The sequence below is a fragment of the Acholeplasma oculi genome (genome assembly GCF_900166985.1).
GTDB classification, from domain to species: domain Bacteria; phylum Bacillota_I; class Bacilli_A; order Acholeplasmatales; family Acholeplasmataceae; genus Acholeplasma; species Acholeplasma oculi.
The window spans coordinates 763,317-820,987 of sequence record NZ_FUZK01000001.1 but is presented as its reverse complement, the minus strand read 5'-3'; the positions used below and the strand labels follow the sequence as shown (position 1 = coordinate 820,987).

At 31.9% G+C, this 57,671-nt stretch carries 55 protein-coding genes and 2 other annotated features (2 of these 57 cut by a window edge); of the genes, 51 read left to right on the top strand and 4 right to left on the bottom strand.

Annotated features, from left to right (window positions below; genetic code table 11):
• The 8 genes from rplQ to B5X49_RS03795 all read left to right on the top strand — a co-directional run.
• Positions 1-349, top strand: partial view of a 50S ribosomal protein L17 gene (gene rplQ / locus B5X49_RS03830; protein ID WP_045749830.1) — the 3' portion only. Its footprint begins 11 nt before the window's first position; the window shows 349 of its 360 coding nt (coding positions 12-360); its start codon lies beyond the left edge, outside the window; the stop codon is at positions 347-349.
• A 338-nt stretch (positions 350-687) separates the two neighbouring features.
• Positions 688-1,110, top strand: coding sequence for a hypothetical protein (locus B5X49_RS03825; protein ID WP_143228539.1), 423 nt, complete (start codon positions 688-690; stop codon positions 1,108-1,110).
• A 270-nt stretch (positions 1,111-1,380) separates the two neighbouring features.
• Positions 1,381-2,058, top strand: a complete 678-nt coding sequence (locus B5X49_RS03820; protein WP_045749828.1) for a hypothetical protein — start codon at positions 1,381-1,383, stop codon at positions 2,056-2,058.
• A 114-nt stretch (positions 2,059-2,172) separates the two neighbouring features.
• On the top strand, positions 2,173-4,002 hold the full coding sequence (locus B5X49_RS03815; RefSeq protein WP_052670134.1) for an endonuclease: 1,830 nt from the start codon (positions 2,173-2,175) through the stop codon (positions 4,000-4,002).
• Positions 3,986-4,567, top strand: a complete 582-nt coding sequence (locus B5X49_RS03810; RefSeq protein WP_045749827.1) for a DNA-3-methyladenine glycosylase I — start codon at positions 3,986-3,988, stop codon at positions 4,565-4,567. Before B5X49_RS03815 ends, B5X49_RS03810 begins: the two co-directional genes overlap by 17 nt.
• Positions 4,564-6,255, top strand: a complete 1,692-nt coding sequence (locus tag B5X49_RS03805) for a M3 family oligoendopeptidase (RefSeq protein WP_045749826.1) — start codon at positions 4,564-4,566, stop codon at positions 6,253-6,255. The genes B5X49_RS03810 and B5X49_RS03805 overlap by 4 nt, the downstream gene beginning before the upstream one ends.
• Positions 6,256-6,724: 469 nt before the next feature.
• A complete protein-coding gene (locus B5X49_RS03800; RefSeq protein WP_045749825.1) occupies positions 6,725-8,005 on the top strand; it encodes an AAA family ATPase in 1,281 nt (426 codons plus the stop codon).
• Positions 7,998-8,660 carry an RloB family protein gene (locus B5X49_RS03795; protein WP_045749824.1) on the top strand — a complete coding sequence of 221 codons (663 nt, stop codon included), beginning with the start codon at positions 7,998-8,000 and terminating at the stop codon, positions 8,658-8,660. Before B5X49_RS03800 ends, B5X49_RS03795 begins: the two co-directional genes overlap by 8 nt.
• A 308-nt stretch (positions 8,661-8,968) precedes the next feature.
• Here the strand turns inward: B5X49_RS03795 and B5X49_RS03790 are convergent, their stop codons facing one another.
• Together B5X49_RS03790 and B5X49_RS03785 are read right to left on the bottom strand one after the other, a co-directional pair.
• Entirely contained in the window at positions 8,969-9,814 is an 846-nt protein-coding gene (locus tag B5X49_RS03790; protein WP_045749823.1) for an NAD(P)/FAD-dependent oxidoreductase, read from the bottom strand.
• Positions 9,793-10,122, bottom strand: coding sequence for a thioredoxin family protein (locus B5X49_RS03785; RefSeq protein WP_045749822.1), 330 nt, complete (start codon positions 10,120-10,122; stop codon positions 9,793-9,795). Before B5X49_RS03785 ends, B5X49_RS03790 begins: the two co-directional genes overlap by 22 nt.
• A gap of 96 nt (positions 10,123-10,218) precedes the next feature.
• On the opposite strand from B5X49_RS03785, the gene B5X49_RS03780 reads away from it, so the two are divergent.
• The 11 genes from B5X49_RS03780 (at position 10,219) to B5X49_RS03730 (ending at position 20,005) form a co-directional block, all read left to right on the top strand.
• Positions 10,219-11,028, top strand: coding sequence for an energy-coupling factor transporter ATPase (locus B5X49_RS03780; protein WP_045749821.1), 810 nt, complete (start codon positions 10,219-10,221; stop codon positions 11,026-11,028).
• The gene (locus tag B5X49_RS03775; RefSeq protein ID WP_045749820.1) at positions 11,004-11,849 is read left to right on the top strand and encodes an energy-coupling factor transporter ATPase; all 846 of its coding nucleotides are present in this window, start codon (positions 11,004-11,006) and stop codon (positions 11,847-11,849) included. Before B5X49_RS03780 ends, B5X49_RS03775 begins: the two co-directional genes overlap by 25 nt.
• The gene (locus B5X49_RS03770; RefSeq protein WP_052670133.1) at positions 11,846-12,841 is read left to right on the top strand and encodes an energy-coupling factor transporter transmembrane component T family protein; all 996 of its coding nucleotides are present in this window, start codon (positions 11,846-11,848) and stop codon (positions 12,839-12,841) included. Before B5X49_RS03775 ends, B5X49_RS03770 begins: the two co-directional genes overlap by 4 nt.
• The gene (truA, locus tag B5X49_RS03765; RefSeq protein ID WP_045749819.1) at positions 12,831-13,556 is read left to right on the top strand and encodes a tRNA pseudouridine(38-40) synthase TruA; all 726 of its coding nucleotides are present in this window, start codon (positions 12,831-12,833) and stop codon (positions 13,554-13,556) included. The genes B5X49_RS03770 and truA overlap by 11 nt, the downstream gene beginning before the upstream one ends.
• A gap of 15 nt (positions 13,557-13,571) precedes the next feature.
• The gene (gene tmk, locus B5X49_RS03760) at positions 13,572-14,177 is read left to right on the top strand and encodes a dTMP kinase (protein ID WP_045749818.1); all 606 of its coding nucleotides are present in this window, start codon (positions 13,572-13,574) and stop codon (positions 14,175-14,177) included.
• Positions 14,174-15,121 (top strand): hypothetical protein, encoded by a 948-nt coding sequence (locus tag B5X49_RS03755; protein ID WP_045749817.1) that lies wholly within the window; start codon positions 14,174-14,176, stop codon positions 15,119-15,121. The genes tmk and B5X49_RS03755 overlap by 4 nt, the downstream gene beginning before the upstream one ends.
• Complete coding sequence (locus B5X49_RS03750) at positions 15,118-15,837, top strand: tRNA1(Val) (adenine(37)-N6)-methyltransferase (RefSeq protein WP_045749816.1); 720 nt, start codon at positions 15,118-15,120, stop codon at positions 15,835-15,837. The genes B5X49_RS03755 and B5X49_RS03750 overlap by 4 nt, the downstream gene beginning before the upstream one ends.
• Positions 15,834-16,670: a 16S rRNA (cytidine(1402)-2'-O)-methyltransferase gene (gene rsmI / locus B5X49_RS03745; protein ID WP_045749815.1), complete on the top strand. Its 837-nt coding sequence runs from the start codon at positions 15,834-15,836 to the stop codon at positions 16,668-16,670. Before B5X49_RS03750 ends, rsmI begins: the two co-directional genes overlap by 4 nt.
• Positions 16,671-16,720: 50 nt before the next feature.
• Positions 16,721-16,924 (top strand) — a binding site (T-box leader).
• A gap of 48 nt (positions 16,925-16,972) precedes the next feature.
• On the top strand, positions 16,973-18,523 hold the full coding sequence (metG, locus tag B5X49_RS03740) for a methionine--tRNA ligase (RefSeq protein ID WP_045749814.1): 1,551 nt from the start codon (positions 16,973-16,975) through the stop codon (positions 18,521-18,523).
• Between the two features lie 2 nt (positions 18,524-18,525).
• Positions 18,526-19,515, top strand: a complete 990-nt coding sequence (locus tag B5X49_RS03735) for a YitT family protein (protein ID WP_045749813.1) — start codon at positions 18,526-18,528, stop codon at positions 19,513-19,515.
• Between the two features lie 151 nt (positions 19,516-19,666).
• Positions 19,667-20,005, top strand: coding sequence for a YbjQ family protein (locus B5X49_RS03730; RefSeq protein ID WP_045749812.1), 339 nt, complete (start codon positions 19,667-19,669; stop codon positions 20,003-20,005).
• 71 nt (positions 20,006-20,076) lie between these two features.
• Here the strand turns inward: B5X49_RS03730 and B5X49_RS03725 are convergent, their stop codons facing one another.
• Positions 20,077-20,457 (bottom strand): protein-export chaperone SecB, encoded by a 381-nt coding sequence (locus tag B5X49_RS03725; RefSeq protein WP_159444483.1) that lies wholly within the window; start codon positions 20,455-20,457, stop codon positions 20,077-20,079.
• A gap of 157 nt (positions 20,458-20,614) precedes the next feature.
• On the opposite strand from B5X49_RS03725, the gene rplM reads away from it, so the two are divergent.
• The 25 genes from rplM (at position 20,615) to B5X49_RS03605 (ending at position 47,184) form a co-directional block, all read left to right on the top strand.
• Positions 20,615-21,043, top strand: a complete 429-nt coding sequence (gene rplM, locus B5X49_RS03720) for a 50S ribosomal protein L13 (RefSeq protein WP_045749810.1) — start codon at positions 20,615-20,617, stop codon at positions 21,041-21,043.
• Between the two features lie 4 nt (positions 21,044-21,047).
• Complete coding sequence (gene rpsI / locus B5X49_RS03715; RefSeq protein WP_045749809.1) at positions 21,048-21,446, top strand: 30S ribosomal protein S9; 399 nt, start codon at positions 21,048-21,050, stop codon at positions 21,444-21,446.
• Positions 21,447-21,628: 182 nt separating this feature from the next.
• A complete protein-coding gene (gene gltX, locus B5X49_RS03710; protein WP_045749808.1) occupies positions 21,629-22,978 on the top strand; it encodes a glutamate--tRNA ligase in 1,350 nt (449 codons plus the stop codon).
• Positions 22,975-24,546, top strand: coding sequence for a glycoside hydrolase family 28 protein (locus B5X49_RS03705; protein ID WP_045749807.1), 1,572 nt, complete (start codon positions 22,975-22,977; stop codon positions 24,544-24,546). Before gltX ends, B5X49_RS03705 begins: the two co-directional genes overlap by 4 nt.
• Positions 24,547-24,865: 319 nt before the next feature.
• Complete coding sequence (locus tag B5X49_RS03700) at positions 24,866-26,731, top strand: DUF2779 domain-containing protein (RefSeq protein WP_052670132.1); 1,866 nt, start codon at positions 24,866-24,868, stop codon at positions 26,729-26,731.
• A 56-nt stretch (positions 26,732-26,787) separates the two neighbouring features.
• Positions 26,788-28,092: a cysteine--tRNA ligase gene (gene cysS / locus B5X49_RS03695; RefSeq protein ID WP_045749806.1), complete on the top strand. Its 1,305-nt coding sequence runs from the start codon at positions 26,788-26,790 to the stop codon at positions 28,090-28,092.
• Positions 28,092-28,484 (top strand): Mini-ribonuclease 3, encoded by a 393-nt coding sequence (locus tag B5X49_RS03690; RefSeq protein ID WP_052670131.1) that lies wholly within the window; start codon positions 28,092-28,094, stop codon positions 28,482-28,484. Before cysS ends, B5X49_RS03690 begins: the two co-directional genes overlap by 1 nt.
• A complete protein-coding gene (locus B5X49_RS03685; RefSeq protein WP_079560670.1) occupies positions 28,462-31,119 on the top strand; it encodes an HAD-IC family P-type ATPase in 2,658 nt (885 codons plus the stop codon). Before B5X49_RS03690 ends, B5X49_RS03685 begins: the two co-directional genes overlap by 23 nt.
• Positions 31,120-31,164: 45 nt before the next feature.
• The gene (gene rlmB / locus B5X49_RS03680) at positions 31,165-31,857 is read left to right on the top strand and encodes a 23S rRNA (guanosine(2251)-2'-O)-methyltransferase RlmB (protein ID WP_045749804.1); all 693 of its coding nucleotides are present in this window, start codon (positions 31,165-31,167) and stop codon (positions 31,855-31,857) included.
• Between the two features lie 3 nt (positions 31,858-31,860).
• On the top strand, positions 31,861-32,367 hold the full coding sequence (locus tag B5X49_RS03675) for a sigma-70 family RNA polymerase sigma factor (RefSeq protein ID WP_045749803.1): 507 nt from the start codon (positions 31,861-31,863) through the stop codon (positions 32,365-32,367).
• A gap of 93 nt (positions 32,368-32,460) precedes the next feature.
• Positions 32,461-32,610 carry a 50S ribosomal protein L33 gene (gene rpmG / locus B5X49_RS03670; protein ID WP_079560669.1) on the top strand — a complete coding sequence of 50 codons (150 nt, stop codon included), beginning with the start codon at positions 32,461-32,463 and terminating at the stop codon, positions 32,608-32,610.
• 12 nt (positions 32,611-32,622) lie between these two features.
• Positions 32,623-33,042, top strand: coding sequence for a preprotein translocase subunit SecE (locus B5X49_RS03665; protein ID WP_045749802.1), 420 nt, complete (start codon positions 32,623-32,625; stop codon positions 33,040-33,042).
• The gene (gene nusG, locus B5X49_RS03660) at positions 33,042-33,590 is read left to right on the top strand and encodes a transcription termination/antitermination protein NusG (RefSeq protein WP_052670130.1); all 549 of its coding nucleotides are present in this window, start codon (positions 33,042-33,044) and stop codon (positions 33,588-33,590) included. Before B5X49_RS03665 ends, nusG begins: the two co-directional genes overlap by 1 nt.
• Before the next feature lie 125 nt (positions 33,591-33,715).
• Positions 33,716-34,519, top strand: coding sequence for a hypothetical protein (locus B5X49_RS03655; RefSeq protein ID WP_045749800.1), 804 nt, complete (start codon positions 33,716-33,718; stop codon positions 34,517-34,519).
• A 62-nt stretch (positions 34,520-34,581) separates the two neighbouring features.
• Positions 34,582-35,205 (top strand): hypothetical protein, encoded by a 624-nt coding sequence (locus tag B5X49_RS03650; RefSeq protein WP_045749799.1) that lies wholly within the window; start codon positions 34,582-34,584, stop codon positions 35,203-35,205.
• 135 nt (positions 35,206-35,340) lie between these two features.
• A complete protein-coding gene (locus B5X49_RS03645) occupies positions 35,341-36,267 on the top strand; it encodes a hypothetical protein (RefSeq protein ID WP_045749798.1) in 927 nt (308 codons plus the stop codon).
• Positions 36,268-36,474, top strand: a complete 207-nt coding sequence (locus tag B5X49_RS03640; RefSeq protein WP_045749797.1) for a helix-turn-helix domain-containing protein — start codon at positions 36,268-36,270, stop codon at positions 36,472-36,474.
• A gap of 3 nt (positions 36,475-36,477) precedes the next feature.
• Positions 36,478-37,308 carry a hypothetical protein gene (locus B5X49_RS03635; protein WP_045749796.1) on the top strand — a complete coding sequence of 277 codons (831 nt, stop codon included), beginning with the start codon at positions 36,478-36,480 and terminating at the stop codon, positions 37,306-37,308.
• A gap of 183 nt (positions 37,309-37,491) precedes the next feature.
• Complete coding sequence (locus B5X49_RS03630) at positions 37,492-40,989, top strand: endonuclease (RefSeq protein ID WP_052670129.1); 3,498 nt, start codon at positions 37,492-37,494, stop codon at positions 40,987-40,989.
• Between the two features lie 80 nt (positions 40,990-41,069).
• Positions 41,070-41,336, top strand: coding sequence for a PqqD family protein (locus B5X49_RS03625; RefSeq protein ID WP_045749795.1), 267 nt, complete (start codon positions 41,070-41,072; stop codon positions 41,334-41,336).
• On the top strand, positions 41,337-41,753 hold the full coding sequence (locus B5X49_RS03620; RefSeq protein WP_052670128.1) for a S24/S26 family peptidase: 417 nt from the start codon (positions 41,337-41,339) through the stop codon (positions 41,751-41,753). It begins immediately after the preceding gene.
• A 221-nt stretch (positions 41,754-41,974) separates the two neighbouring features.
• Positions 41,975-42,097, top strand: a complete 123-nt coding sequence (locus B5X49_RS07775; RefSeq protein ID WP_281268242.1) for a hypothetical protein — start codon at positions 41,975-41,977, stop codon at positions 42,095-42,097.
• A gap of 9 nt (positions 42,098-42,106) precedes the next feature.
• Positions 42,107-44,908, top strand: coding sequence for an InlB B-repeat-containing protein (locus B5X49_RS03615; protein ID WP_045749794.1), 2,802 nt, complete (start codon positions 42,107-42,109; stop codon positions 44,906-44,908).
• Positions 44,909-44,946: 38 nt separating this feature from the next.
• Positions 44,947-45,912 carry an endonuclease gene (locus B5X49_RS03610; RefSeq protein WP_052670127.1) on the top strand — a complete coding sequence of 322 codons (966 nt, stop codon included), beginning with the start codon at positions 44,947-44,949 and terminating at the stop codon, positions 45,910-45,912.
• A 168-nt stretch (positions 45,913-46,080) separates the two neighbouring features.
• Positions 46,081-47,184 carry a hypothetical protein gene (locus B5X49_RS03605; RefSeq protein ID WP_045749793.1) on the top strand — a complete coding sequence of 368 codons (1,104 nt, stop codon included), beginning with the start codon at positions 46,081-46,083 and terminating at the stop codon, positions 47,182-47,184.
• 42 nt (positions 47,185-47,226) lie between these two features.
• On the opposite strand, the gene B5X49_RS03600 is transcribed toward B5X49_RS03605, so the two are convergent.
• Positions 47,227-48,069, bottom strand: coding sequence for a VOC family protein (locus tag B5X49_RS03600; protein WP_045749792.1), 843 nt, complete (start codon positions 48,067-48,069; stop codon positions 47,227-47,229).
• A 264-nt stretch (positions 48,070-48,333) separates the two neighbouring features.
• On the opposite strand from B5X49_RS03600, the gene rplK reads away from it, so the two are divergent.
• The 7 genes from rplK to rpoC form a co-directional block, all read left to right on the top strand.
• Positions 48,334-48,762 (top strand): 50S ribosomal protein L11, encoded by a 429-nt coding sequence (gene rplK, locus B5X49_RS03595; RefSeq protein WP_045749791.1) that lies wholly within the window; start codon positions 48,334-48,336, stop codon positions 48,760-48,762.
• Positions 48,763-48,826: 64 nt separating this feature from the next.
• Positions 48,827-49,522: a 50S ribosomal protein L1 gene (gene rplA / locus B5X49_RS03590; RefSeq protein WP_045749790.1), complete on the top strand. Its 696-nt coding sequence runs from the start codon at positions 48,827-48,829 to the stop codon at positions 49,520-49,522.
• Positions 49,523-49,532: 10 nt separating this feature from the next.
• Positions 49,533-49,670 (top strand) — a sequence feature (ribosomal protein L10 leader region).
• A gap of 52 nt (positions 49,671-49,722) precedes the next feature.
• Entirely contained in the window at positions 49,723-50,211 is a 489-nt protein-coding gene (gene rplJ, locus B5X49_RS03585; protein WP_045749789.1) for a 50S ribosomal protein L10, read from the top strand.
• A gap of 21 nt (positions 50,212-50,232) precedes the next feature.
• Positions 50,233-50,604, top strand: coding sequence for a 50S ribosomal protein L7/L12 (gene rplL, locus B5X49_RS03580; protein WP_045749788.1), 372 nt, complete (start codon positions 50,233-50,235; stop codon positions 50,602-50,604).
• A gap of 62 nt (positions 50,605-50,666) precedes the next feature.
• Positions 50,667-51,269, top strand: coding sequence for a class I SAM-dependent methyltransferase (locus tag B5X49_RS03575; protein ID WP_079560659.1), 603 nt, complete (start codon positions 50,667-50,669; stop codon positions 51,267-51,269).
• 139 nt (positions 51,270-51,408) lie between these two features.
• Positions 51,409-55,233 carry a DNA-directed RNA polymerase subunit beta gene (rpoB, locus tag B5X49_RS03570; RefSeq protein ID WP_045749786.1) on the top strand — a complete coding sequence of 1,275 codons (3,825 nt, stop codon included), beginning with the start codon at positions 51,409-51,411 and terminating at the stop codon, positions 55,231-55,233.
• Positions 55,233-57,671, top strand: the 5' portion of a protein-coding gene (rpoC, locus tag B5X49_RS03565; protein WP_045750090.1) for a DNA-directed RNA polymerase subunit beta'. 1,686 nt of this gene lie beyond the right edge of the window; only the first 2,439 of its 4,125 coding nucleotides appear in the window; the start codon lies at positions 55,233-55,235; the stop codon falls past the right edge of the window. The genes rpoB and rpoC overlap by 1 nt, the downstream gene beginning before the upstream one ends.

The window sequence follows — 57,671 nt, the reverse complement described above, 5'->3', positions numbered from 1 at the left end:
ATCAAGACTTCGTCGTACAACCGATCAAAGAACAGCATTATTACGTGACTTAGTTACAGACTTAATTATCAATGATCGTATTACGACTACAGAATCAAAAGCAAAATCACTACAAAGACTTGCTGATAAAATGATCACTTTAGCTAAAAAAGGTACATTAGCTGCTAGAAGACAAGCTGCAGAAACTGTACGTTTTGAAGAAGTTAAAGAAGGTCAAAATGCACTACAAAAATTATTTTCTGAAATAGCTCCTCGCTATACAGAACGTAATGGTGGTTATACAAGAATCATTAAAACAGTGCCTCGTCGTGGCGATAGCGCACCGATGGCAATTATTGAATTCGTTTAATACCTATTAAAACCTCCCTTGTGGAGGTTTTTTTTCTGTCGTCTAGTGAAAAGTTGATAACCATTATTTTGAGTTAATTAGAGTTTTCTTTGATGTTACAGCGATGAAGATTATTGTTAATTTTTTTAGTATATTTGTAGCAAAAATTAATCTATAAACTACGCTATCCATAGTTTCAAATACAATATCAGTTGATAATTAATTAATATACTGCTATACTGAAGAAAATTAATAATCTAGTAAAAATAGATATTATTAACTTATTCGAGTTGCTTGTGATAGAAATAAGGAAAGGATATAAATAGATGAAGGGAAAAATTATAGTTATATTATGTTTGGTGGTTACTTTATTTCTTAGTGCCTGTCAAATTGAAAGTTCTGAAGGGGAATTTTTAACATTAACCGATGCATATGAACAAGAACTGATTTCTAAAGAGAATCTGATTTCAATTAAGGATATATACACTAACGATTTAGAAACGTTTCCTATATTAGATTATGAAACAGAATTAAAGATTAAGGAAACTCGACTGACAATCTTAAAGTCATTAGTTAATGACTTTGGTAACCCTATTGTAGAAAACCCTTCAATTGATGGTATAACAGAGATTTTGTACTATGGAAATTATAATAACTACTATGCAGTCATGATTAGAGATGCCTATTCACATTATGGGACTGCAATAAGTATTGAAACAATTGATGGTATCGAATTTGTTTATGCTGATGGCAATAGAATACTAATTTGGTTTGAAAAATGATAAGAGTTCAAATAACACATATCATAAAATATATTGTTGTTGGAATTTCAATTTGATGAATTATTGAAGAAATTTAAGTGAATCACGTCAGGGTCTAAAGCCCTGACGTTTTTTTTAGACCTTAAAATCCCTTTAAAATAGTTGGTGTAAAATCCAAATTTATACACCTATATCTACATAAAAATAGTGATTCAAAAAAGTTATTTTTAAAGATACATGCTATAATGTATATAACAACATTTAACATGTTACTTAGGGAGGGATATGTTTATGCCAGTTACAAATGGATTTAATCTTTTAGAGTTCGCAACATATGGTATGGTCGAATATGCATTTGTTGGACTTGTTTTAATTGTGCTTATTTTACTATTAGTTGTTTTACCTATAAAATTATCTAAGCGTAAGAAAAATACTTTTAAACCAGTTCAAACTGCATCACCAGTCACTAAAGATCACAAAAAGAAACTTCTTTATAAAGCAGATACTGGAGAATCTGTCATATTTTCTAATGGTAATGCTTGGTATATTAATCAAGTAGGAAATACAGAGCATTACAAGGCTGTAGATGGACCTGATAGCGTCTTAATGGGTAAAGTGATTTATCAAACGAAGGATGTTAGAAAAATAACCATTACACAAGAAAAAGATGAGATTGTTAAGCGTAGTGCGAATGAAAGACAATATATTACATTTGATTTCTTAAGTTCAAATGAAGTACGTTTAGGACAAAAAGTATTCTTAAGTGATAAAGAAATTGAACATAGAAGACAAATGCATGAAGAAGAATTATTAATTCAAGCTAAGAAACAAGCGATTGCAGACCGTGAAGCAGAAAAAATTCAAAGAAAAGCAGATAAACGTTTGAAGAAACTTGAAGAAAAAGCTAGAAAACAAGAATTAAAAGCAGTCAAGAAAAACAAAAAACAAAAAGATGAAGAAATAGATTAAAATCAAAGAGGTTGAGATGCGTTCTCAACCTTTTTTTATGGATGGATATCTAATATAAAATGAGGTAACTTATGGTAAAATATGACATAAAGTTATTTGAAAGATGAGGTTTTTATGACATATATTAAGCGGTTTATCATTTTATTACTCGTACTTATATTAAGCGGATGTACACTACTTAATACACCGAGTCCAGTTCAATATCAAGTTACTTTTCAAACTTTAAATGGTGATACACCTTATGTTCAAACAATCGAATCCTTTTTAGATCATGACTTTAATGAAGAAGCAATTCCTTTATATCCAGGTTATATCTTTGCTGGATGGTATTTAGATCCAACATATATGCATCCTTATGAAGCGTTTATGAATTTAGAAAGAGATGTAGACTTATTTGCACATTGGGTCACATTACTCGATGCTGATTATGAAATTATAGGAGATATCTTAAGTTGGGTTGTATATCCCGATATTAAAAACTACCGAGTTGAAATCGGACCTACACTGATATATGAATTGGACCCTAGTATCCATTCTATGGATTTATCTACCCTTTATGAATCGTTATTAGAGGAAACAAAAATTGTCATTTATATTGTATTTCAAAATGATAGAGTGCATCCTATTATTGATTTATTTGTATATTATGATGTCTTAAATACAATCTATGAAACAGGGTTTGAAGAGGAAGTATTCCCTAGTCAAACAAGCTATAATAACAATGTAAATCCTAAGATTTTAGGATATGAAGGGTTTAAGTGGAGTATCATTAATGGTGCAGTTTCTACAACCAATGCTATTAAGGATACAAAAAGTATTCAATTAAGAGTATATGATAATACAACCAACACACCTCATGCAAAAACTGACTTTTTAATGGAAAACGTAAGTGAGATTAAATTCTTAGGAGCATCAGGAAATCATCATGTACGTGTTCAAATTTTAAGTGAGACACATGAAGTCTTACAAGATGAGTTATTTACACTAACGACATCCGCAAAAGAGTTTACACTCAAAATAGAAACAGATGTTCCATTTTATACAAAATTCTTACTCGAAAAAGTTTCAACAACACCCGGTTTACCGATATTTATAGATGATGTTAAATACATGAGTAAAACCTCAGAAATCATCTTAAAAGAGGTTATTAAATCTGAACAACCCAGCCTAGATGAAGCGGAGTTAAACGCGATTAAAGAGCGATTTGAAAAGGATAGAGTAAAACTCGTTCCACCGTTTTATCCTCTATTATCCAATGAGGGATTATTAGATTATTATAGTGATTTAAATGGATTAACAGGTCAGGCATTTAAATCTAAATTAGAAGCCATTTTAAAAACAACGCACAGAAGACTCATATCATATGCTGAGGCTAGATTCGTTTTAGAGTTAAGTGATCAAATTAAAATAGGTCAAGAAACATATTTAGATGGCATCTACTCAAACCATAGTATTGTTCCTTATTGGGATGGTGGAACAACATGGGCAAGAGAACATGTATGGCCAAATTCAAGATTAGGTATTCCAAGGGTCACATCGAGTAGTAAAAACCAAGGTAGTGATGTACATAATCTAAGAGCGATTAACCCAAGTGTGAATAGTTCTAGATCTAACCGATATTTCTTAGAAGCTTCAAGCTTTGGACTGGTTGGAACAGAAGCATATTATCCAGGGGATTCATATAAAGGTGATGTTGCAAGAATATTATTTTATATGATTGCAAGATATCCAGATATCCTATCACTTAGAGATGAAAACATCATTGATAGTGCATATACTTTAGAAGGTGCAGTCATGGGTCATTTAACGACACTCTTAAAGTGGCATCAAGAAGACCCAGTCAGTGCATTTGAAATCAAGCGTAATGAAGTTATTTATACATTCCAAGGAAATAGAAATCCATTTATAGATTATCCGGAGTTTGCAAATGTCTACTTTAGTTAAATGTGGTTGGGCGTATCATTCAAAACTTATGGAAGATTATCATGACAATGAATGGGGAAAACCCTTAAAATCCGATTTAGAACTCTTTTCTAAATTGATGTTGGATTGTCAGCAAGCAGGACTCTCATGGGCAATCATTCTTAATAAAAGAAAATCATTTTTAGAAGCCTATGATGGATTTAATCCATATAAAGTTTCTAAATATGATGAGAAAGATATAGAAAGATTATTAAATAATCCAGGTATCGTTAGAAATAGATTAAAGGTTTTAGCAATGATTCATAATTCAAACATGTATCTAAAGCATTTTAGTAAAGAAGGATCATTTACAGAGTTTATTTGGGGATACACCAATGGAAAATCTGTTGATCAAGGGTTGACAGATTTAAAGGATATGCCAACACATTCTATAGTAAGTGATCAAATGAGTCAAGATTTAAAAAGGTTAGGATTTAAGTTTGTTGGTACCACAGTGGTTTATGCATTCTTACAAGCAGTGGGGGTCTATAATGACCATTTAGAAACGTGTCCAATAAAGCAAAAATATAAGGAGGAAAGCATATGACTTTCAAAGAATATCCATATGTTCGAATTGATATCGAACAAATAAAAAAAGATTTAACAGCATTTAGAATTCATTTAGAAGAAGCACCTACATTTGAGGCCGCAAAACAGGTTATCAAAGATTATAACCAATATTTTGATCATATAGATTCTATGATTCAATTAGCATTAGTTAGACATTCTATCAACACAAAAGATGCATTTTATGATGAAGAACAGGCATTCGTTAATGATTCATTACCTTTAATTGAATCAGAAAGTGTCTTATTTACCAATGCATTATTAGAAAGTAAGTATAGAAATGAGTTAGAACAAGAACTTGGAGACTTACTCTTTAAAAAAGCAGAACTATCTAAGAAAACATTTAAAGATGAAATCATATCTTTATTACAAGAAGAAAACAAACTCACAACAGAATACGCTAAACTCAAATCCAGTGCACAAATTGAATTTAGAGGTGAGGTATATAACTTATCTCGTATGACTCCTTTTGCAACAGATAAAGACCGTGAAACAAGAAGAGAGGCAACACTTAAGGTATCTTCTTGGTATCAACAAAATGAAGCAGCTTTTGATGATATTTATGACAAACTTGTAAAGGTTCGTCATGAGATTGCTATAAAGTTAGGTTATGAGAATTTTATTCAATTAGGATATGACCGCTTAAAAAGAGTCGATTATAATCATCAAGATGTTGCAAAATACAGAGAACAAGTTAAAGATGTAATCATTCCTCTTGCTAAAGATTTGGAAGCTCGTAAGGCTAAGCGCTTAGGTATTTCTGATATGAAATCATTTGATTTGGGATTAAGTTTCTTATCAGGTAACCCTAAACCTAAAGGAGACTCTAAGTGGCAAGTTGAAAAAGCAATCCAAATGTATGATTCCTTAAGTCCAGAAACTTCTAAATTCTTTAGATTCATGGTAGAAAGAGAACTACTCGATTTAGAATCTAAAGATAATAAAGAAGGTGGTGGATATTGTACATTTATTCCTCAGTATGAATCTCCATTTATATTTGCCAACTTCAATGGAACATCAGGTGATGTTGATGTATTAACACATGAAGCTGGACATGCATTCCAGGTGTATATGTCTAAAGATTTATTACCGGATTATAGATGGCCTAGTTATGAAGCTGCAGAAATCCACTCTATGAGTATGGAATTCTTAGCTTGGCCATATATCGATTTATTTTTTGAAGAAGACACGGATAAATATAAATTCCAACACTTATCTGGTGGTATTGAATTCTTACCTTATGGGGTATTAGTCGATCATTTTCAACATGAAGTTTATGCAAACCCTCAGATGACTAAAGAAATGAGAAAAGAGACTTGGAAACGCCTTGAGAAAGTATATCAACCTTGGAAAGTGTATGATGAAAATGATGCAATGAATAAAGGTTTATGGTGGTTCAAACAAGGTCATATTTTCCAAGATCCATTCTATTATATTGATTATACTTTAGCTCAAGTCTTAGCATTTGAATTCTGGGGTGAAAACCAATTAGATGCTAAAAAAACTTGGCAGAAGTATTTGAATCTTTGTAAACTTGGTGGTAAATATAGTTTTGTTAAATTAATTGAAGAAGCTGGTATTTCTAATCCATTTAAAGATGGAACGATTGAACGTATTTTAACACCAATTAAGGCATACTTAAATGGTGTGGATGATACAAAGTTTTAATGAATAGATTTTGATTTAAACGTAAACACACACTGTTCCTAGTTCAAGAACTGTCTGTTACTATGTCATATCTTTGCAACCAATGACATCTGTTACATATAAATTTTTAAAAATCATAAAGATGAGTAAAAAACTCGTCTTTTTTAACGCTTTTAAATGGAATGTCCAATTCAATACTATATCAACCCAATGTAAAATCGGTTTAACACCTCTATTATCTACTCATAGGTTTAAAAAAGTAGAAAATCAGTTTTCTTAGATCGATTAATCCATGATATAGTGAGAGCCAATCAGGAGAACCAAAAAATCGCGTGATTTGCAAATTATTCGATAATTACGAATTAAAATATAATTGATAGCGAAAATATTGGTATTTTAACAACAATAATCGTATAAAAAATCGATAAATACGAATTAAATTAGTTGAATTGTTAAATTTTAGTGATATACTATAGATGAGGTGATTAATATGATAGTAATGTTCAGAGCTAAAAACTTTTTATCATTTAAGGATGACGTAGTTTTAGACTTAAGAAAAAGTAATTTTCGTGAACACCCAGATCATACTTTTAAAATAGGAGATTTTGAATTGCTGAAAACAATTGCAATATATGGAGCAAATGCTAGTGGTAAATCTAATCTAGTTTGTGCACTATCTGCATTTATAGATACAATCGAATCGCAGTTTTACGATGAGAACCCAGACAAAACTAATGAAGATTCATCACAAACTACTATAGCAGCATTTAAGCCATTTTTGCTAACAAAAGACAAAAATCCTAATATTGAATTTGAAATCGTATTTTATAACTCTAACCATCTTTTTCAATATGGTTTTATTGTAGACAAAGAAAACAAGACTAAATTTATAAAGGAATGGCTACAAGTTGATCGAGAAGAAGTATTTACTAGAGAAGAGACAATTAAATATGGCAAGAAATATGAAAAGATATATAGTATGTTCAATAAGGTAAGAGAAGACCGATTATTGATTTCAACAATTGATTATTTTGCTGTTGATGATAAGCAGCGCGAACTAATGTCATATATTAAAGAGTTTTTTAGAGATAAAGTTAATGTTCATTTTGAAATATATTTTGAATCATCTATTAAAGGATTAAGTTTAATGTCACTTTCACACTACAAACACCTAATAAATGATAATAGTTTACTTAAAAAAGTTACCGAATATGTAAAACAGATTGACATTGGTATTTCAAATTTAACTGTACATGAAATTGAGATTAATAATAAAAAGACAAAAGAAAAAGAGAAAACAAAAATCATAAAATCAGTGCACAGCATTATTGATGAGAATAATAGTGTAATTTATGAATTACCTTTTGATTTAGAAGATGAATCTAATGGTACTAAAAGATTTATTTCATTCATTAATAATATAATTATGATGATGGAAAAAGGTGGAGTTTATATAATAGATGAATTATCAAGTAGTTTCCACCCACTACTAACAAAATTTATAGTTGATCTTTTTCAATCAAAAGTAAATAAAAATAATGCTCAATTAATTTTTACAACACATGAAACTACAATAATGAATAGACATCAATTTAGACGAGACGAAATAGTTGTTGTTGATAAAAACAATAAAGGTGAATCTAGTATTTATTCATTAGCAGATATAAATGTTAGATCAGATGCCTCATATGATGTTGATTACTTTAAAGGCAAATATGGTGGCATTCCGATAATAGATGATATTTTCAATGGAGATAATTTTCATGATTAATCTATCTCAGGAAAGAAAAATCTCTCATAAAAAACAATTTTTAGGTAAAGTTATTATTTTTTGTGAAGGCACAACAGAGTTTAATTATTTTAATTACTTCAAAGTAAAACTCGACAGCAAAAAAAATAAATATATTAATCTTGAGCTTGAACCTATTGATGTAGCTGGTGGTGGTGCTATAAACATTTTTAATAAAGTAAATGAATTTTTAGAAAATCCTGTGAATCACAAGTATCAATATCATGAAAAAGTAATCGTATTCGATTTGGATGATCCTAAAAAACGTGAATTGATGATCAAAACCTTAATTGAGATGTCGAAAAGTGATTACGGTTTTACATTGTTATACAGTTATAAAAGTTTTGAAGTTTGGCTATTAATGCATTTACTGGAAGTCACTATACCAATGACAAAAAGACAGTTAAAGGAAAAAATAAGAGAGCAACTAAACATAACTAGATATATAAAGTCATCTAAGGGTATGATATCAAAAATACTCCATGATGAATCTAATGTCAAAAATGCTATAGAGAATGCAAAGAATCTTGATAAAAAATACATAGAAGAAAACCTAAAGATAATATCAAGGTATAAAGAAATGAATCCATTTACTAATGTTCATAAATTAGTAGAAGAAATTTTAGAAAATCTATAGTAGAAAGGGATTATTATGAAAAAAATCTGTGCACTGCTATGATTTCAAAGAATAAACCAATATTGGCATTTTTGTTACCTGTAATATTATTACTCATAGGCGTAGGTTCTTTCATTATATTTTGGAACTTCATTCATCCATACCAATTAATTTATTATTTTCTAGGATATTACGCACTTTTAGGATCCGGAAGTACACTCCTGGGTTCTTTATACATTATCTTTATTAGAAATAAGAATAGATGATTCATTTAGAGTTATCAAAAAAACCATGACTATAAAATTGTCATGGTTTTTATTATCTACACATTAATTTTTGTTTAAGTACTTTCTAATGCCTTCACTGACACATAAACCATCATAGACAGCTTTAGTAATTTGAAGTGTACCACCTAAAACGTCCCCTGCTGCAAATAATCCTTTGATATTGGTTTGATGATTTTCATCAACTAAGATATTTGAAGACTCCATCAAAACACCAAGTTTTAAGGATAATTCGGTTGCTTGAGGGTAATCTAGAGCTAGAAAGACACCTCTAAATGGATAAGTATTTTTAGTTGTTTGAATGGACTCTAAACGTTTTTCACCAACGAATTCAACAACCTCTTCTTGAATAACTTTATATGTGGGGTGGGTATAATTTTTACCGTTTGTAAAAATTGTAATATCTTTTGTAAAATTTTCTAAAACCTTTAGTTCTTGCTCCATATATGGACCACTTCCAATAATGGATACAGGTTTAGACTTATAAATAAGACCATCACATGTTGTACATAAATGAATGCCTCTTGACTTAAGTCTCATAAATCCTTCAATATTGAGAGGTACTCTAGGTTTTCCTGTCGCAAGTACTAATGTTTTAGATTGATATACAAATTGATTGGTTGTAACAACAAAATGATCATCTAAAGTTTCAACATTTAAAACTGTTTCTTTTTTAACTGGAATACCTAAATGTATAGCTTGTTCAATTCCTTTTTCTATGAGTCTTTCTCCAGAAATTGGTAATTGACCATACCAATTATCAATCATATCTAGTTTGGTGAGTTGTCCATAATCCTTCCCAATAACTAAAGCTTCAATATTAATTTTTCTTAAATGAAGGGCTGCAGATATACCCGCAGGACCACTTCCTATGATGATGACGTCATGCATGTAATTAACCACTCCTTAATTGTTTTATAGCTTTGTAGACCCGTTATAGAATCCTTTAAATTTCCATTTTCAAATAAAATGATGGTTGGTAGTGAGAAGATATCGAATTGATCTGGAATAGAATCATCTAAATCAACATTAAATTTATAAACCTTTAAATCACCATAAAAATCATCGGATATATCTTCTAAGATAACTTCTAAAGATTCACAACCCTTACACCAAGGTGCATAGAAATCAATGAGTACTTTTGTTTTAGAATCTAATACATATGTATTAAAATTTTCTTTGCTGAGTTCAAATAACATCAAGAATTACCTCCACATACTTATTATAACTCAAAGTTATACTAAAAAAATAACATCTACATGTTATAATAAATAGAATAGATAGGTGGTTTTATTTTGATAAAAGTTAGAAATTTAAATTTCATGTATGAAGAAACAAAAGAAGTCATCAAAGACTTATCTTTTGATATTAAAAAAGGTGCTTGGGTATCTATCTTAGGACATAATGGTAGTGGAAAATCTACCTTAGCTAAAGTTTTAGTAGGACTCTTAAAAGCTCAAAGTGGACAAATCTTTATCGATGATATTGAATTAACAGAAAAAACAGTTCATGAGGTTCGTAAAAAAGTAGGTATTGTTTTTCAAAACCCAGATAATCAATTTGTAGGTGTTACCGTTCGACATGATATTGCATTTGGTCTTGAGAATATGAAAATCCCTCAAGAAGAAATCGTTAAACGTGTAGATTTATATGCACGCTTAGTGGGTATGGAAGATTATTTAAAAAAAGAACCACAACAATTATCCGGTGGACAAAAACAAAGAGTTGCAATTGCTGGTGCACTGGCTATGCATAAAGATATTATTATTTTTGATGAGGCAACATCGATGTTAGACCCAGAAGGTGTTTTTGAAGTTACGAATTTGATTAGAAAGTTAAATAAAGAACAAGGTCAAACAATTATTACCATTACACATGATTTAGAATTTGCATTAAAAAGTGATTATGCACTGATTTTAAGTGAAGGTGTTTTAATCAAGGAAGGAAAACCTTCAGAAGTATTTTTAGAAGAAGATCTTTTAAGACAGTCTAAATTAACAGTACCACCGGGACTGAAACTTTATTTAGACGTCAAAAATGATCCTAAGCTAAAAGAACAATCGGAGTTGGTGGATGCATTATGGACATTCAATTTAAAGAAGTAGGCTATGCTTACCAAGGATTTAAAAAACAATATCACGCACTCAAAAATATCAATCTAGAGATTGAAAAAGAAGGCGAGTTTATCGCTATTGTTGGTCAAACAGGAAGTGGTAAGTCAACCTTAGTTCAACATTTAAATGCGTTAATGAAACCTACATCAGGAACAATTAACATTTTAGGCACTGTACTACCTTCTAAGAAAAAAATAAAAGTAAACCATTTAAGACAAAAAGTAGGTTTAGTTTTTCAATTTCCAGAATATCAATTATTTGAAGAAAATATTTTAAAAGATGTTGAGTTTGGTCCTTCTAATTTTAAAGAAACTAAAGATCATAAAACAGAGTATGCTAAAAAATCATTAAAACTTGTTGGAATTGATGAATCCTTATATGAAGAATCACCTTTTAGAATATCCGGTGGTCAAATGAGAAGGGTTGCAATTGCAGGTATTTTAGCGATGAATCCTAATATTTTAGTATTGGATGAACCAACCAGAGGTCTTGACCCACAAGGTAAGGACGACATCATGGATTTATTTAATGAGATACATGTTCAAGAACATAAAACCATTATCATGATTACACATGATATGGATATTGTTGCTAAGTATGCTAAACGTGTGGTGGTATTAAATCAAGGTGAAATTGTATTTGATGGTAAAAAAGATGACTTATTCCAACATGAAGATTTCCATACATTTCATTTAGATTATCCTACACATATGCGTATGATGAATCATTTACATGAAACATTAGGTATTAAGAAAAAGTTTGTTAAAAATCAAGATGAACTCCTATCTTACTTAAAGGAGGTCTTCAAATGAACATTAAAATAGGTCAATATATTCAAGGAGACTCATTTTTACATAAGTTAGATCCAAGAATTAAATTAGTATCCATGATTTTATTTATCGTTTCTATATTTTTAGTACCTATTACATTAGATACATATAATATTGTTGCGATGATTACATTATTTATCATCTCTATCCTTTTAGTATTTTTATCAGGTATTCCTTTAGGTAAGGTTCTACAAGGTTTAAAAGCTATTGTATTTTTAATGACATTTACCTTTATTATTCAATTATTTAGTATTCAACCACTCGGAGAAAATCCATTACTGGATTTACCGATGAACTTAGGATTGATAAGTATTCCACTTTTGATACTCCTTTTGGTTTTATACTTCTTTGTTAAAAAAAGAATTAAATTTAAAACAACATGGTTCTTTATCTTTGTTGTAGGTATCTTCTACATTCAATATGCAGTCACATTGATTCCTATGAATTTAGATGGATTTAATTATCAGTTCTTAGTCTATCCATCTGGATTACTGAGAGCAGGATTTATATTTTTAAGAATTATTGCAGTGATGGTGGTTGCATCACTATTAACATTTACAACCTCAACTATTGAACTCAATGATGGTTTAGAATCATTAATGAAACCATTAAGATACATTAAAGTACCAACCTATATGTTTTCAATGATGATTTCATTAACACTTCGTAGTATACCTACATTATTAAATGAAACAGATAAAATCATGAAAGCTCAAACATCCCGTGGAGCTGATTTTAATGAAAGTTCTATCGGGCAAAAAATAGGTCAAATTATTGCTTTATTAATCCCTGTGTTTGTTATTAGTTTTGACCGAGCAGAAGACTTAAGTAATGCAATGGAGGCTAGAGGTTATATTATTGGTGAGGAACGAACAAAACTAGATGTTTATAAAATTGGATTTAAAGACTATTTAGCACTCTTTGTAACCTCAGCCATACTCATAACACTGGTGGTGATGGGCATTGCGTTATAAAGGGATATTAAGTTATGATGGTACAAAGTATAGTGGCTATCAGAAACAAGTAAAAGATCCAACCATTCAAAGTGAATTAGAAAAGGCATTTCTTTTAATGACACGTATTCCAACGGATACATTTGCAGCATCAAGAACAGATAAAGGTGTTCATGCATTACATCAAGTATTTCACTTTGATTCTGAATTAGATTTAACCAGTTCGGAGTGGACTAGGGCTTTAAACAAAAGATTACCAGAAGATATAAGAATTTTAAAAATTGTTAAAGTTAAACCAGATTTTCATGCAAGACATATGGCTAAATCTAAAATCTATACATACAAGATTTCTAAAAAACCACTTTCTGCATTTAAAGCGAATCATGAGGTTTATAGTGAACGATTTAACTATGACATTGTTAAGGACTTATTAAAAGTTATTGAAGGTACACACGATTTTAGTGGATTTAGTCCCAATAAAGAATTAAAACCTCCCATTAAAACCATCTATTCATTTAAATCGAGTGAAACAAAAACACATTACATCTTTAAAATTCACGGCAATCACTTTTTAAGATTTATGGTAAGAATTATTATGGGGAATGTCATAGCTATCGGCGAAGGTAAAAAGCCTATAAATCAACTAGAATTATTACTTGAGACTAAAGATAGAAATCTATCCGCGATGACCGCACCAGCGAAGGGTCTATATTTAACACACATTTATTACAGATAGGAAGGATTAAAACATATGTTGATCACATTTGAAGGTGGAGAAGGTAGTGGAAAAACTACTTTAATAGAAAAGCTGAAAAAAGAATTATTATTATTGGGTAAAGAAGTTGTAACAACAAGAGAACCGGGAGGTTCCGTTATTGCAGAAAAGATTAGAAATATCTTACTGGATAATAATAATCAATCGATCAAACCTCATACAGAAGCATTATTATTTGCAGCAAGTAGAGCACAACACTTAGATGAGGTGATTATTCCAAATTTAGATAAAATCATTTTATGTGACAGGTATATAGATTCATCATTTGCATATCAAGCATTTGGTAGAGATTTAGGTTTAGAATTTGTAAAATCCGTGAACCAATATGCACTAAGTTATATGCCGGATATGACGTTTTATATTGATTTAGACCCACAGGTAGGAATGGCTAGAGTACATCAAAATAGAGGACATAAAACTGACCGACTTGATTTAGAAACAAAAACCTTTCATGAAAAGGTAAGAAGTGGCTATTTAGAACTTTCAAAAATTTATGCCAATCGATTTATCGTTATTGAAGGTAACCGTACGATTGATGAGATATATCAACACATTTTAGGAGAAATATTAAAGCGCATATGAATGAAATCATCACACAATTTAAAGAAACAATTAAAAGAAATCGTCTATCACACCTTTATCTTTTAACAGGTTCTTTAGGTGTGACAAAAACGAAAATCGTTTCAGAACTTGCATATTTAATATTTGAGTCTCATAAAGCATATCCGGAGTTAAAACATCAATTAGAAAGCTTAAACCATCCTAACTATATTTATATGTCAAAAGAAGGTTTAAGCATTAAAAAAGACCAAATTCTTGATTTACAACAAGAATTTTCTAAAACATCTTTAGTGGATGGACCGAGAGTTTATGTCATTGAAGGTGCTGAGACGATGAGTCTTTCTGCAGCTAATTCCCTACTTAAATTTTTAGAAGAACCTAAAAGTGATTTAATGGTGGGATTTTTACTAACCGATGATTTAAATCAAATACTTCCAACCATCAGGTCTAGATCTCAAGTCATCATGATTCATGATGACAATAAATCCGTTTTTATAGAATCATTAACAGAACGATTAGTGGATTTAAAAGATGCTTTATATCTAAGTTATTTAACTAAAGATATCGATGAGGCTATGTTACTTGCAAATGACCAAAATTTTATTCAATCTGTTGAATATATTCAGTTATTAATGAAACATATTTCAGTAGAACAAGATTACTTACCTCAAGTTTTAATGTCTTTGGGTCAAACACTTGCCGGTCAAAAAAACTATATAAGTTTTTGTCTAGAAATGTTTTCATATATGATACTAGATATTATCCATATTCATATGAACCAAAAAGTTCAATTTGAATATATGAAGGATGTTTTATTACCACTGATTCCAAAAATTTCACTAAAAAAAGCAGAAAAAATGATTCAACATATTCAAACAACCCTTAAAACACTTAGATTACCAGTCAATATCACACTGCAACTCCAAACGCTTGGTATTGAACTGAGAAGATTACTTAACTCATGACAAAAAGAGATTTATTAGGAACAAAACTAGATATTTATTCAGAATACGGTAAAGCATTTAATTTAGATACCATCCTTTTAAGTGATTTTACAAGAATTCCTAAAGGAACAAAACTCATCATGGATTTTGGAACCGGAAATGCAGCTGTAATGCTATATTTATCTCAAAAATATGAAGGTGAACTATTAGGTGTTGAAATACAAGAATCCAGATATCAAAAAGCTATATACAATATCAACATGAACCAATTAGATGCAAGGGTTCATGTTGTATTAGAAGATTTAAACGTATTTAAACATCATAAACTTGCAGATATCATTGTTTCTAATCCACCATTTTTTAAAGTAAATGATAAGACTAAACAGAGTGATGATTTAGATATGCAAATTGCTAAACATGAACTTTATTTAAATTTAGAATCTTTAATTCTTGCAGTGAGACGAAATATTAAACATGGTGGTTTATTCTTCATGATACATAAGGCAGACCGCTTAGAAGATATTATGAAGCATTTAAATGAGAATGACTTTACCATTAAACGTATGAGATTTGTTCATCCATCACTTTCGCATGAACCCAATCAAGTCTTAATAGAAGCAAGATATAAAGGTTCTTATCACTTAACAGTTATGCCACCTTTAATTCAATATAAAGAACTGAATCAATACAGTGATGAAATGCTTTCTATTTACCAAGGAAGGAGTTATAAAAAATGAAAATCAAACAAGTCTTTCATAATGATTTTCCAACACTCTATATTGTAAGTACTCCAATTGGGAATTTAGATGATTTCACATTTAGAGCAGTAGAGACATTAAAAAAAGTGGATTTAATACTTTGTGAGGACACAAGGGTCACCTCTAAGCTATTAAATCATTTCGATATTAAAAATACATTGATGAGTTATCAAAAATTTAGTGAAGTTGAAAAACTTAACTTAATTCAAGACAAATTAAGTAAGGGTTTAAACATCGCATTAGTCTCTGATGCAGGAACACCACTTTTATCAGACCCAGGTAGTATTTTAGTAACATCGCTTTTAAACTTAGATGTCAATGTGGTGAGTATCCCTGGAGCAAGTGCACTACTTTCTGCACTTGTTGTATCTGGATTATATCAATCACAGTTTACATTTATTGGTTTTTTACCTAGAAAAAAATCACTTCAAATTGAAACTTTAAAAGCATTTAAAAAGAATAAAAATCCATTTTTGCTTTATGAATCTCCAAACCGAGTATTAGAAACACTTAAACTCATTGAATCGATACTGGGGGATAGACTGGTTACGGTATTACGTGAAATAACTAAACTTCATGAAACACACTACCATGGTTTATTAAGTGAGTTTACAAGTGAAATACTTGATCATAGAGGGGAGTATGTTTTAATAATTGATGGTGCTAAGGAAGAAGTAAATATTGAAGATCCATTGACACTGTATCAATCCTTTATAGAAGATGGAATGGATGAAAAAGAAGCAATCAAAGAAACAGCTAAGTCATTAAACGTTCATAAATCTGTGATTTATAAGTTAATTAAAATTAAGTAAAGAAATATAGTTTTATTTTCAAAAATATATTATAATATGTTATGTAATTAAATCATACGTAAAAAGATTTAGTATTGTCACTATATAAAGAGAGTCTTTGTTGGGTGCGAAAAGATATATATACAATACCGATGGCTTTCTAAGTAATTTATTCGATAGGTAGAATAAATCGTTGGTCTGCGTTAAAGATGTCAAGTGCTAGTTTATTGACTAGAACTAAGGTGGTACCGCGGAATTAAAATTTCGTCCTTAGACTAATTTTTAGTTTAAGGATTTTTTTATGGAAAAAGGAGAATTAAGACATGAGCGATAAAAGATATTATATTTCAACAGCAATTGCATATGCATCAGCAATTCCTCACATCGGAAACGTCTATGAAATTATTTTAGCAGACGCGATTGCAAGGTATAAACGTATGCAAGGTTATGATGTATACTTTCAAACCGGAACCGATGAACATGGTCAAAAAATCGAGAATAATGCAAAAAATCAAGATTTACCACCTAAAGACTATGTAGATATGATTGCATCAGAAATCAAACGTATCTTTGATTTAGTGGATGTATCTTACGATAAGTTTGTTAGAACAACCGATACTTTCCACAAAGAAAGTGTACAAGAGATCTTTGATATATTACTTAAAAACGATGATATCTATTTAGGAAAATATGAAGGATGGTATTCTATTGCGGATGAGGCATTCTTAACCAAAACAGAAATTGTTGATGGTAAGGGGCCAAGTGGTGATATTCCTGTTTGGATGAGTGAGGATACATATTTCTTTAGATTGAGTAAATATCAAGATAGATTAATCAAACATATCCAAGACCACCCAGAATTTATAGAACCAGAATCTAGAAGAAATGAAGTACTTAATAACTTTTTATCAGAAAAACTACCGGATTTAAGTGTTTCTAGAACCTCATTTAAATGGGGGATTAATGTAAAATCTAATCCAGACCATGTTATTTATGTATGGATTGATGCATTATCCAATTATATTACTGGATTAGGCTACAAACCAGGAATAAACACATCTTCAATGGAAAAGTTTTGGCCTGCAGATTTACATCTAATCGGAAAAGATATCATGAGATTCCATGTCATCTACTGGCCAATGATTTTAATGTCTCTAGGACTTCCATTACCTAAAAAGATTTTTGGACATCCTTGGGTCTTAGTAGATAAAAATAAGATGAGTAAATCTGTTGGTAATACACTTTATACCGACAAGCTTGTTCAACATTTTGGAGTGGACGCTTTAAGATATTATGTATTACATGAAATCCCTTATGGACAAGATGGTAATATCACTTATGAATTGATGATTGAAAGAAATAATTCTGATTTAGCAAACACGTTAGGTAATTTAGTCAATAGAACCATTGGTATGGTTAAAAAGTATCAAAATGGACTTGTTAAAAAAGTTCAAATAGAAGAACCATTTGAATATAGTTTAAAAGAAAAGTCTTTAGAACTCTATGATAAAGTAACAAATCTCATGGATAATTTAAGAGTGGGTGATGCATTAGAAGAATTAATGAATGTTGCAAGAGCTGCGAATAAATATATTGATTTATCAGAGCCTTGGAATTTATTTAAGAACAAAAATGAAGAAACACTCAGTCATGTTTTATATAGTTTAGTTGAAACAATTCGTATTCTAGCAGTTTATTTAAAAGCATTTATACCTAAAACTGCAGAAAAGATTTTTAATCAGTTAAATATTTCTGATCAAACACTAGAAAGTGTTAAAATATTTGGTGTATACCAAGAACAAGAATTAGGTATCGCAGAAGTGCTCTTTGAGCGCTATGATTTTGAGAAAAAGATAAAAGAAATAATAGGGTAATTATGAATAAAATTAAGGCTTATTTAACATCAGATACGTTTGTAAAAAAAATAAAACCAGAAGTCATTAGAACATTCGCAGTGATTTTCTTTACGATGATCTATGGATTTGGTGTCACATGGTTTTTAGAATCAAGTGTTATTCCGATGTATACCGGTGGTATACCAGGACTTGCACAATTAATTAGAGACTTTATGAAATATACACTTCTGTGGGATATTTCAAGTTTTGAGGGTCTATTTTTAAGTTTATTTGTTATTTTAGCAAACGTGCCTATTATGCTAATTGGTTGGTTTGGTGTTTCTAAGAAGTTTGTTATATACTCCTTAATCTCTGTATTAATTCAAGCAACCATGCTTGGGTTCATTCCTAAAATTTCTTTAGGACTGGATACAGAATCACAAGCCTTAACAGCAACCATTCTAGGTGGTATCTTAATTGGTATTGGTGTGGGTGGTGCATTAAAATATGGTACCTCAACAGGGGGACTTGATATTATTGCTCAGTACTTATCACTTAAGAAGGGTAAGAGTGTTGGATTTATTTCCATGGTCATGAATATTGGTATTGCATTATTAGGTGGTATCATTACAGCTCCTGACTTAATTGATAGAGGTGTATTATCTGGTGTAGATCAAGTATTTGCAGCAGCAGGTATCGTTATTAGTTATACGATATTGCGTATTGTAATTACAACCATTATGACCGACCGTTTACATACAGCATATCAGTTTATTTTGGTTGAAATCATTACAGATAATCCAAATGATATTATTTCAGATATTTTAGTTAAAATTTACCGTGGTGTGACATTGATTAATGTTCAAGGTGGATATACAAGAAAAGATAAAACGTTAATTAAAGTTGTTATATCTAGTTATGAACTGACAAGTTTACATCAAATGGTTAATGAAGTTGACCCTAAAGCCTTTATTACCATAATGCCTGTTAAACAAGTCTTTGGTAACTTTAAGAAAAAGACCATTGCATAATTAAATACCTGAATTTTTATGAGGCATTTAAACCGTTTGGTTTAGATGCTTTTTATTTAAGATTTTGGATAGATTTAATTTAATAAAAAACCATAAGTTATCTAAAGTATTTGATACAATATAGATATAGAAAATAAAAGGGGTATAAGTAATGGCTGAATTTATTATTACAACCACACCTTCAGTAGATGGGTTTAGAGTCGTAAAATATATCGATGTAATTTTTGAAGAAAATATTTTTGGTGTAAGTATGGACACAACTTTCCAAAGCTTTGGTGACATATTTAAAGGTTTTTCAGGGGAAAGACTGGATGCAATATCAAATCGCATAGAAGACGTTAAAAACGAAGTAAAACGTCGCTTTATAAGAAAAGCACTCGCAATTGGAGCGAATGCAATTATCGGGATGGATATTGAAACAACACAAACTCAAAATGGTGGTATTCATATTTCAATGTCTGGAACAGCTGTAATTTTAGAAAGTCTTTAGGATCAATCTCTATAAAATAAAAAATGCCCCAATGGAAATATTTAAATCCATCGGGGCTTTTTTTTAAGGCCTTAAATATTGACAAATACTCTAGCATCCACTAAAGGAAGTAGCATCGGTTGTAGATAGGCACTTGCTGTAATACTGGATACTAAACTTCTTAAATGAGGGTAAATAATTTGAACTGCAGGTATCTGTAAGAAGTTCTCTATTTCTAATTCTGTTGCTTGATCATCAAAGGTAAAAATAGCCTGTAGATGGCAACTAATATCTATAGGAAATGGCTTATCAGGGGTATTTACTGCGTTAAAACCTAATGTGAGCACATAGGTTTTATCATCCGTCTTTTCAATCTGTTTGGTATACATCGGATCCATCTTAAAATTGCCACTTAAATGATTGTTTTTAAGTGAGATACTTTTGGTTTGAATCACGGTATTTAATACTTTCATCATCATCACATCCTTATATCTTGATTTTATCACATATTTGGGTATTTCTACTTGACAAATAATAAGTATTATTATAAGATATGTGTCGGTACGTTTTAAACCTTATATTTCCACATTGCCCTTATAAAGTAAAATCTATAAGGAGAAAGAATTCAATATGAAAACATATATGGCAAATGAGGCTACCATTACCCGCAAATGGTATGTCGTAGACGCTGAAGGTAAAACTTTAGGACGTTTAGCAACTAAGGTTGCAACAATTTTAAGAGGCAAACACAAACCAAGCTACACCCCACATGTAGACACAGGTGATTACGTGATTGTTATTAACGCGGAAAAAATTAATCTCACTGGAAACAAATGGAATGACAAAATCTATTACAAGCACTCCGGATACAATGGTGGTTTAACTGAAACAACTGCTAAAGAGCAACTTGCTAAGTTACCTACATCATTAGTTGAAAAAGCTGTTAAAGGTATGATCCCTCATACAACTTTAGGTGCAGATATGTTAAGAAAACTATTTGTTTATGCAGGTCCTGAACACAAGCATCAGGCACAACAACCAGAAAGTTTAGAGGTGTAATAAGATGGCTAAAGAATTAGTTCAATACTTAGGTACCGGACGCAGAAAGTCATCTGTTGCTCGTGTTATCTTAACTCCTGGTAAGGGAGAAATTATAATCAATGGTAGAAAGTTTGAAGAATACATTCCTTCAGCTGCTACACGCCTAGACGTGTTACAACCACTTGAGTTAACTGCAAACGTTGGTAAATTCAATGTTTCAGCTAACGTTAACGGTGGTGGATTAACAGGTCAAGCAGGTGCAATCCGTTTAGGAATCACACGTGCTTTAATGGAAGTAGATGAAGCATTACGTAAAACTTTAAAACCAGCCGGTTTAGTTACTCGTGACCCAAGAGCGAAAGAACGTAAAAAATACGGTCTTAAAAAAGCTCGTCGTGCACCGCAATTCTCTAAGAGATAATTTCAAAAGAATGGAAGCATTTATTGCTTCCATTTTTCTTTATAGATTTGGTTTTTATACGTTGTTTGAAAGATTAGTTCGTATTTTAAAAAATAAAGCACCAATATATATAATATATTGATTAAAAACTTGTATATTTTAAAGAAATAATTTATAATGATACGTGCGAAATGAGGTATAGCATGAAAAAGTTTAGAGCACGTTATGCGCCGTCACCAACAGGATTACTACACATTGGTAATGCAAGAACTGCATTATTTAATTATTTATTTGCACGCCATCATGGGGGTGATTTTATCATTCGTATTGAGGATACCGATGTATTAAGAAATGTTAAAGACGGTGAAAAATCACAATTAGAGAATTTATCATGGTTAGGCATGACTTGGGATGAGGGTCCTGATATTGGTGGGAAATATGCACCCTATCACCAATTAAAAAGATTAGATTTATATAAAGAATATGCAAATATCTTACTTGAAAAAGGACTTGCATATAAAGACTATAAAGAAGGTAGTCAAGAGTATGCTGTACGTTTTAAAGTTCCAAAGGATGTGACCTATACATTTGATGATGTCATTAGAGGTCGTTTATCCTTTGACTCTAAAGAAGTTGAAGACTGGATTATCCTAAAAGACAATGGTATTCCAACATATAACTTCGCAGTCGTTATTGATGATCACTTTATGGAGATTACCCATGTATTTAGAGGTGAGGAACATATCACCAATACACCAAAGCAATTAATGGTTTATGATGCGTTTGGTTGGGAATACCCAACATTTGGTCATATGACAATTATTGTCAATGAGAACAAGAAAAAATTAAGTAAGAGAGACACAGATACTGTTCAGTTTATTAGTGACTACAGAAAGATGGGATATTTACCAGAGGCTGTCTTAAACTTCTTAAGTTTATTAGGATGGAGTCCACAAAGTGAGACTGAAATCCTAAATAAAGAGGAACTGATTAAACTCTTTGATGAGCATAGATTAAGTGCTGCTCCAAGTTATTTTGATAAAGATAAACTCGCATTTATTAATTCAAGATATATGAAGCAACTTACACTCGATCAATTAAAAGATTTAACCAGACCATTTTTAGTTGAAAAAGGAATTTTGATTCCTAGTGAAACATGGTTTGAAAATCTATTAATGATTTTAAAAGACCGATTAAGTTTTGGTGCTGAAATTGTCAAATATTATGAAGCATTCTTCCATGATACCTTCACAATATCTGATGAAATGCAACAAGAAATAAAAGCATTTGATTTTGAACCAGTACTTACTCAATTCTTAGAAGAAATAAAGACAGTTGATTTTGATCAACCAACAGAGATTGAAGTTGCTATTAAGAATTTAGTTGCTAAAACAGGTATTAAAGGTAAAGGTATATTTATGCCTTTAAGAATTGCTTCTACAGGAGAGGCACATGGACCAAGTTTACCAGTGTCTTTATCTTTACTGGGTAAGACAAAAGTATCAGAACGTATCGAACAAACATTAAGACTACTTAAAGGAGTTACACAATGAAAAGGTTTATCACATTAACCGTATTACTATTAACCCTACTTTTAGTTGCATGTACGCAACCCGTAAAATCCAATGCGAGAGCATATGTTACAAGTGTGGTTGCTAACACGCAAGATGCATCATTTAGAGTTGAGGTTAGAGACCCAGATAATGAATTAGAACATAGAACGTTTGTTATTAAAATCGAATCTGCAAGTCATGGATTAGAAGAAGTCATTGAAATACCAAAAAATGGTGTACGTACGATTAATTTTGAGAATTTAAATCGTGAAACAACTTATGCAGTTAGAGTTCTTGGTCGTAAAGCTGGTGCAGATTTAGAATTATATTATAAATCTGATGCAGTTAAGACAGTTAAACAAGGGGATGTTGAAAAAGATCCATTAATGATTTCTACAAAAGAAGAATTCCTCAACATGGATTCTAAGAAACATTATAAATTAACAGCAGACCTTGATTTTCAAGATGAATCATTTGCACCACTATTTAGTTCAGGTGCACCATTTAATGGATCATTTGATGGTGATAACCACACCATCAAAAACATCAACTTAGTTGCTGAAAGTGATGTTTATAAATCCTACTTATCTATCTTTGGATATGCATCGAAATCTACAATTAAAAACATTAAGTTTGATAATATCACAATTGATAATGCTTCAAAACCATATATTGGAATTCACTATGTAGGTATTGTTGTCAGTAAAATTTCAAATAATGAATTTTTACTAGATAACATTGAAATTACAAATTCTGATGTCACAATTAAACATAACTTGAATCAATCTGCAACGAACCGTAATTTATATATTGGATTATTAGGTGGTTCTCTACAAGGAACAATCTCTAATATTACCATTAAAGACTCTTCATTAAACGTTATCCAAAACGGAGTTAATGGTACTTATAGTGGTGCAGATGCTGCAACAACTGGTACATATATTGGTGGTGTTGTAGGACTGATTGAACAAGATAAAGGTATTAATATTTCAAACATCGCATTTATGGATTCAGAAGTAAATGTAGAAATTAACCAAGATAAAAAATCACTTGGTACAGGTCAAATTTATATTGGGTCTATCTTTGGTAGTTACCGTAGTGATAAGAATGTATCCAATCTTGTTTCAAATGGACAAATTCATGTAACACATACAAAACATCAAGATACTGAAGATACTAAACTGGATATGTTATATGTTGGAGGATTGGTTGGTTCTATGACTAAAGCAAGCCTACAAGAAGCATATTTCTTTGGAGCAGTTGAAGCTACGTTGTCTCATCCATTAAACCGCGTATATACAGGTTTAGTTGCTGCACAAGCAACAAAATCTGGTGTTAGAATACTTGGTGGTGGTTCAATCTTAGTACAATCATCAACAGGTACACAAATTGTACCTACAAGTGAGGTATATCCTTATACTTGGAGAGAAAAATCATCTGAAGTTAAAGTACTTTCTACAAGTACAATTACAATAGATGGACAACTTGCTGATTTAAGTGGATTTGGTGTAGAAACACCTGATACATTCTTAACATCCGACTTTATTAAGAATCTTTTAGCAGCATAATTTAAAAATCTATTGAATCAAACTACCTCAACGAGGTAGTTTTTTTATATACCACAAGTTCAGAGACGCTTGAATGGGCTATAAAATAATATAATTAATATTCCAGATCATATGAATAAATTGATCTAATTTAAGATATAGTGATCATTCTAAACGTTAATTAATAGTTTCATCCATGAGTTCTCTTTATCGTATAAGTTATAGATAACGCATATTATAATTTTAGAACTTTTATTTTTGACTATATAAAGTTATACTCATTTACCCATGAATCCATCATTATAAGGTATAATAATTGTAAGATCTGGAGGTACTTAATTTGAGCCAAAACATATCCAAAATATCTAAAACAAGATTTATTAAAGGAATCAACTGTCCAAGATTTTTTCCTTTATTCGAAATATATAAATTAGGTTCTAAAGATGCAACTGTGAGTTTTACAGATGATTTAAGTGATTTACTTACAGAAGAAAATGAGTTTAAGAAACAATCTTTATTTGAAGATATGTTTAATGAAACAGTCGATGAGTTTGATGAGGTATCTATTGAAGATTTAGTCAATGTGAGTGACCCTAAACTTGAAGTCATGATGCCTTACTTTAAAAAGATGGAAGCATTAGCAGCAACTTATGCAGAACATAAGTTTAAAGCAAAAGTCATTGCAGATAGTGATACCAGAAACCAAAAACGTTTTGAAACTAAAGTAGGCGAATATACATTTTATAGCTTCTTAGATGGATTTCAAGAAACAAATAAAGACTATAGAGTTATTGAATCTAAAGCAACCACCACTAAAAAATTTAAAGAACTAACGTATACAGAAGATAAAGTCAAATATCCTTTCTTTGAACGTAGTCCTGAGGGTATTTATATGACAAGAGAAGCACTTGGATTAGAGATTACTCCAAAGTACTTTGAAAAGAAAGATAAACTTTTAAACCGCCTAGGAGATATTGGTTCATATTTATATGACTTAACCTATCAACGCTATGTCATTGAACAAAGTCAAAGTCTTGATAAACCAACCAAATACTTTTTAGCTGTTTTAAATCATGAATATATTTTTGATGGTGTCTATAAAAACAATGAACCGGATTATTTAAAAGATATAGATAAAGAAAATTTCTTGATTGCTCTGATTGATGTAACAGACCTTACAGAAAGTTTTTTAGAACGATTTAAAATGGATGTCGATGAAGTCATTCATCGACTCGATCATATGCAAATACAACCATTTCCACTTTGTCCTAGAAAGGGTAAGCATAAGTGTATGTTTCATGAAATCTGTTATAAAGATATCCCTAAAAAGAATTCACCCTTTACCTATATTGGTAATCATAATGGATTTAAAGATGAAACAGGAGAAAAACATTCGACTGAAGATTTAATTAAGATGGGTTATAAGTATGCACTGGATGTTCCATATGAATGGTTATCTCGTGAAAAAAATCAAATTCAATATGAAGTTTTACATACAAAAACACCTTATATAGATAAACCTAGAATTAAAGAAATATTAGACAAATTAAAATATCCACTGTATCATTTGGATTTTGAATCTTTCGGTTCACCACTCCCAAGATTTAAAGGAGAAAAAGCATATGACCAATCTGTATTCCAATTTAATCTACATATTGAGCATGCACCAGGTGTCAGTGATAAAGATAAAGATTCCTATGTTTATTTAGCAACCGATCATACAGATCAAAGATATGCATTAACCAAGTATTTATGTGAATTGATTAAAGATGATGGTTTAGTGATCGCATGGAATGATGCATTTGAAAAAACTAGAATGAAAGAACTGGCTAAATTCTTCCCAGAATTTAGCGAGAAGTTAATGCGTATTGTGGATAACACGTTTGACCTTTGGTATGTATTTAAGGGTGGACATCATAAGTTATATGACAAATGGGGTATTGAAAAGAAGGACGGGTTTAATTATTATCATGAAGATCTACAAGGTTCTTTTTCGATTAAAAAAGTTTTACCAATATTTGTACCAAATTTAAGTTATTCCAATTTAGAAGTATCGAATGGAAATGATGCCGTTGTTGTTTATGCAAACTTTCCTTTGATGAAAAAAGATGAGTTTCCTCGTATGAGAGATGCTTTAATTGAATATTGTAAACAAGATACATGGGCAATGGTTGAATTACTTAAAGCATTAAGGTTAATTGTCTAAAAGTAGTGTAAAATGGCTTTATTTCTAGTATAATATAAAAAAGAAAGGTAATCACGATGTTAAAAATATATAACGCACTCACCAATCAAGTTGAAGACTTTAAACCAATTCATCATTCCAAAGTGAACATGTATGTTTGTGGTCCAACGGTTTATGATGATATTCATATCGGTAACGGTAGACCCGTTGTCTTTTTTGATTTAGTGAAACGATATTTAACATACCTAGGCTATGAAGTGATTTATGCATCAAACATCACCGATGTTGATGATAAAATCATTGAAAAAGCTAGATTACTGAATCAAGATACATTAGAAGTATCTAAACATTTTGCAGATCGATTTTTAGATGTTGTTAAGCGTGTAGGTTCAAAAGCGTTTGACCATACACCTTATGCAACCGACTATATAAATGAAATGATCACATACATCCAAGAACTTATGGATAAAGGTTTCGCATACGAAACATCTAGTGGCGTTTACTTTAGCGTATCCAAACTGGATAGCTACGGTAAATTATCCAATCAAAAAAGTGATGAACTCCTTCAAGGTGTTCGTATCGAATTAGAAAAAGATAAAGTCGATCAAAGAGATTTCGCAATATGGAAAAAAACAACCGATGGTCTTAATTATATGAGTCCATGGGGACAAGGTAGACCTGGATGGCACACAGAATGTGCTGTGATGAATCATGAACTATTTGGTGGTTTAATTGATATTCATGGAGGTGGATTTGATTTAAAGTTCCCACACCATGAAAATGAAATTGCACAAAGCAGTGCACATGACCATCATGATTTAGCAAAATACTGGATGCATGTGGGTCGTTTGGATTTTGGTAAAGAAAAAATGAGTAAATCACTTGGTAATGATGTGAAATTATTCAAACTTTTAGACCATTTTAGTCCATCTGCATACCGATTGATGTTATTTGCACATCATTACCGTCAACCAATTCCTTTTAGCGAAGAATTAATGACCCAATATCAAAAAGCTTATGATAAAATATCATATACACTGAATAAGTGGAATTTTCATATGGCTTTAGAAAATAATCACATCGCACAACCAAGTGATACATTACTTAAAACATTTGAAGCCTATATGAATGATGATTTTAATACAGGGATGGTTGTTACACTGATAGACCAAACCTTAAAAGAAATCAATAAATCGGCGGATAGTGAACTTGCCTATGCCTTAATTCAAATACTTGATGTATTAGGTATAGAAGTTACCACTCACAAAGTGGAAGCAAAAGATTTAATCATGTATCAGGAATGGTTAAACTATAAGGCAGCAAAAGATTTTAAAAAGGCAGATGAATTAAGACAAATCTTAATTCAAAAAGGATGGATTTAATGAATGGATTGTCTCTTGCTTATTTAGGTGATGCGTATTATGAACTAGAAATTAGAAGGTATTTAATTCAGTTTGGATATACTAAAGTGGATCTCTTACATAAAATGAAAGTTAAATATGCTTCCAATCAAGCACAAGCAAGTATTATGAATCATTTATTAGAGCAAAACCTTTTAAATGAAGAAGAAATCTCGTATTATAAAAAAGGGCGTAATGGTGCGCACTTTACAAGAAAAAATATTAACATGGTAGATTACCAACAAGCAACCGGATTTGAAAGCTTAATTGGATATCTTTCTTTACATGATGAAACACGATGTAAAGAAGTTATTCAACTAGGCATAGAATTCATAAGGTCAGGTGAAAAAGATGGCGAAAGACTCGCAAAATGATTTAATGGCTTTATTAGATGAGCCGAAAACTGAAGATAAACCCGTACGTAAGAAACGTGGGCCTAAAACCGTATTAGTTGAAGAACCTCCAACAATGAGTGGAGATCCTTTAGGACTGATTGAAGCGAAAACAATTGTTACTGAAACCAAAGTTTCTAGTCGTATTAAATCTAAAGACGATATTATTGTTGAAAGATATAATCCTGAGGTTTTACTTGGATTAACATCAGATGATGTTGAAAAAAGACATCTAGCAGGTTTAGTGAACGTCTCAGAAAAGGGTTCAACAAAAACAATTGGTAGTATTATCATTTCAAACGTCTTTACGTTTTTTAACCTTTTAATTTTTTCAATTGTCGCTTTATTACTGGCAACAGGAGCACAGTTTACCCAAGCGGTATCTGTTGTTATTGTTGCAATTAACACAACAATCGGTATCATCCAAGAAATCAATGCCAAGAAGATGATTGATAAATTATCTTTACTCTCTGCACCAACAGCCATTGTTGTTAGAGATGGTTTAGAGCAAGAAATTGGTATTGTGGATGTGGTCATTGATGATATCTTAAAATTATCCAGTGGTAAACAAATTATCGTAGACGCTGTTGTAAGAGAAGGTACGATTGAAGTTAATGAATCTTTATTAACAGGTGAGTCAGACCCAATTGTTAAACGAGTGGGTGATACACTATATAGTGGTTCATTTGTCATATCAGGTTCTGTTTATGCGCAAGCAACAGCAATCGGAAATGATATTTACATTGAAAAATTAACATCTCAAGCTAAAAAATACAAAAAACCTAAATCCGATATTTTTAGATCCCTAAAATTAATTGTAACAACAATAGGATTCTTTATTATTCCGATTGCTGGTGCTTTATACTTCTTAGGTTTAGAAGGTAATTATACAAATCTGATTCAACCTATTTTAGTTGAACGTACAGCAGGCGCAATTATTGGACTTATCCCATCTGGATTGTTCTTATTGACATCGGTTGCACTTGCAGTAGGGGTTGTTAGACTTGGTCAAAACAATACACTCGTACAAGAATTATACTGTATTGAGATGCTTGCAAGAATTGATACCTTATGTTTAGATAAAACAGGTACCATCACCGATGGTACAATGACTGTTAAATCTGTAATTGAATATGAACAAATACCAACACTACCGTTAAAACAATTAGTTTCTGCAATGCTGAATGCTCAAAATGATGCAAACCTTACATCGGATGCACTTTATGAACGTTTTGGTAATCAAAAACGTATTCGTCATAAAGCAATTATTCCATTTTCTTCTCAAAGAAAATTTAGTGCTGTAGAATTTGATAAATTTGGAACATTCGCTATTGGAGCACCTGAGTTTGTATTAAAAGATCAATATTACACAATTGCACCTGAAGTTGAAAAACAAGCACATGAAGGTTACCGTGTCTTAGTGATTGCAAAATCAGCAGAATCTATTACAGAAGATCAAAAACTTGTAGGTAAATTAAAACCGGTTGCTTTAATCATGATTGAGGACACCATTCGACCAGATGCACCTGATACCATTCAGTATTTTAAAGACAATGGCGTCAATGTCGTTGTTATTAGTGGAGATAATCCATTGACGGTATCTAGAATTAGTCAACGTGCAGGTATTTTAAATGCTGAAAGTTATATATCACTCGATGGTATGAGTGATAAAGAAGTTGTTCGTGTTGCTAATAAATATACAGTATTTGGACGTGTCAGTCCACATCAAAAGAAATTATTAATTGAATCTATGAAAAATAACGGTCATGTGGTAGCAATGACTGGAGATGGTGTGAATGATATCTTAGCATTAAGAGAAGCAGATACTTCGATTGCTATGGCTTCTGGAAGTGAAGCTGCTCGTAATGTTAGTCACTTAGTCTTAATGGACTCTAACTTCGCAAGTATGCCAAAAGTTGTAAGCGAAGGACGCCGTGTCATTAATAATATTCAAAAAGTTTCTAAACTATATTTAACAAAAACAGTCTTTACATTCTTCTTAAGTATGTTAGTCATTATTCGTGGATTAATGGGATATGAAGCACTCTATCCGTTAAAACCAAGTCATTTACTCATTATGGAATTATTAGTTATTGGTATTCCATCCTTTGTGATTGCGCTTGAATATAATAACAACCGAATTACGGGTAACTTCTTAGCGAAAATCATTAAAGATGCGCTTCCTGGTGCATTAGTCGTTTTAGTAAATGCTTTAATCATTTATGCACTTGCATATCATTTAGGGCTCGATGTGAACTTAAATGCTGGTGAACATAGTGGTATTTCTACACTGATTGCATTAACTGCAACAGCAACCTCATTTATGGTTTTATATAGTGTCACCAAACCATTTAACTCAAGACGTGCACTGCTCTTCTTTATTACATTATCACTGGCAGTCTTTGCAGTCTTCTTATTACCAGAGTTATTAGAAATTAAACCAATTGTTGTGATTAATAACGTGACAAGTAATGATGCATTGACATTACCTCAAAACTTATTATTAATTGTATTAATATATTCAAGTTATCCACTCATGTATGTTTTAACGAATCTTTATAAATGGTTGAAACAACTTGCTAAAAACGTTGTACACGTCATATCAGATATGAAATAATAAAAAGCGCATCCTGCGCTTTTTTCAAAAAGGAGTATAAAAAACATGATTATTTACGGAAAGAATGTCATTAAAGAAGCAATTTTGAATCAAAGACAAATTTATAAACTCTATGTTGATGAAAAAATGACAGATTATAAATTTTTAGAATTTTTAAAGAAATATGGTTTAACACCGTTAAAGGTTTCTAAGGGTGAATTAAATAAACTCACGGATAATGCAGTGCATAATGGTATTGTTGCAGATGCGAAAGCTTATGATTATGTAGAATTAGAAACAGTTTTAACGAAAGGCGAACGTCAGGTGTTTTTAATGCTTGATGAAATTCATGACCCACATAACTTAGGTGCGATTTTAAGAAGTGTAGAAGCAACCAATATTAGTGGCGTCATTCTTTCTAAAAAACATCAAGTACCTTTAACAGGAGTTGTTGCTAAAACATCATCTGGTGCCATTGAGCACGTGAATTTAATATTAGTATCCAATTTGTATCAAACCATTCTTAAATTAAAAGAAGAAGGTTTCTTAATTGTTGGAACGGATGTTGCAGGAACAAAGAGTTACAAAGAATTACCGAAAGATCAACCTTTAGTGATTATCATGGGTAATGAAGGTGAAGGTTTAAGACCTCTGATAAAAAAAGGTTGTGACCTTTTAGTAACGATTCCTATGAAGGGTAAGGTTAATAGTTTAAATGTGAGTGTAGCAACCGCACTATTACTTTATGAGGCAATCTAAGTTATGATAAAAAATGATTATGAATTAATATACCTATACCAGACAACCAAAGACGAACATATATTAAACATAATCATTGAAAAGTACCGGCCACTCATTTGGAAAAATATCTATAGATTCTATGTTGAACCTAAAGATAGAGACGATTTTTATCAAGAAGCATGTCTACTTATGTTAGATGCCTTAGAAGTATTTGACTTAAGTAGAAATAAAACATTTACTAAATACTATGAATTGATTCTATTTAGACGATTCATCCATTTAAAGGATAAATCTCCTAAATATATACTCTATGATAAAGCAGAATTAATAGAATCCTCCTATACACCAAGTTTTGATGCCATAGATAAACTTGAAGAAGGTTTTCATTTAACTGCTTTTGAAAAAGATGTGTTTAAACTCTTTTTTACCGACAAAATGACACAAGATAATATTGCAAAAACACTTGATAAAGATATTAAAAGTATTAAAAATGCAATTTATAGAATAAAGGTAAAAATTCAGATTTAAATGTGATATAATAATTTAGCATTGACTTAGGTGGTTTAATTGTTGTAAAATAAACATACACATGAGAAACCACTAAAAAAAGGTGGTTTTTTAATGAGAGAAAAAATAATATTAGTATGTACAGAATGTTTAAGTAGAAACTATACAACAACTAAGAATAAACAAACTTCTAAAGAACGTTTAGAATTAAACAGATACTGTTCAACTTGTAACAAACATACACTACATAAAGAAAGTAAATAGGAGTGAATTGATATGGCAATCAAACAAAAAGAACAACAACCAAAGAATAAATTAGTTGAAATCTTATCAACAGAGTATAAAGGCGAATCTTTAATTCTTGGTATTTTAGCAACCATCACTGCAGCTTTAGCTGTTATGATCATTGGTAATGTACAAGGGTTTCATATTCCAGCTGATTTCCCAGTTTTAGGTGGTTCACCGAATGATATGATCTTCGCATGGACAGTCTTAGTGATTGCAATGCTTGGTTTAGCATTAGTTATTTATCCATTCTTCTTACCCGCATTCCCAGAATTAAGAAAAATCACTTGGGCAGGTTGGATTGAATTTTTAGATAATGCAGTTCGTGTATTAATCTTCGTCATTATTGTTACAGCATTCGTATCTGCTCTAGATATTATTATCCTAAGATTGATAGAAGGAATTCTATAATGGCAGAAAAATTACCCAAAAAACGTTGGTATGTAATCCAAACCTATTCAGGCTATGAAAAAGCTGTTAGAGACGACTTAGAAAGACGTGTGGATTCTATGGGTATGCAAGATTTTATTTATCAAATCATCGTACCTGAAGAAAAATACATTGAAAAAACAAAAGATGGTAAGGATAAAGAAAAAATCCGTCAAATCTATCCAGGTTATGTCTTTGTTGAAATGATCGTTACAGACGAATCATGGTTCGTTGTAAGAAATACACCACGTGTTACAGGTTTCTTAGGTTCTAGTGGTGGTGGTACAAAACCGGTTCCTCTATTAGAAGAAGAAATTAGACCAATCCTCTTAAAAGCAAATATCATTTCTAAACCAAACTATAATTACTTACTTGGTAAACAAGTTCAAATTATTGGTGGTGCTTTTGAAGGACAAGTTGGTAAAGTATCAGCAATCGATCATGACCAAGAAACAATGATGGTAGATATTGATGTCTTCGGACGTGCAACACCTACAGAAATTGATTTCACTCAATTTAAAGAAGTTTAAGAATGAAAAGCACAAACTTGTGCTTTTTTTCATAATATAGTCTCTTTATCATTCACTTCATATATCCTTATGAATTTATCCAAAATTTGGTATAATATAGATGTATAAAGAAGGTAGGTTTTTACATGAAAAAATACTTAATTGCAGGCTTAGTTATAGCCTTTGACTATCGTTATGACACTTATTTTAAAAACAACATCGAACATTACATATATGATGGCAATAAGGAAGTGGATCATACCATCCGTTTGAACTATGCACTGGAGCTAACTGAACCAAAGGATGGTTTATTTAGAATCTTTTCAAGAAGTGTTTCAGGTGTAAAGTCTTATATGCTTTATGATGAAGGTTACAAAAACATCGATATTTGGATTGATGAAGATACCTTCACCGATGCAGCTACTGCTGAATATATCTATTCCGGCATGATCTTCTTAGAACTTGCACAACGACATGGACTCGTTCCGATACACGGTTCAGCAATTAGTTATGATGGTGAAGTTATTTTATTTGCTGCACCAAGTGGAACAGGTAAATCGACACACGCTAAAATGTGGAAAGAACTTTATAAAAACCATGTTTCTTGGGTAAATGATGATAAACCTTTATTATCATTTGAAGGGGAGGACATCTTTGTTTACGGTGCACCATTTAGTGGACAGTATAGTTCAAACTCCAATCAAAAACTCCCTTTAAAAGCAATCGTTATCCTACAACAAGGGGTTACGGATAAAGTAACAGTACTTAATGAAAAAGAAGGCTTAAAGCATTTAATGAGAAATACATTAAGACCACAAGAAGAAAAGCTATGGGATCATGCGTTACAAAGCTTTGAGAAAATATTGAAAAGAATCCCTATGTATTTACTGGATGCGTCTCTTTCAACCAACGCTCCAAAAGCAATCAAGAAAGCAATCTTTAATGAATAAAAACATATGAGAAGCATAACTTGCTTCCCATAACTTTATGTTTCTTTAAATAAGGAGTTCTTATGTACTATAAATTAAAAACGACACTTAAAGTATTATTTATATTAGAACTGATGCTTGGACTTATGAGTTTTCTTTTATATGTCTATTTATTTCAGACGCAAACAGATTTTTGGTTCTTAGGAAGTATTTATCGTAAAGAATTTATATTTTATAGTTTTGTGATACACACCTTCTTATCAGGGATCATCATACTTATGGTTATGCTATATCCTAAACTTTATGATGTGGTGTTACCTAAGATTAAAAAAATAATATATGCTTTACTTTTAACCATTTATTTAGGTATGATTAGTATCTATTCATTAATTGTTTTTTTCATATATGTATTTGGTGACAATAGATATCATTCATTTAATGCTATAGAAGATACAGAAATCCTTTTGGTGAGTAAGTCTATTTTTGGAAGTCCAACTCAGCTTTATCAAATTCATGATCACATGTTTATCAGAGAAGTAAAAATTCAGGGTTTACCGATAGGTTTTGATGAAACATACGTTCAATACGAGATCCATATGAATGAAATTGGTTTTGATATAGAATTTAAGTATACGAATCAATCTAGATTTTATTCCTTTTATATCGAAGAAGGAATACTTAAACCTATGGGTTATACAATTGGCTAATGATAAAAAAGAACTTTTACTTAGAAACAACCTTAAGTAAAAGTTCTTTTTTATAAATTGCTTATTAAAATTATTGTAAAACGATAATTTATATGATATGATACCCTTAAAGTTATTATAAAAGAGGTTTAATCTATGAAGAAAAGATATTTCGTATATGCTATGCTCATTTTGTTTACTGCATTCATGACAGCTATTGTTAAAGGTACAGATTATGAAACTTTAAGTTTAATCCATATTTTATATAATATATGGATTTCATTGATCATCTTCTTAGCATCAGGTAATGTTTTTACAAATATCTTAGGTTGGATACTTGTTATTTTAATATCCTTAACACCGATTGTTGTTGGATTAATCATTTATAGATTAAAACTCTCTACCTTTGATAAACTCGCTCTTATCTTACTATCTCTTTTATTCACAGTTACACAACTCATTAGTTTAAATACCAATCAAGTTGCATCATGGGTAGAGGCTCTTACTTTATTTGATCAAGAATTCTTAATTAGGATGTTGATTCGAAGTGGTGTTTTAAATATCTATTTATCTTTATTAGTCATTTATGGATTCTTAAAAGTATTTTTAGAAGGACATTTAAGGAAAAAGAATTTTATAACGATGCTTTATGTATTATCTATACTCTTAACCGTTTTGACAACAGAACATATTGTTCGTTTCAACTATGCATTTCAAACGTTCGTTGAACAAGCCAACACCATTTTAAATATCTTAGATATGCTCACTCAAACCGGTTTAGTCATCCTACTAGAAATTATGATCATCTTTCTTTCAAAAGTTAAAGATAATCCAAAGAATAAAACGATTATCCATGATGCATCACTGGCAAAATGGATAGGGCTTGCCTTACTTATCATAAGTAGCTTAAATGTATTACTGGATAACCTATTTAATTTAATGCTCATGCATGAATTAACAACCATCAATTTCAATTTCACAATACATACAACGCTATGGGTGATTGTTATATTCTTTTACGGTATCATTCATTATATCGCTTATATGAATGATTTAGTTGAAGAGTCGGAGTTAACAATTTAAATGAGTATTAAAGTTGTCTTAGAGGATATTTTAAAATTACGTGGTATGACCTCTAAGGAGTTATGTCAACTGGTTGACATAACTGAGGCAAATATGTCAATTTTAAGAAGTGGAAAAGCGAAAGCGATACGTTTTGAAACTTTAAATAAACTGTGTTATTACTTAAAATGTGAACCTAAAGATATCTTAATTTATGTGGAGGATTAATGGATGAAAAAAATATATGGTTTGTTTATTTTAATGGTGCTAAGTCTCATATTACAAGGATGTAGTCTTTCAACAGATATGTTGAAATTAGAAGAACCTATTGTTGAAATAGAAGATAAATTAGTGGGTGTATATATTCAAATACTTGAATACAACAACCAAGGAGATTTGGTTGAAACACTTCCCCTTTTTGGTGAAGAAGGATATCTTTATGTCATACACCAAAGTGAGGATGAAGATCAAATCATTGATATAGATGATATTATGAGTCCTGATATTTATAGAGTGAACATGGCATATGATGTCCATGAAACAATCATAGATGGGGTAACTAAGTCGAGGGTAAAAGAAACTTACGACATTTATATTAAGACAGGATCTATTCATTACGGTAAGATGTTTCAAGCAAATGAAATTAAGAAAGTGGATGGTATCTATGAAATTGGAACATCTTCTAACTTTTCAATGGTTAATGTGAATAAATATAGTACGAAACTAACGGATTCCTTTATAGTTGATGATATAGAATATACGTATGAGTTTATTGTACATTTAGAGTTAGTTGATGATTTATCTCAAATGAAAATCATTGAATTTAATGATTTAAATGAAGTTATTAGAGAAACAATCATCACTGAACCCATGCTTACCTTTGAAACGTTGGCTCAAACAAGCTATGTCATTGTAGAAGAAAAAACTACGAATAACTTAAACCAGGAGAATATACTTAGAAATATTTATTCTAGAGGTAACGTAGCACGTATTCCTACACTATTTTTAAATTCTCAAGGGTTTGTTCCAAATCAAGGTAACATACAACTTACATTTAAATAACTTATGAAGACAACAATTCATCTTTGGATTGTTTTTTTTTATAATATGTTTATAAATAAGACTGAAAATATATAAGAAAACATGAACAATTGCAAATTATATGTAACATGTGTTGATTTATATAAGTAATTTAGGTATATTGTAATGTTGCACAATAATAACCTCGGGAGAAATATGCAAAACATGAAAAAGACGATTTACACAATATTCATGCTCATTCTAATGTTTGTTATGGTTGCATGTGTTGAAAACACTGAAACCACGAATCCATTAGAAGCAGCTAAAGAAGCAGTAAGTATTCAATACCAAGAAGGTGACAGTCCTTCACATGTTACAAAAAATATCCAATTACCTATTTTAATTGAAGGCTATCCAGATGTTTTATTATCATGGACTTCAAGTAAACCAGAAGTGATTCAAATTAATGGTTTAACAGGTGTTGTAAGTAGACAATCCACAGACCAAGAAGTCATCATTACGGCGCATCTAAAATTAGGTGAATTTGAACTTAATCATCCAAATACATTAAACGTCATTAAATTAGGTGAGACAGAAGATACTGTAGCACCAGTAATTAGTGGTGCTAAAAATATTGAAGTTGAATTAGGTGGAACACCAGATTATTTATTAGGTGTAACTGCAGTAGACCAAAAAGATGGTTCTGTTACAGTGACAGTTGATGATTCTTTAGTGAAATTAGATACTGCAGGTGTCTATGATTTAGTTTATAAAGCAAGTGACTCCAGTGGTAATGAAGCAACCGTTACAGTTAAAGTTAGAGTTGTTGCTGAAAGTGCTGGAGAAGTATTAGTTTACCGCTTTGAATTCCCTGGTGATGATTTAGGACATGGTTACTCTGATCCTGCATTAACTGGTGATATTACAAATAGTATTAATAATGAACAATTTACAATCGAAAAGAAACGTGCAAATACTGGAGCAGCTGACGAAGGTTTAGTATTATCTGGTGCATCTGCATCAGATACTGGTGCATATGTTGTATTTGACTTCGGTCAAGCAGTGCATAAAATTTCATTTTACGCTCGTGTTTGGGGTGAGGCAGACCTTACGAATTTACTGGATGCAAAACTACAAGAAAAAGTAGGTGATGCATGGGTAGATGTATTAGATATTAAACAAGCGATCAATGGCTCATTTACGTTTGTTGAAATTACAGTTGAAAACTTAAATAATAGTGTGTATAGATTCTATGTGAATGGTCAATTAGGAACAAGCAATACCTCACGTGTTGTCTTTGATGATCTCTTAGTTTATACATTTGATGGAGAGGATTTATCTCCAACATTTGAAGGATTAAAAGATTTAGAAGTCTTATTAGGGGATGATTTACCAAACCTATTAGAAGGTATTAAAGCTTATGATAGTTTTGGTACTGAGCTAGTTGTCGTTGTATTAGAAAATACAGTGGATATGAATGTTGCAGGAACTTATATTGTTTCCTTTAAAGCAACCGATAGTTTCGGAAGAGACTCTATTAAAGAAATTACAGTAACCGTTATGGAAGCTGTTGGTGAAGTGGTAACTGTTAAAGAAACATTTGATACCTTAACCATTGCAGGTTCTAGCTATGTTGCAGGAACTTTTACAGGGGTTAATGGAATTGTTTGGACTTATAGTGGTGCAAACGCTGGAACACCTTTAAATGGAAATGCAATCACTTTTGGTGGTAGAAATACGGATAACTCATCGATTAAAGCAACCATCCCTGGTGGACTTGCAACACTTTCTATTGCTTATAAAAAACCATTTACGAATTCACAAGACTATGCAGTATTAATTAATAACCAACAAGTTGGATTAATCAATGCACAAAATGCAGATGGTGTCTTTACATATGTTTTACCAACACCAATTACTAATGGATTCACATTAGAAATTAAACCGCTTGCTCCAACTGAGATTAGAAGACAATTAACCATTGATGATATCACTTGGACAACATCTCCTGTTCAAACAAAACCTCAAGATCAAGTAGATGCTGAAAGTGATCGTAATCAATTAGTTTTAGAAACTTCATTTATTGAAGCTAAAACCATTAACTTCCCAGCTACTGGTAGCAAGGGAAGTCAAATCACTTATAGCTTCAAAAATGTAAGTGATACAAACAATGCACTGATTAATTTATCAACAGGTGCAATTTCTGTACCTGCAAATGGTCGAGTTGAAGTATTGGTTGAAGCAACCATTACAAAAGGTGAATTTACAGTTACTAAAACATTTACTTTCATCTTAGGTGAAGGAGACGCTATTACAATTGCAAATGCAAGATTATTATCTAATAGTGCATTTGTTAGAGTTAACGGTGTTGTCACATCCATTTATAAAACAAGTAACATGATGTATTTTTTCATCACAGATGCTAGTGGTTCAATTTATGTTGAGTCAGACCTTGCTAAATTATCTACACTTCAAGTAGGAGATAGAATTGATTTAAGAGGTTCTAAGAATACAATTAGTAATCAAGTATCTATTAATACTGTAAGAAGTATTACTAAACTTGGAACGGATACAGTAACTGCTACACAAATTACTGCAAATCAAATTCAAGCAAATGATGCGAGGTTTGTACAACTTTACGGATTAATCCAACAAAATTATGCAGCAAGTACAGACGCATTTATCTTAAATGCAGAACTTGGTGCAATTAACTTGGTCATTCCTGCGAACTTAAGTTCAGCAGAAAAAACAAATATTCAAAATAAATTAACAGGTAAAACTCCAGGTCTTGGTGTTTTAGTTAAAGCACCTATCCAACGAATTGGCAATAGTTATTACTTAGTCTTAACAAATAGTGCGGATATTACACCAGACTCCACTGTGGACACAAACCAAGTGAAACAAGTGATACTTGCTAATGTGAATTTACCAGTCATCCCACAAGAACTTGCAGAAAACTTAAACCTTACATCAAGCAATAGTTTATTATTTGGAGCAACAATCACTTGGACATCTTCTAACACCAATGCATTAACAAACTCAGGGTTAGTTACTCGTGGACAAAATGATGTAAGTTTAACACTGAGTTATTCTATTAGCTATCAAAGCGAAGTCATTGATACAAGAAACTATTCAGTTACTGTATTAAAGATTGCAACTTATGAAGGATATTATGCATCACTTGCAAATAAAACAGGCAGTCAACTACAACAAGCATTAAGAGATTTAATTCAAAATACAGGTCGTGCAACAGGTTCAACTTCTCAAGTTCAACAAGTTGACTCATACCAAGGTAAGTATTACTTGATTTATACCGGTTTTGGTGCGTATGGTAATAGAGAACACGTATGGCCAAATTCTAAATTAGGTAGTGCACCAGATTATGATTTACATAATCTACGTGCAGCAAACACGTCTGTAAACTCAACACGTAGTAACTATCCGTTTGGACCAGGAAGTGGTTCTTGGAAGTTATCTGGTGGACAGTTCTACCCAGGAGATGAGCATATTGGCGATGTTGCAAGAATCGTTTTATATATTCATGTACGTTATAACTTAAATATTAGTTTGGTAGGTAATTTACAAATGTTCCTTAATTGGCATTTAGCAGACCCGGTGAGTGATTTTGAAATTTCTAGAAACAATAAAATAGAATCTATTCAAAGCAATAGAAATCCGTTTATTGACCACCCTGAATTAGTGGGTGTATTATTCGGTTCGTAAAAATGTGGGTGCATCCTTTTTAGGATGCATCCATTTTTATTCCATGTGTTTTTTGATAGAATTAAGAATGAGGTGAGATGATGAAGATACATAAAAATTATGTCTTAAAACAAGTTGCAGATCAACATGTAGTCGTACCAATTGGTAGTGAGGCTGTTAAATTTCAAGGAATGATTTCTTTAAATAAAACAGGAGCTTTTCTATTTGAATGCTTAATGCAAGAACAAACACTAGAATCACTGGTACACGCCATGTTAGAAAAGTTTGATGTAGAAATTGAAAAAGCCTTAAAAGATATTAATGCATTTTTAGATATATTAGAAAAACATAACTTACTGGAGAGATAATTGAAGCAAGTAACCTTAAAGAATGATGCCTTCATGGCACTCATCATCGAACATTTAAATCTAGGACAAGAAGTATCCTTTATTGTAAAGGGAACATCGATGATGCCATTTTTTAAGAATATGCGAACAGAAGTGATTGTTAAAAAGTTTTCAAGTTATAAGAAAAATGATGTTGTATTATTTACCTTTGAAGGTAAAGAACTACTGCACCGTATTATTAAAATTGATCAAGATCAAGTCACCTTAAGGGGAGATGGATCTTATCAAAAAGAAGTCATTTTAATGCATGAGATTCATGGTAAAGTGATTCGTTTTAAAACTAGAGGTAAGAAAATTTGGGCATATGGTTTCAAACATAGACTTTGGAATATACTTTATTTTATGAGACCAGTTTTACTAAAACTGGTCAGGAAATAAGAGATATTTAAAGTTTATGTGTAAATATCATGTAAAGCCTTAATATATCATTTGGTTTATGAAGTAAAACATTATATAATGTAAAAATATATGGATAAGTTGAATACATATTGAAATCTATATAATCACTGCGTTTTGACTCGGGGAGGGAAGAGTAAAACGAAGGGTTATATATTCGGTAGTCACATTCAATTGTTCAATAAAAAAGGAGAAAGAAATAGATGGAGATTAAGAAAAAAGAAGTATACGAAGCACCAGAAATTGAAGTTGTTGAGTTTTCTTTTGAAGACTCGATTGCAGTTTCAGGACAAAAAAATGGTGCCGCATTCTGGGAAGAAATGTAAGGTGATATGATGAAGAAAATTAGCATATTATTCCTAGCAGTATTTAGTTTATTTTTTGTAGCATTTGCAATCCCTCAAGCATATTCAGCACCTATTACAGGCGATGTAAATTTAAATGTCGAAGTATATAAAGGTGAAGGTGAGGCAGGTAAAGTAACTGGCCACGGTCTTAGCCAATATGCTTATGGAAGTAGAGTATCAATTTCTTTAGAAGGGCTAAAACTTACTCAAAATAAAGAATTCGGATTCTATTTATACAAAGGACAACTCATTGAAGATGAAGAAGCTGAGTTTTTAGTTACGGATTCTAGTAAAATTACAGTTGTCTTAAAAGAATCAACTGAAGTGGTTGCAGCATTTGTTGATACAAATGGTGCATTACTAGATCTTAAGTATGGAGAAGGTACTTTTACTCCAATTGCACCTACAAGTGTTTCAAACAGACCAGGATTTGAATTTTCTGGATTTGGTACAGTGTCAAGCATTTCAGTGGATACATTATTTGTTGCACAGTACACAAGAACTAATACAACTGATATTAGTGTCACTGTAACAGGTGGAGCATTGGTTACTGGTGTGACTTATAATGATGTTGTAACATTAGAACCAACAGACGCTGTTAACTTTAAATATTGGGCAGATGCAGATGGACAATTTGTATCAAGTAAACCTGACTATACATTTACAGCTCTTGAAGATGTAGAGTTTGTTGCAGTAACAGAAGGTGTTGCTCCAACAGCTCCATCAGTTTACTTAAGCAATGTTTCAGGTATTAGAGCAGGTTACCAATCATTCTTAGGATATGTTGAATATGATGAAACATATGAATTATTAGAATATGGTGTATTAGTATCTGATGAAGCTAAGGTATTAGAGTTAGGTGATGCAGATGTTGAGAAGAAGAAACCTTCTACAGTATTATCACCAATTAATGAATTTTTAAGATCTTTTGTTGAAGGTACATATAGTTCATTTAGAGCATATGCAATCTTTAAACAAGGTACTGAACAAGTAGTTGTTTATAGCGATAATAACTTCTATATACAGGAAGGTGTGTCTAGTTCAAACATAACAGAAACTTTTGAAGGTTTAACCATAAGTTCATCTTCATATACAAACGGTAATTTTACTGGAATTAACGCTCAAGTGTGGAATTATACAGCATCAAGAGGTGATCAAACACTGTATGGGAAGGCTTTAACAACAGAAACTGGTGTATTATCCACAACATTTACAAATGGACTAACATTCTTATCTTTTGATTATGTAAGAGCTTTTACTGGAACCAAGGCTAGATCTTTCGATATTTACATCAATGGCATAAAATTTGAAACGATAAACGTAGACCCAAATAGTAACACAGTAACGACATTTACTAGTGGAGAACTGGCGTTTACAGGAAATGTCCTCCTAGAAATAAGAGGTTTTGGAACACAGAAAAAAATTGATAATATTGTTTGGAGAGGTTCTAACATAGACCCTATTGATTCAAAACTCTATAAGATTGAATATATTAATAATGATAATGTAAGTTATGTAAGTAACATAGCTAATGTTGTTACAGATGAACCCATTACTCCAACTAAAGAAGGTTATTCATTTGTGGGATGGTTTGATGAGTCTAATGAATTATTTGACTTCAACACACCAATAACAAGACATACAACATTAACTGCAGTATATGAAATTAATGAATATACACTTACATTTAATACAGATGGTGGTACAGCAGTAGAACCTATTATTGGTAATTTTGCAACTTCAGTATCAGCACCAGATGCACCTACTAAGGAAGGTTATACATTTGCAGGTTGGACACCAGAATTACCTGAAACAATGCCTGCGGGTAATCAAACATATACTGCAACATGGACTCCTAATGATTACACAATTACATTTGATGTAGATGGTGGATCAGTTGTAGCACAATTAACACAAGCATATGGTTCAGAGTTAGTCATGCCAGAAAATCCAACTAAATCAGGATATAATTTTGCTGGATGGTTTACAGATCAAGCAAGAACAATCCCATTTGAAGCGAAAACAATGCCTTTAGGTAATACAACGCTATATGCTAAATGGGCTGATGCTAGTTTAACTTCAACAGTTACATTTGAAACAAATGGTGGTTCAGATATTTTACCAGTTGTTGTAAACAATGGTGAAGCAGTATTAGAACCAGAAGACCCAACTCAAGAAGGATATACATTTGTTGGTTGGTATAGTGATTCTGGATTAAGTATCATCTATGACTTTGATAACGTTATTACCACAGACATAACATTGTATGCAAAATGGAATGCTGAGTTAATAATAATCAAGTCGAGTGATTTTGGTGAAACAAGCGGTTCTCCAAATTACGATGGTCCATTAAGAACAATTGAAATAGAAAACGGTGTTAATGATCCTAATCCTTCAGGGAAATCCTCTTGGAAAACAAGTGGTGAAAACTTCAATAATGCTGGATGGGCATTTGTAAGAATAGGTGGTAAAACAGCTGGGACAAAAGCTGGTGCAGAAAAACAACTTCAAACGAATTTCAGTTTTACTTCAAATGTAAGAAAAATTGAAATAGATATAGTTGGATTAGATAGTGCAAGTGGTGTTGAAGTAATGTGGTTGCAAACATCATCAAATGGAACTGATTGGACTGATGTTACATCAATCAATATATCACTAGGTATTAACACATTTGACAATCTTAATATTGATAAAAATCATTTCATTAGATTTGTCATTGTTAGAGGTTCTACTGGCAGTAATGCAGGTACCGATGTAAAAACTATCAATTTCTTCGGCTTCCCGGAGTAACAACCCCTACCGTTGATGAAACATCACCTACAATAAACTTGAACCCATCATCAAATCCGGTTCAAATCTCAGTAGGGGGTTCTTGGACATTACCTACTGTAACTGCAGAAGATGATGTCGATGGTGTAAGAATAGTAAACAAAGATTTATCTAATATTGCATCTTTTTATGATGCAAACTCAAGTTCTTATATATTTAACCAAATAGGAACTTATCAAATAACCTTTACAGCAGATGATGAATCAGGTAATGAAGCAAACCTCACTTTAACAATTAATGTTGTTGAAGGTACAACTTATTCAGGTTATTACCAATCCTTAAATGGAGTAGCTAATAATCAATTAGTGGATGTCTTATATACCCTTCTAAATGACACAGGACAATATCCAACAACAACTTATGGACAGGCTAGATACTATTTAGAAGAAGCAGATGCTTGGCATGGATTTAATACAGACTATGCTTACTTAATATATACAGATACTCTAAAAGGCGCAGCAGGTAGTGGTTTTCCAGATGAAGGATATGCTTTAGCTCTGTGGAACTATAACAATGATAATGTAGCAAGCACCTGGAATAGAGAACACGTTTGGGCTAAATCATTATTCGGTGCTGGAAACTATGAACCAGGTGATAGTACAAGAGGAATTGATGCAGATCTACATAACTTAAGAGCTGCAGACACGAATGTGAATTCTGCTAGAGGTAACAACTTATTTATCAATCAGGTATATAATGACGATGGCTTTGGAAACTATAGTAGTAAGTGGTATCCAGGAGATCACCATAGAGGAGATGTAGCTAGAATCTTATTCTATATGGATATTAGATGGGGTAGCATGACCGATCTTGCCCTTATAGGAGATCTTCAAACACTCATCGCTTGGCATTTGGCAGACCCAGTGGATCAGTTTGAACTTACAAGAAATGAGATTATTTATGGATATCAAAAAAATAGAAATCCATTTATAGATCATCCTGAACTCGTTCAAAGAATTTACTAATAATCATCAAAATACTAATCACCTAAGCATCGTAAGTTGCTTAGGTGATTTTTCATATGTTTATATGCAAAAATCCCCTCACTACTTGTTTATTTTGGTAAAATATTTCAAATATGTAATGATTATGTGATAATTCACATGATATAATAGTATTTGAGGGAGAGTCATATGAAAAAAAAGCTTATTTTAGCAATCCTGCTAATCTTTTTGAATATTGTTGTAGCATGTAGTCCAAGTGAACCCCTTTTAAGACTGGACCAACCTCTAAACTTAAAAGTGGTTAAAAATGTAGTGTCTTTTGACCCTGTAGAGTTTGCAGATTACTATATTTTAAATATCAATTCAACAAATATAGAATTAACTGAAACATCCTATACGATAGATGAATCAGGTACATATAGAGTGCAGGTTAAAGCTGTGGGAGAAAACTTTACAGATTCACTGTTTAGTACAGCTTTAACATTTGAAGTTAAATTTTTAGAGTATCCTAAAAATATCCAAGTCATTAATCGTCAAATCACTTATGATGAAGTTGATGGAGCAGATTCTTATAATATCGATATTAATGGTGAAATCTATAATACAAAAGAAAAAATAGTTCCAACATTAGAACCAGGTACTTATTATGTACGTATTCAATCATTATCTAATCAGTTTGTAGACTCATCGTATTCACCAATGATTGTCTTAGTTGTAACCGAAAAAGACTTAATCATTTCTAACCATATCTACGGATATAGTTTGAAATCTAGTTTTGATTTACCACTGATATCTTATAAAGATTCACCAACACAATTTAATGTCTTTAAGGTTGAAGGTACAAAAGAAACAGAAATGGATTATCAATATGTATATCTAAAAGATCAGACTTTATATCTTACGGAATCATATTTAGAAACCTTTAAGAAAGATGATATCATTTCTCTTAAAATAATGACCAATCTTGGAAGACACCAAATAACAATCAAAATAGGTGAAACATCAAATCCATATATTTATAATGATATTATCGTTAAAACGAATTTGATTGATGATTTATCCTTTAAGGTAGAAGTATTTGACTTTAAACTATTTGATGTCTTTAATTCAAATAAGGATTTACCTGTTATGGACGAAAAGACTTATACATTTGAACGAGGTGTCTTAACAATCCATAATGATTACATAAAAAATATATTTGAATCCAATCTAGAATTACATGAAATCAAAATTATGATTAGATTTGTAAGAGATAATAGATATCATGTCATTGATGTCTACATTAGAAGATAATAAACAAAGAAGCCACCTAGCACTAGGTGGCTTCTAAACTATTTAAACAGTTGTGAAGTAAACATTCACATCATTCATATCTTTAATATATTCACCGTGTTCATCTTTAAGAAGTTCAACACGTTTTAATTTAAAGTTTTCTTTTAAACTATTATATTTATCAAGTGGTAACTGAATGGTATATGCGATTAATCCTGTACTTAATTCTGATTTGTTTTTGATATCGATACCGTTCCATACATTAAACCCTACATGGTGATGATATCCACCATCACTTACAAAGTGTGCATGGGGTCCATATGCCATAGTGGATTGGAAAGTTAACACGTTTTTAAAGAATTGAGTACCTTTTTCAATTCTTGATACATGTAAATGGATATGACCCATAATCGTACCATCAGGAATTTTTGTAAATGGTTCAGTGATTGCGTGATTGACCAAATCTTGATAATCCATTGGTTTATTCACAACCTCATTGAAATCAGGCCAGTCTTTCTTTAATCTATCTGCATAGATTTCAATGCCGTTACCTTCTGGATCGTCTAAATAAAGAGCTTCACTGATGCCATGATCTGCGCCACCTGTAACAGGTGTTTGTAGTTTGATTAAGTGTTTAATAAACTGCCCTAAATGCGCTCTTGATGGGAGTAATAAAGCAAAGTGATAAAGACCTGTTGATTTCTCTTTAGGGGTTGCTAGTATGTTATGTTCAAGTGTTAAAAGTAATTGATTTGTATGGGTTCCAAGTAAGTATCTGTTAGCTATTTTTTCTATCAGTTTGAGTCCTAAAACCTCTGTGTAAAATTTGATTTGTTGATCGATATTAGACACTAAAAGTGTAATATCTTTAACAAACATAAATTCATTTGAATGAAATGTTTCCATGAAAATTCTCCTAAAATTGATGATTAACCTTATTATATCAACAATAGTTTCTTTTGGGAAGTAGGCACCATTTGGTAACTATGTTACTTTAAGACATTATCCCAAAATGTACTTCGTGGGGTAATGTCGTTAATTCATTAAGGTATATAAAAAAGTTGTTGACAATAGGTATCATAAATGATAGAATAATCACGCGTGTAAACACACCATAGTGGAAGAATATATTCGTACCACATACTTATTACAAAAGAAGGAGGTTGTGTTATGGCAGAAAAGAAAGTTGTCAAACAAGTTAAGTTACAAATTCCTGCAGGAAAAGCTACTCCAGCGCCACCGGTTGGTCCAGCACTAGGTCAAGCTCAAGTAAATATCCCGCAATTTGTTAAACAATTTAACGATATGACACAAAATATGATTGGTTATATTGTTCCTGTTGTGATTTCTGTTTATGATGATAGAACATTCTCAATAGTTACAAAGACTCCACCAGCTTCTGACTTACTTAAGAAAGCTGCAAATATTCCATCAGGCGCTAAAAACGCTAAGAAGGATAAAGTTGCAACGATCACTAGAGCACAGTTAGAAGAAATTGCAAAAACAAAAATGCCTGATTTAAACGCATACACTGTTGAAGCGGCAGCTAAGATTATCGAAGGTACCGCAAGACAAATGGGCATTACAGTTTCAGAATAATTTAGAACATTAAAAGTTTCTAAATTGTGGGAGGATATCCCGTTATACCACATTTAGGAGGAATATCATGAAAAGAGGAAAAAAATACTTAGAAGCGTCGAAGTTAATTGATAAATCAGTTAAATATGCTGGTTTAGAAGCTGTTGAATTAGCTAAAAAAACTTCAGTATCTAAGTTTGATGCAACCGTCGAAGTCGCTTTCCGCTTAAACGTTGACCCTAGAAAAGCTGACCAAAACCTAAGAGGAGCTATTAGCTTACCTCATGGAACTGGTAAAACTGTTAAGGTAATCGTTATTGCAAAATCTGAAAAAGCTAAAGAAGCTTTAGCAGCTGGTGCAGATGAGGCAGGAGATGTAGAGTTAATCGAAAAGATTAGCAAAGGTTGGTTCGATTTTGATGTCATGGTTGCAACCCCTGATATGATGGCTCAATTAGGTAAATTAGGTAGAGTGCTTGGTCCTAAAGGATTAATGCCAAACCCTAAAACCGGAACCGTTACATTAGACGTTGCAAAAGCAGTACAAGAAATTAAAGCTGGTAAGATTGAATATAGAACTGATAAAGTTGGAAATATTCATGCACCAATTGGTAAGGTTTCATTTGATGCAAATAAACTACATGAAAACATGTTAGCGATTTATGGTCAATTAATCCGTATCAAACCAGCAACAGTTAAAGGTACTTACATCAAAAATATTACCCTTTCAACAACAATGGGACCTGGCGTCTCTGTTGATGAAAACAACATTCGTAAGTAATCTGATTTAAAAAAACAATTACATATGACCTAAGACAGTAGCTGTATTATATACTTAATTTGCTACCGAGGAAAAATAAAACTGGAACTTATTTTCTCTCTTTTAAAATGTCTTTAGGAATTTATAAGAGGGATTTTATTTTTATTAAACTAAAAGTAAAATCAAACATAGAACACACCTTAAAAAAGGAGGCACAAAGAATGAACAAAGCGATTACTCGTAAAATTGAAGAAGTTAATTTATTAGTAGACAAATTAAAAATGGCTAAAACAGTTGTTGTATTTGAATACAAAGGATTAACAGTTTCAAACTTTACTGGTTTAAGAATTGACTTACATAAACAAAATATGGAAGTTAAAGTTTATAAAAACAATATCACAAGACGTGCCGCTTCATTAGCAGGATTTGGAGAATTATCTGAATCATTAGTAGGTCCATTAGCAGTTGCAATTTCATATGATGATGTTGTAGCTGTTGCAAAGACTGTTTCTGAGTTTGCTAAGAAAAACAAAACGGTTGTGATTAGATCTGGTGTTATCGAAGGTGAAGTTGTTGGAGTAGATGCAATGGTCGCACTTGCAAACTTACCATCAAGAGAAACTTTATTAACACAATTAGCGGCTGGACTATTAATGCCAGTCAAAGAATTAGCAGTTGGCTTAAATATGCTTACTGAAACACAAGAATAATATATAAGGAGAATATATAACATGGCTAAATTAACAAAACAAGCTTTCGTAGAAGCTTTAAAAGAAATGTCATTATTAGAAATCAAAGAATTAGTTGATGGATTAAAAGAAGAATTCGGAATTGACCCATCAGCAGTTGCTGTTGCTGCAGGTCCTGCTGCTGCTGCAGTTGTTGAAGAAAAAACTGAATTTGATGTTATCTTAAAATCATTCGGAGATAAGAAGATTGAAGTTATTAAAGTAACTCGTGCAATCACTGGTTTAGGATTAGTTGAAGCTAAGACTTTAGTTGAAACTGCAGATGCTAAAATCAAAGAAGGCGTTAAGAAAGAAGACGCTGAAAAGATCAAAGCTGACCTTGAAGCTGCTGGAGCAAAAGTTGCTATCGTTTAATTACGTTTAGTAAGATTGTGTTAAAACCTGAGATTGATCTCGGGTTTTTTCACTCTTAAATTATGGGTGTTTATATGTCACATTACTATCAATATGATCCAACATTAAAAAGTGAATTAAAGACGTATCAAACGACTGTACGAGGCGTTTCATTTTCATTTTTATCAGACCGAGGTGTGTTTAGTCAAGACCATTTAGATTATGGTTCTAAAGTCTTGATTGAAAGTATTGAGGTTTTAAGTCCAGGTATTAAAGTTTTAGATATGGGTTCTGGTATCGGTGTTGTTGGAATCATCTTAAAAAAATTATTTAAAGAAATTGAATTGACGCAGGCCGATGTCAATTTAAGAGCGATAGAGCTCAATAAAGAAAACTTGAAATTAAACCAAGTTGAAGGCGAAGTCATTGAATCTAATTTGTTCGAAAAAATTAATGGTTCATTTGATTTAATTGTTTCAAATCCACCAATTAGAACTGGTAAAGAAGTTATTTATAAATTATACATGGATGCTTATCATAGACTCTTAGATGATGGCGTCTTAGCAATAGTTGTTCGTAAACAACAAGGAGCAAAGTCTACCATCACGTATTTAGAGACTTTCTTTAAATCAGTCAAAGTGGTAACGAAATCTAAAGGATTTTATGTAATTCATGCGTATAAATAATTCAATCCAAAAAACACCTTGACTCAGTTGTATGTAATGTGGTAAAATTATAAAATGCATAGAAATGGTTATTTATATATTTTTATATATATAAACAACAAAAATTAAGTTTCAAGAAAAACGATAGGAGTGTGGTTTCATGGGTTATAAAACCGTCAAATACGGCAAGAAAGCAGAACGTCGTAACTATTCAAAAATGTTACATCAGGTAGAATTACCGAATCTTATCGAGATACAAACAACCTCGTTTGATGAATTCATCAAAACAGGCATCAATGAGCTTTTAGTGGATATTTCTCCAATTGAAGGACATAGTGGAGATTTAAAATTATATTTTGAGGAAAGTTATTTATCTGAACCAAAATATTCTATCCAAGAAACTAAAATCCGCGATTTAAATTACTCAAGACAGTTATCTGCAAAAGTAAAACTTGAAAATGCAATAACTGGAGAAGTAAGAGAATCAACCGTCTTAATGACAGATCTTCCTATGATGACACCATCAGGGACTTTTATCATTAATGGTGCTGAGCGTGTTGTCGTATCTCAAATTGTACGTTCATCAGGGGTGTATTATACATCCGAATTAGACAAGAAGATCAATGCCATTAAATACTCCGCACAAGTGATTCCAACACGTGGTGCTTGGATTGAATATGAACAAGGTTCTAAAGAAATCTTATATGCTAAATTAGACCGTTCTAAAAAAGTTCCTATGACAACCTTTATCCGTGCTTTAGGATTTACTTCTAAAAAAGATATTGAAGAAACATTTGGTAAATCAGGATTAATTTCATCTACATTTGAAAAAGATGAATCTAAAACTCCAAATGATGCTGTAATTGATTTATATTCTAAGTTACGCCAAGGCGAAAAAGTTCCTGCAGATGCTGCAAGAGAATTTATTCGTATGCGTTTATTTGACCGTAGACGTTATGATTTAGCGGCAGTTGGTCGTTATAAATTTAACAAAAAATTAGACGTATTAAGCCGTGTACAAGGTACATATTTAGCAACAGACATTTATGATGGTGCAAATCTTTTAGTTGCTAAAGATACAGAATTAACAAAAGATGTGATCGAACTATTAAGTAACAACAGACACTTATTTAGAAAACAAGTTATTACTAAAGAAAACAACTTACAAAACGAAACGATGGATGAAATTTTAGCAACTACACTTCCAGAAGGTGGAAGTATGCTTTATGCTAAAGAAAATTTCATCAACTTAAAAACTGGTGAAGTCTTAGTTAAGAAAAATGAGGCAATCACTGAAGATGTGATTAACCTCTTAAGAAAAAACAGACATTCCATCGATGAAAAAGTTATTAAATATTTCTTAACATCTGATGTATATGAAAAAGAAGCAAGCCGTACAGGCGTTATTGCAGAAATTTTAGATGTTTATGTTTTAGATAACCAAGGTCAAAAATCAAGTACAATTCGTGTATTAGGTAGTGACCAAAGAGAATTAAGAGAACACGTTGTCTTATCGGATATTGTTGCAAGTATTAGCTATTACTTAAATCTTTATGATGGTTTAGGACAAGTTGATGATATTGACCACTTAGGTAATCGTCGTTTAAGATTAATCGGTGAGCTCTTAAAGAACCAATTTAGAATTGGTTTAGCTCGTGCTGAAAAGAACATTAAAGATAAGATGTCAACAACAAACTTTAATGATGCAACACCTTCTAATATTATTAACATGACACCACTTGTTGGTGCAATTAAAACATTCTTTGGTTCATCTCAATTATCACAATTCATGGACCAAATTAACCCGCTTGCTGAGTTAACTCAAAAGCGTAGAGTCAGTGCTTTAGGTACAGGTGGTATCGCAAGAGATAGAGCCGGCGTTGAAGTACGTGACGTACATAACTCTCACTACGGTAGATTATGTCCAATTGAAACACCAGAAGGTCCATCTATTGGTCTGATTTCATCGCTTGCAACATATGCTAAAGTAGATGATTACGGATTTATTAAGACACCTTTCTTAAAGGTGACAAAAACTGCATCTGGTACACCGAAAGTCTCTGAAGAAGTAATTTACTTAACAGCAGACCAAGAACAAGATGAAGTGATTGCATCTGCTGCAACACCGATGGATAAAGATGGTAATTTCACAGATACACGTGTGATTGCTAGAAAAAATGGTGAAACAGGGATTTATGATGCAAGTGATGTGACTTGTATGGACGTTAGTCCGAAACAGATCGTATCTGTTGCAACATCATCTATTCCATTCCTTGAACACGACGATGCGTCCCGTGCATTAATGGGAGCAAACATGCAACGTCAAGCAGTTCCTTTATTACAACCAACTTCCCCTATCGTAGGAACCGGTATTGAATACCGTGCAGCTAAAGACTCTGGTGCTGTGGTTGTTGCATTAAACGCAGGTTATGTAACCTATGTAGATGCTAGAAAAATAGTGATTGTAAAAGAACCAACAACGGATGTTAAAGTTGGTAACAAAACAATTTATAAAACTGGTGGCGATTTTAACTATGCAATTGCTAAACAATTATATGATCATAAACAATTAGACTTATTTGAAACATATGAATTAATCCAATTCTTCCGTTCTAACCAAGATACATTGGTCTTACAAAAACCAATCGTATTCCAAGGAGAATATGTTGAAAAAGGAGATGTCATTGCAGATGGTCCATCAACAGATAACGGAGAACTTGCATTAGGTAGAAACGTAACAGTTGCCTTCATGACTTGGGAAGGTTATAACTATGAGGATGCTGTTATTATGTCCGAGGACTTAGTAAAGCATGACGTTTATACATCCATTCACATTGATGAATATGAAATTGAAACAAGAGATTTAAAACAATCTAACGGTAAAGAAGAAATCACAAGAGAAATTCCTAACGTTGGCCAAGAAGCTGTGAAATACTTAGATGAGCGTGGTATTATCGTTCCAGGTTCTGAGGTTAAAGAAGGCGATATTTTAGTCGGTAAAATTACACCAAAAGGTGTATTTGAACCAACACCTTCTGAAAAGTTAATTCATGCAGTTATTGGTGATAAAGCAAAAGAATATCGTGACTCATCCCTTCGTGTTCCACACGGTGGTGGTGGTGTTGTACAATCTGTTCAATACTTTAGTAAGAAAAATGGCGACCAACTTCCAGTTGGCGTGAACGAACAAATTCGTGTGTATATTGCGAAAAAACGTAAGATTACTGAAGGGGACAAAATGGCTGGACGCCATGGTAATAAAGGGGTTATCTCTAAAATATTACCAAGAGAAGATATGCCATATATGGCAGATGGAACATATGTAGATATTATGTTAAACCCACTAGGGGTTCCATCTCGTATGAATATCGGACAAATCTTAGAAATTCACTTAGGTATCTCTGCTAAAAAATTAGGTATTAAAGTAGCAACTCCAGTCTTTGACGGTGTAACCGATGAAGACTTAAAAGAAATTATGAGTGATGCAGGCATTGCACCAGATGGTAAGACATATCTTTATGATGGTCGTACGGGTGAGGCTTATAAGAACCGTATTTCTGTAGGGGTTATGTATATGATTAAACTATCACACATGGTTGATGATAAACTCCATGCGAGAAACGTTGGTCCATATACTTTAGTTACACAACAACCAATGGGTGGTAAAGCTCAAAATGGTGGACAACGTTTCGGGGAAATGGAAGTTTGGGCATTATATGCTTATGGAGCTGCACATACCTTACAAGAAATGTTAACTGTTAAATCAGATGATATGCTTGGTAGAAACAAAGTTTATTATGCAATTACTCATGGTCAAGAAATACCTAAAGCAAGTATTCCAGAATCCTTTAGAGTATTAACAAGAGAATTACAGGCATTAGGACTCTATGTAGAGTTAGTGGATGCAAATAATGGTGAGAATGAAGCAATTAAATCACTTGTGGATAATTCACCGAAAGGTTTTAATAAAGGAGGTTTTAGATGATGGCTACTAAAGAAATATTATCATTGCCAGTTGAGTCTTTAAAATTAAGTCAACAAGCACTAGAAAGATTAAAACTCTCCGGAATTGATCGTTTAGAAGATTTTAATACATTTAATTTAAAAGAACTTCAAAGCTTATTAGCAGATTCATTTCATGAAGTACTTCCTACTTTAATTTTCTATAAATTACCTAGAAAAGTTACAGACTTATCCCTTTCAAACGAAGTGATTGATGTCTTAGATAAAGCAGGTATTAAAGATTTAGAAGCTTTAACTAATTATGATAAGAATACACTTTATCATATATTTAAAGATGATGAATTCTTACTTAAAGAAATGAATGATTTACTTGAACTTTATGGTGAGGAAAAACTTCAATTAGACGGTGAATATGTAGAGGCTGTTACACCTGTTGTAACAACTGAACTTGAAGACCGTTTAACAAAAGTGATTAAACCTGTTAGAAAAACATATGGTTCTAAAACATTTACACATTTTAAAATTAGATTAGCATCTCCTGATGAAATTAGAAACTGGAGTTATGGTGAAGTCATTAACCACGAAACCATTAACTACCGTACATCTAAGCCTGAACCAGGTGGATTATTTGATGAAAGAATCTTTGGACCAACCAGAGATTATCAATGCGCATGTGGAAAGAAACAAACCGTTAATAAAGGTCAAATCTGTCCAAAATGTGGTATTGAAATTACTGAATCTAAAGTACGCCGTGAACGTATGGGTCATATTAATTTAGAAGCTCCTGTTGTTCATACATGGTACTTAAAAAACTCACCTTCAAGATTAGCAATTTTACTTGGTATTAAAGCAAAACAATTAGAAGAAGTTGTTTATCATGCATCCTACATCGTAACAGATGCAGGTATGAATACACCGGTTGCTAAAAAGCAAATATTATCTGAACAAGATTATAGTGCTTTAGTTGAAGAATATGGTAACAGATTCCAAGCACTAACAGGTGCTGAAGCTGTTAAAAAATTATTACAAGATTTAGATTTAGATAAAGAAGTTAAGAGTCTACGTCGTCGTTTAAAAACAACCTCTAAACAAAAAAGAGATCGTATTATTAAGAGATTAGAAGTTGTTGAGGCATTTAACCAATCCGATAACAAACCGGAATGGATGGTTATGGATGTGATTCCAGTCATTCCACCGGACTTACGTCCAATGGTACCACTGGATGGTGGCAGATTTGCAACAACAGACCTTAATGACTTATACCGTCGTATCTTAAACCGTAACAACCGTTTAAAGAAACAAAAAGAACAAATGGCACCTCGCTTAATCACTAAGAATGAAAAGCGTATGTTACAAGAAGCGGTTGATGCATTATTTGATAATGCGAAACGTGGTAAAAAAGCGGCTGTTGAAAGAAATAGACACTTAAAATCATTATCGGATCTTTTACGTGGTAAACAAGGTCGTTTCCGTCAAAACTTATTAGGTAAACGTGTGGACTATTCTGGTCGTTCCGTTATTATTGTAGGTCCAGACTTAGAAATGTATCAATGTGGTATTCCACGTGAAATGGCAATTACTTTATTCAAACCATTCATTTTAAGAGAACTTCAAGTAACTCATGGTGCTGAAAAGAAAAATGCCAATGCGAAATATGAAAAACGTGATGATGATACTTGGAAGGCATTAGAAAAAGTTGTTAGAGAGCATCCAGTTTTATTAAACCGTGCACCGACACTACATAGACTTGGTATCCAAGCATTTGAACCAAAATTAATTGATGGTAAAGCAATCCGTTTACACCCACTGGTTACACCTGCGTTTAACGCGGACTTCGATGGTGACCAAATGGCTGTTCACGTTCCTTTATCACCTGAGGCTCAAGCTGAGGCACGTTTATTGATGCTTGCATCCAATAACATCTTAAACCCTAAAGATGGTAAACCAGTTGTTACACCATCTCAAGATATGGTATTAGGTAACTACTACTTAACCATTGAAGAAAAATTAGATAGAGATTTTGGAACAGATAGTAAGAGAGCTGAAGTTCATCAACATGATCACAGAAATGAAGGTAAATTCTTCTCTACTGTTGAAGAAGCTAAGATTGCATATGAAAATAAAGAAATTACGTTACATACACGTATTATCTTAAAACCAGAAGCAGTTAAAGATACATTCACAGTTGAACAAAAGAATATGTACTTAGTAACAACACTCGGTAAATTAATCTTCAATGAAATCTTACCTCCAACATTCCCATACGTGAATGAACCATCCTTATTTAATTTAGAACACCAAACACCGGATAAATACTTTATTAAAAAAGGTGTACATCCAAAAGAAGCATTAAAACAAATGCCAACGCCAGAACCATTTAAGAAGAAATTCTTATCCTCTGTTATTGCACAAGTCTTTAAATTATTCCACATCTCAGAAACTTCTAAGATGTTGGATAAA

Bases quoted from the DNA above. Each gene is read 5' to 3' on its own strand.
- B5X49_RS03820 (WP_045749828.1), top strand. From the start codon at position 1,381: ATGCCAGTTACAAATGGATTTAATCTTTTAGAGTTCGCAACATATGGT.
- B5X49_RS03815 (WP_052670134.1), top strand. From the start codon at position 2,173: ATGACATATATTAAGCGGTTTATCATTTTATTACTCGTACTTATATTA.
- B5X49_RS03810 (WP_045749827.1), top strand. From the start codon at position 3,986: ATGTCTACTTTAGTTAAATGTGGTTGGGCGTATCATTCAAAACTTATG.
- B5X49_RS03805 (WP_045749826.1), top strand. From the start codon at position 4,564: ATGACTTTCAAAGAATATCCATATGTTCGAATTGATATCGAACAAATA.
- B5X49_RS03800 (WP_045749825.1), top strand. From the start codon at position 6,725: ATGATAGTAATGTTCAGAGCTAAAAACTTTTTATCATTTAAGGATGAC.
- B5X49_RS03795 (WP_045749824.1), top strand. From the start codon at position 7,998: ATGATTAATCTATCTCAGGAAAGAAAAATCTCTCATAAAAAACAATTT.
- B5X49_RS03790 (WP_045749823.1), bottom strand. From the start codon at position 9,814: ATGCATGACGTCATCATCATAGGAAGTGGTCCTGCGGGTATATCTGCA.
- B5X49_RS03785 (WP_045749822.1), bottom strand. From the start codon at position 10,122: ATGTTATTTGAACTCAGCAAAGAAAATTTTAATACATATGTATTAGAT.
- B5X49_RS03775 (WP_045749820.1), top strand. From the start codon at position 11,004: ATGGACATTCAATTTAAAGAAGTAGGCTATGCTTACCAAGGATTTAAA.
- B5X49_RS03770 (WP_052670133.1), top strand. From the start codon at position 11,846: ATGAACATTAAAATAGGTCAATATATTCAAGGAGACTCATTTTTACAT.
- tmk (WP_045749818.1), top strand. From the start codon at position 13,572: ATGTTGATCACATTTGAAGGTGGAGAAGGTAGTGGAAAAACTACTTTA.
- B5X49_RS03755 (WP_045749817.1), top strand. From the start codon at position 14,174: ATGAATGAAATCATCACACAATTTAAAGAAACAATTAAAAGAAATCGT.
- B5X49_RS03750 (WP_045749816.1), top strand. From the start codon at position 15,118: ATGACAAAAAGAGATTTATTAGGAACAAAACTAGATATTTATTCAGAA.
- rsmI (WP_045749815.1), top strand. From the start codon at position 15,834: ATGAAAATCAAACAAGTCTTTCATAATGATTTTCCAACACTCTATATT.
- metG (WP_045749814.1), top strand. From the start codon at position 16,973: ATGAGCGATAAAAGATATTATATTTCAACAGCAATTGCATATGCATCA.
- B5X49_RS03735 (WP_045749813.1), top strand. From the start codon at position 18,526: ATGAATAAAATTAAGGCTTATTTAACATCAGATACGTTTGTAAAAAAA.
- B5X49_RS03730 (WP_045749812.1), top strand. From the start codon at position 19,667: ATGGCTGAATTTATTATTACAACCACACCTTCAGTAGATGGGTTTAGA.
- B5X49_RS03725 (WP_159444483.1), bottom strand. From the start codon at position 20,457: ATGAAAGTATTAAATACCGTGATTCAAACCAAAAGTATCTCACTTAAA.
- rplM (WP_045749810.1), top strand. From the start codon at position 20,615: ATGAAAACATATATGGCAAATGAGGCTACCATTACCCGCAAATGGTAT.
- rpsI (WP_045749809.1), top strand. From the start codon at position 21,048: ATGGCTAAAGAATTAGTTCAATACTTAGGTACCGGACGCAGAAAGTCA.
- gltX (WP_045749808.1), top strand. From the start codon at position 21,629: ATGAAAAAGTTTAGAGCACGTTATGCGCCGTCACCAACAGGATTACTA.
- B5X49_RS03705 (WP_045749807.1), top strand. From the start codon at position 22,975: ATGAAAAGGTTTATCACATTAACCGTATTACTATTAACCCTACTTTTA.
- cysS (WP_045749806.1), top strand. From the start codon at position 26,788: ATGTTAAAAATATATAACGCACTCACCAATCAAGTTGAAGACTTTAAA.
- B5X49_RS03690 (WP_052670131.1), top strand. From the start codon at position 28,092: ATGAATGGATTGTCTCTTGCTTATTTAGGTGATGCGTATTATGAACTA.
- B5X49_RS03685 (WP_079560670.1), top strand. From the start codon at position 28,462: ATGGCGAAAGACTCGCAAAATGATTTAATGGCTTTATTAGATGAGCCG.
- rlmB (WP_045749804.1), top strand. From the start codon at position 31,165: ATGATTATTTACGGAAAGAATGTCATTAAAGAAGCAATTTTGAATCAA.
- B5X49_RS03675 (WP_045749803.1), top strand. From the start codon at position 31,861: ATGATAAAAAATGATTATGAATTAATATACCTATACCAGACAACCAAA.
- rpmG (WP_079560669.1), top strand. From the start codon at position 32,461: ATGAGAGAAAAAATAATATTAGTATGTACAGAATGTTTAAGTAGAAAC.
- B5X49_RS03665 (WP_045749802.1), top strand. From the start codon at position 32,623: ATGGCAATCAAACAAAAAGAACAACAACCAAAGAATAAATTAGTTGAA.
- nusG (WP_052670130.1), top strand. From the start codon at position 33,042: ATGGCAGAAAAATTACCCAAAAAACGTTGGTATGTAATCCAAACCTAT.
- B5X49_RS03655 (WP_045749800.1), top strand. From the start codon at position 33,716: ATGAAAAAATACTTAATTGCAGGCTTAGTTATAGCCTTTGACTATCGT.
- B5X49_RS03650 (WP_045749799.1), top strand. From the start codon at position 34,582: ATGTACTATAAATTAAAAACGACACTTAAAGTATTATTTATATTAGAA.
- B5X49_RS03645 (WP_045749798.1), top strand. From the start codon at position 35,341: ATGAAGAAAAGATATTTCGTATATGCTATGCTCATTTTGTTTACTGCA.
- B5X49_RS03640 (WP_045749797.1), top strand. From the start codon at position 36,268: ATGAGTATTAAAGTTGTCTTAGAGGATATTTTAAAATTACGTGGTATG.
- B5X49_RS03635 (WP_045749796.1), top strand. From the start codon at position 36,478: ATGAAAAAAATATATGGTTTGTTTATTTTAATGGTGCTAAGTCTCATA.
- B5X49_RS03630 (WP_052670129.1), top strand. From the start codon at position 37,492: ATGAAAAAGACGATTTACACAATATTCATGCTCATTCTAATGTTTGTT.
- B5X49_RS03625 (WP_045749795.1), top strand. From the start codon at position 41,070: ATGAAGATACATAAAAATTATGTCTTAAAACAAGTTGCAGATCAACAT.
- B5X49_RS07775 (WP_281268242.1), top strand. From the start codon at position 41,975: ATGGAGATTAAGAAAAAAGAAGTATACGAAGCACCAGAAATTGAAGTT.
- B5X49_RS03615 (WP_045749794.1), top strand. From the start codon at position 42,107: ATGAAGAAAATTAGCATATTATTCCTAGCAGTATTTAGTTTATTTTTT.
- B5X49_RS03605 (WP_045749793.1), top strand. From the start codon at position 46,081: ATGAAAAAAAAGCTTATTTTAGCAATCCTGCTAATCTTTTTGAATATT.
- B5X49_RS03600 (WP_045749792.1), bottom strand. From the start codon at position 48,069: ATGGAAACATTTCATTCAAATGAATTTATGTTTGTTAAAGATATTACA.
- rplK (WP_045749791.1), top strand. From the start codon at position 48,334: ATGGCAGAAAAGAAAGTTGTCAAACAAGTTAAGTTACAAATTCCTGCA.
- rplJ (WP_045749789.1), top strand. From the start codon at position 49,723: ATGAACAAAGCGATTACTCGTAAAATTGAAGAAGTTAATTTATTAGTA.
- rplL (WP_045749788.1), top strand. From the start codon at position 50,233: ATGGCTAAATTAACAAAACAAGCTTTCGTAGAAGCTTTAAAAGAAATG.
- B5X49_RS03575 (WP_079560659.1), top strand. From the start codon at position 50,667: ATGGGTGTTTATATGTCACATTACTATCAATATGATCCAACATTAAAA.
- rpoB (WP_045749786.1), top strand. From the start codon at position 51,409: ATGGGTTATAAAACCGTCAAATACGGCAAGAAAGCAGAACGTCGTAAC.